At 52.5% G+C, this 57,671-nt stretch carries 44 protein-coding genes, 1 tRNA gene and 2 riboswitches (2 of these 47 cut by a window edge); of the genes, 11 read left to right on the top strand and 34 right to left on the bottom strand.

Annotated features, from left to right (window positions below):
• Together PBOR_RS37590 and PBOR_RS37280 are read right to left on the bottom strand one after the other, a co-directional pair.
• Positions 1 to 1,309 carry the 5' portion of a choice-of-anchor A family protein gene (locus PBOR_RS37590; protein ID WP_218918878.1) on the bottom strand. It extends 1,796 nt beyond the left edge of the window, so the window shows 1,309 of its 3,105 coding nt (coding positions 1-1,309); its start codon is at positions 1,307 to 1,309; its stop codon lies off the left edge, out of view.
• Positions 1,239 to 1,490 carry a collagen-binding domain-containing protein gene (locus PBOR_RS37280; protein WP_042210279.1) on the bottom strand — a complete coding sequence of 84 codons (252 nt, stop codon included), beginning with the start codon at positions 1,488 to 1,490 and terminating at the stop codon, positions 1,239 to 1,241. Before PBOR_RS37280 ends, PBOR_RS37590 begins: the two co-directional genes overlap by 71 nt.
• A gap of 80 nt (positions 1,491 to 1,570) precedes the next feature.
• Positions 1,571 to 1,663: riboswitch (cyclic di-GMP riboswitch) on the bottom strand.
• A gap of 829 nt (positions 1,664 to 2,492) precedes the next feature.
• Here PBOR_RS37280 and PBOR_RS02475 point away from each other — a divergent pair.
• Positions 2,493 to 2,885 (top strand): YhjD family protein, encoded by a 393-nt coding sequence (locus PBOR_RS02475; protein ID WP_042210278.1) that lies wholly within the window; start codon positions 2,493 to 2,495, stop codon positions 2,883 to 2,885.
• A 258-nt stretch (positions 2,886 to 3,143) separates the two neighbouring features.
• Here PBOR_RS02475 and PBOR_RS37620 read toward each other — a convergent pair whose 3' ends face one another.
• The 15 genes from PBOR_RS37620 to PBOR_RS02405 all read right to left on the bottom strand — a co-directional run bounded on the left by PBOR_RS37620 (position 3,144) and on the right by PBOR_RS02405 (position 20,684).
• A complete protein-coding gene (locus PBOR_RS37620) occupies positions 3,144 to 3,293 on the bottom strand; it encodes a hypothetical protein (protein ID WP_157763957.1) in 150 nt (49 codons plus the stop codon).
• A gap of 24 nt (positions 3,294 to 3,317) precedes the next feature.
• Positions 3,318 to 3,740 (bottom strand): ASCH domain-containing protein, encoded by a 423-nt coding sequence (locus tag PBOR_RS02470; RefSeq protein WP_042210277.1) that lies wholly within the window; start codon positions 3,738 to 3,740, stop codon positions 3,318 to 3,320.
• A gap of 133 nt (positions 3,741 to 3,873) precedes the next feature.
• Positions 3,874 to 8,217, bottom strand: a complete 4,344-nt coding sequence (locus tag PBOR_RS36005; protein ID WP_081971885.1) for an S-layer homology domain-containing protein — start codon at positions 8,215 to 8,217, stop codon at positions 3,874 to 3,876.
• A gap of 280 nt (positions 8,218 to 8,497) precedes the next feature.
• Positions 8,498 to 9,625 (bottom strand): Ger(x)C family spore germination protein, encoded by a 1,128-nt coding sequence (locus PBOR_RS02460; RefSeq protein ID WP_157763956.1) that lies wholly within the window; start codon positions 9,623 to 9,625, stop codon positions 8,498 to 8,500.
• Positions 9,601 to 10,668 (bottom strand): GerAB/ArcD/ProY family transporter, encoded by a 1,068-nt coding sequence (locus tag PBOR_RS02455; protein WP_042210275.1) that lies wholly within the window; start codon positions 10,666 to 10,668, stop codon positions 9,601 to 9,603. Before PBOR_RS02455 ends, PBOR_RS02460 begins: the two co-directional genes overlap by 25 nt.
• Positions 10,661 to 11,998, bottom strand: a complete 1,338-nt coding sequence (locus tag PBOR_RS02450; protein WP_052429297.1) for a spore germination protein — start codon at positions 11,996 to 11,998, stop codon at positions 10,661 to 10,663. Before PBOR_RS02450 ends, PBOR_RS02455 begins: the two co-directional genes overlap by 8 nt.
• 248 nt (positions 11,999 to 12,246) lie before the next feature.
• Positions 12,247 to 12,318 (bottom strand) — tRNA-Thr (locus PBOR_RS02445).
• A 123-nt stretch (positions 12,319 to 12,441) separates the two neighbouring features.
• The gene (locus tag PBOR_RS02440) at positions 12,442 to 12,834 is read right to left on the bottom strand and encodes a family 43 glycosylhydrolase (RefSeq protein ID WP_042210274.1); all 393 of its coding nucleotides are present in this window, start codon (positions 12,832 to 12,834) and stop codon (positions 12,442 to 12,444) included.
• Between the two features lie 14 nt (positions 12,835 to 12,848).
• Positions 12,849 to 13,727 carry a carbohydrate ABC transporter permease gene (locus tag PBOR_RS02435; protein WP_042210273.1) on the bottom strand — a complete coding sequence of 293 codons (879 nt, stop codon included), beginning with the start codon at positions 13,725 to 13,727 and terminating at the stop codon, positions 12,849 to 12,851.
• Between the two features lie 52 nt (positions 13,728 to 13,779).
• Entirely contained in the window at positions 13,780 to 14,670 is an 891-nt protein-coding gene (locus PBOR_RS02430) for an ABC transporter permease (RefSeq protein WP_042210272.1), read from the bottom strand.
• A gap of 43 nt (positions 14,671 to 14,713) precedes the next feature.
• Complete coding sequence (locus PBOR_RS02425; protein ID WP_042210271.1) at positions 14,714 to 16,384, bottom strand: extracellular solute-binding protein; 1,671 nt, start codon at positions 16,382 to 16,384, stop codon at positions 14,714 to 14,716.
• Between the two features lie 159 nt (positions 16,385 to 16,543).
• The gene (locus PBOR_RS02420; RefSeq protein WP_042210270.1) at positions 16,544 to 17,593 is read right to left on the bottom strand and encodes a response regulator transcription factor; all 1,050 of its coding nucleotides are present in this window, start codon (positions 17,591 to 17,593) and stop codon (positions 16,544 to 16,546) included.
• Positions 17,590 to 19,320 carry a cache domain-containing sensor histidine kinase gene (locus tag PBOR_RS02415; RefSeq protein WP_167549513.1) on the bottom strand — a complete coding sequence of 577 codons (1,731 nt, stop codon included), beginning with the start codon at positions 19,318 to 19,320 and terminating at the stop codon, positions 17,590 to 17,592. Before PBOR_RS02415 ends, PBOR_RS02420 begins: the two co-directional genes overlap by 4 nt.
• Positions 19,321 to 19,532: 212 nt before the next feature.
• Positions 19,533 to 20,306, bottom strand: a complete 774-nt coding sequence (locus PBOR_RS02410) for a sugar phosphate isomerase/epimerase family protein (RefSeq protein ID WP_042210268.1) — start codon at positions 20,304 to 20,306, stop codon at positions 19,533 to 19,535.
• Between the two features lie 69 nt (positions 20,307 to 20,375).
• Complete coding sequence (locus PBOR_RS02405; protein WP_042210267.1) at positions 20,376 to 20,684, bottom strand: MTH1187 family thiamine-binding protein; 309 nt, start codon at positions 20,682 to 20,684, stop codon at positions 20,376 to 20,378.
• Between the two features lie 367 nt (positions 20,685 to 21,051).
• Positions 21,052 to 21,283: riboswitch (cobalamin riboswitch) on the top strand.
• A 342-nt stretch (positions 21,284 to 21,625) separates the two neighbouring features.
• Here PBOR_RS02405 and PBOR_RS02400 point away from each other — a divergent pair.
• Complete coding sequence (locus PBOR_RS02400) at positions 21,626 to 23,611, top strand: anaerobic ribonucleoside triphosphate reductase (RefSeq protein WP_042210265.1); 1,986 nt, start codon at positions 21,626 to 21,628, stop codon at positions 23,609 to 23,611.
• Positions 23,608 to 24,135: an anaerobic ribonucleoside-triphosphate reductase activating protein gene (nrdG, locus tag PBOR_RS02395; RefSeq protein WP_042210264.1), complete on the top strand. Its 528-nt coding sequence runs from the start codon at positions 23,608 to 23,610 to the stop codon at positions 24,133 to 24,135. The genes PBOR_RS02400 and nrdG overlap by 4 nt, the downstream gene beginning before the upstream one ends.
• A 107-nt stretch (positions 24,136 to 24,242) precedes the next feature.
• On the opposite strand, the gene ssuE is transcribed toward nrdG, so the two are convergent.
• Complete coding sequence (ssuE, locus tag PBOR_RS02390; protein ID WP_042210262.1) at positions 24,243 to 24,797, bottom strand: NADPH-dependent FMN reductase; 555 nt, start codon at positions 24,795 to 24,797, stop codon at positions 24,243 to 24,245.
• Positions 24,798 to 25,206: 409 nt separating this feature from the next.
• Between ssuE and serS the strand changes: the two genes are divergently transcribed.
• The 4 genes from serS (at position 25,207) to PBOR_RS02370 (ending at position 34,601) form a co-directional block, all read left to right on the top strand.
• The gene (gene serS / locus PBOR_RS02385; RefSeq protein WP_042210260.1) at positions 25,207 to 26,484 is read left to right on the top strand and encodes a serine--tRNA ligase; all 1,278 of its coding nucleotides are present in this window, start codon (positions 25,207 to 25,209) and stop codon (positions 26,482 to 26,484) included.
• Between the two features lie 332 nt (positions 26,485 to 26,816).
• Positions 26,817 to 32,171, top strand: a complete 5,355-nt coding sequence (locus PBOR_RS34825; RefSeq protein ID WP_052429295.1) for an S-layer homology domain-containing protein — start codon at positions 26,817 to 26,819, stop codon at positions 32,169 to 32,171.
• A 268-nt stretch (positions 32,172 to 32,439) separates the two neighbouring features.
• Positions 32,440 to 33,345 carry an ArsR/SmtB family transcription factor gene (locus PBOR_RS02375; protein WP_042210259.1) on the top strand — a complete coding sequence of 302 codons (906 nt, stop codon included), beginning with the start codon at positions 32,440 to 32,442 and terminating at the stop codon, positions 33,343 to 33,345.
• 5 nt (positions 33,346 to 33,350) lie between these two features.
• Positions 33,351 to 34,601, top strand: a complete 1,251-nt coding sequence (locus PBOR_RS02370; RefSeq protein WP_042210258.1) for an MFS transporter — start codon at positions 33,351 to 33,353, stop codon at positions 34,599 to 34,601.
• A gap of 451 nt (positions 34,602 to 35,052) precedes the next feature.
• Here PBOR_RS02370 and PBOR_RS02365 read toward each other — a convergent pair whose 3' ends face one another.
• The 11 genes from PBOR_RS02365 to PBOR_RS02310 all read right to left on the bottom strand — a co-directional run bounded on the left by PBOR_RS02365 (position 35,053) and on the right by PBOR_RS02310 (position 51,703).
• Positions 35,053 to 35,691 carry a histidine phosphatase family protein gene (locus PBOR_RS02365; protein WP_042210256.1) on the bottom strand — a complete coding sequence of 213 codons (639 nt, stop codon included), beginning with the start codon at positions 35,689 to 35,691 and terminating at the stop codon, positions 35,053 to 35,055.
• Between the two features lie 101 nt (positions 35,692 to 35,792).
• On the bottom strand, positions 35,793 to 36,596 hold the full coding sequence (locus tag PBOR_RS02360; protein WP_042210255.1) for an AAC(3) family N-acetyltransferase: 804 nt from the start codon (positions 36,594 to 36,596) through the stop codon (positions 35,793 to 35,795).
• Between the two features lie 39 nt (positions 36,597 to 36,635).
• Positions 36,636 to 38,219 (bottom strand): response regulator transcription factor, encoded by a 1,584-nt coding sequence (locus tag PBOR_RS02355; RefSeq protein ID WP_042210254.1) that lies wholly within the window; start codon positions 38,217 to 38,219, stop codon positions 36,636 to 36,638.
• A gap of 2 nt (positions 38,220 to 38,221) precedes the next feature.
• The gene (locus PBOR_RS02350) at positions 38,222 to 40,111 is read right to left on the bottom strand and encodes a cache domain-containing sensor histidine kinase (protein WP_042210253.1); all 1,890 of its coding nucleotides are present in this window, start codon (positions 40,109 to 40,111) and stop codon (positions 38,222 to 38,224) included.
• Between the two features lie 95 nt (positions 40,112 to 40,206).
• The gene (locus PBOR_RS02345) at positions 40,207 to 41,907 is read right to left on the bottom strand and encodes a type 2 periplasmic-binding domain-containing protein (RefSeq protein ID WP_042210252.1); all 1,701 of its coding nucleotides are present in this window, start codon (positions 41,905 to 41,907) and stop codon (positions 40,207 to 40,209) included.
• A gap of 102 nt (positions 41,908 to 42,009) precedes the next feature.
• Positions 42,010 to 42,900 (bottom strand): carbohydrate ABC transporter permease, encoded by an 891-nt coding sequence (locus tag PBOR_RS02340; protein ID WP_042210251.1) that lies wholly within the window; start codon positions 42,898 to 42,900, stop codon positions 42,010 to 42,012.
• A gap of 18 nt (positions 42,901 to 42,918) precedes the next feature.
• Positions 42,919 to 43,908, bottom strand: coding sequence for an ABC transporter permease (locus PBOR_RS02335; protein ID WP_042210250.1), 990 nt, complete (start codon positions 43,906 to 43,908; stop codon positions 42,919 to 42,921).
• 1,084 nt (positions 43,909 to 44,992) lie between these two features.
• Positions 44,993 to 48,220 carry a hypothetical protein gene (locus tag PBOR_RS02325; protein ID WP_042210248.1) on the bottom strand — a complete coding sequence of 1,076 codons (3,228 nt, stop codon included), beginning with the start codon at positions 48,218 to 48,220 and terminating at the stop codon, positions 44,993 to 44,995.
• Positions 48,221 to 48,704: 484 nt separating this feature from the next.
• Positions 48,705 to 50,048 carry a glycoside hydrolase family 30 protein gene (locus PBOR_RS02320; RefSeq protein WP_042210247.1) on the bottom strand — a complete coding sequence of 448 codons (1,344 nt, stop codon included), beginning with the start codon at positions 50,046 to 50,048 and terminating at the stop codon, positions 48,705 to 48,707.
• A gap of 102 nt (positions 50,049 to 50,150) precedes the next feature.
• Positions 50,151 to 51,167 carry a LacI family DNA-binding transcriptional regulator gene (locus PBOR_RS02315; protein WP_042210246.1) on the bottom strand — a complete coding sequence of 339 codons (1,017 nt, stop codon included), beginning with the start codon at positions 51,165 to 51,167 and terminating at the stop codon, positions 50,151 to 50,153.
• A 53-nt stretch (positions 51,168 to 51,220) separates the two neighbouring features.
• Positions 51,221 to 51,703: a hypothetical protein gene (locus tag PBOR_RS02310; protein ID WP_042210245.1), complete on the bottom strand. Its 483-nt coding sequence runs from the start codon at positions 51,701 to 51,703 to the stop codon at positions 51,221 to 51,223.
• Between the two features lie 291 nt (positions 51,704 to 51,994).
• Between PBOR_RS02310 and PBOR_RS36000 the strand changes: the two genes are divergently transcribed.
• Positions 51,995 to 52,798: an HNH endonuclease gene (locus PBOR_RS36000; protein ID WP_042218827.1), complete on the top strand. Its 804-nt coding sequence runs from the start codon at positions 51,995 to 51,997 to the stop codon at positions 52,796 to 52,798.
• Between the two features lie 121 nt (positions 52,799 to 52,919).
• Here the strand turns inward: PBOR_RS36000 and PBOR_RS02300 are convergent, their stop codons facing one another.
• The gene (locus PBOR_RS02300) at positions 52,920 to 53,114 is read right to left on the bottom strand and encodes a YwbE family protein (RefSeq protein ID WP_042133109.1); all 195 of its coding nucleotides are present in this window, start codon (positions 53,112 to 53,114) and stop codon (positions 52,920 to 52,922) included.
• An 87-nt stretch (positions 53,115 to 53,201) separates the two neighbouring features.
• Here PBOR_RS02300 and PBOR_RS02295 point away from each other — a divergent pair, with 87 nt between their 5' ends.
• Positions 53,202 to 53,504, top strand: coding sequence for a hypothetical protein (locus tag PBOR_RS02295; protein ID WP_042210244.1), 303 nt, complete (start codon positions 53,202 to 53,204; stop codon positions 53,502 to 53,504).
• Positions 53,505 to 53,542: 38 nt separating this feature from the next.
• On the opposite strand, the gene sdaAA is transcribed toward PBOR_RS02295, so the two are convergent.
• The 3 genes from sdaAA to PBOR_RS02280 form a co-directional block, all read right to left on the bottom strand.
• Positions 53,543 to 54,421 carry an L-serine ammonia-lyase, iron-sulfur-dependent, subunit alpha gene (gene sdaAA, locus PBOR_RS02290; RefSeq protein ID WP_042210243.1) on the bottom strand — a complete coding sequence of 293 codons (879 nt, stop codon included), beginning with the start codon at positions 54,419 to 54,421 and terminating at the stop codon, positions 53,543 to 53,545.
• Positions 54,418 to 55,128 carry an L-serine ammonia-lyase, iron-sulfur-dependent subunit beta gene (sdaAB, locus tag PBOR_RS02285; RefSeq protein WP_042210242.1) on the bottom strand — a complete coding sequence of 237 codons (711 nt, stop codon included), beginning with the start codon at positions 55,126 to 55,128 and terminating at the stop codon, positions 54,418 to 54,420. Before sdaAB ends, sdaAA begins: the two co-directional genes overlap by 4 nt.
• Before the next feature lie 121 nt (positions 55,129 to 55,249).
• Positions 55,250 to 55,666, bottom strand: a complete 417-nt coding sequence (locus tag PBOR_RS02280) for a GNAT family N-acetyltransferase (RefSeq protein WP_042210241.1) — start codon at positions 55,664 to 55,666, stop codon at positions 55,250 to 55,252.
• Positions 55,667 to 55,809: 143 nt separating this feature from the next.
• Between PBOR_RS02280 and PBOR_RS02275 the strand changes: the two genes are divergently transcribed.
• Positions 55,810 to 56,706: an SDR family oxidoreductase gene (locus PBOR_RS02275; protein ID WP_042210240.1), complete on the top strand. Its 897-nt coding sequence runs from the start codon at positions 55,810 to 55,812 to the stop codon at positions 56,704 to 56,706.
• A gap of 68 nt (positions 56,707 to 56,774) precedes the next feature.
• The gene (locus PBOR_RS02270) at positions 56,775 to 57,230 is read left to right on the top strand and encodes a hypothetical protein (protein ID WP_042210239.1); all 456 of its coding nucleotides are present in this window, start codon (positions 56,775 to 56,777) and stop codon (positions 57,228 to 57,230) included.
• Between the two features lie 33 nt (positions 57,231 to 57,263).
• Here the strand turns inward: PBOR_RS02270 and PBOR_RS02265 are convergent, their stop codons facing one another.
• On the bottom strand, positions 57,264 to 57,671 hold the final stretch of the coding sequence (locus PBOR_RS02265) for a bifunctional ADP-dependent NAD(P)H-hydrate dehydratase/NAD(P)H-hydrate epimerase (RefSeq protein WP_042210238.1). The gene runs 1,467 nt beyond the window's last position; the window shows 408 of its 1,875 coding nt (coding positions 1,468-1,875); its start codon lies off the right edge, out of view; the stop codon is at positions 57,264 to 57,266.

The raw sequence follows: 57,671 nt of genomic DNA, 5'->3' as shown, positions 1-57,671 counted from the left end.
GCGTTGGTGCTGCCGTTGGTGTCGGTGTCGGTTCAGCCGTTGGTGTCGGCGTTGGCTTCACTGTCGGCGTTGGCTTCACTGTTGGTGTCGGCTTCACTGTTGGCGTTGGCTTCACTGTTGGTGTCGGCTTCACTGTTGGTGTCGGCTTCACTGTTGGTGTCGGCTTCACTGTTGGTGTCGGCTTCACTGTTGGTGTTGGTGTTGGAGTGCACTTAGGTGTCGGCGTCGGCTTCACTGTCGGTGTTGGCTTTACCGTTGGCGTTGGCTTCACTGTCGGTGTCGGCTTTACCGTTGGCGTTGGCTTCACTGTCGGTGTCGGCGCCGGTGTTGCGGTAGGTTTTACCGTTGGTGTTGGTTTCACTGTTGGTGTCGGCTTCACTGTTGGTGTTGGCGTTGGAGTGCATTTAGGTGTTGGCGTTGGTTTTACCGTCGGTGTTGGTTTTACCGTTGGCGTTGGCTTCACGGTCGGTGTCGGCGCTGGTGTTGCGGTCGGCTTCACCGTTGGTGTCGGACTCGGTGTTGGTGTTGGCGTTGTGGCTGGTGTCGGGCTTGGTGTTGGTGTTGCGCTTGGTGTCGGCGACGGGCTCGGTGTTGGTGTTGCGGTCGGCGTCGGACTTGGTGGCGGCCCATCTCCCTGGTACGTTCCAAGGTGCATTTCTACCCCGCCGCTAAAAGACTTGGCAATCAGAGTTCCATAAAGCTCTGCTCCGGAATAATTGACATCTGCTTTAGGCGCCAGTATCGTCCCCAAAAAGGTTGTATATGCAATATTTACCTTGGTTGCTTCGTAGAAATTGAACAGCACTTGACTCGCTTTCCCGTTATTCATTGCAAAACTCGGCACATTGACCGTAGCTCCACTTATGTTAATAATCAACGTGGCATTCTGGGCAATATTAAATTGAATATTATTTGTACTCGCCAGCGTTGAAGCATCCAGATGAACTACATTGAAAGAATCCGGCGCACTTATTGTAAGTGTTCCATAATTATTATTACCAATCTCTTTCGTATCGGACAATGCCCCGTATTCTGCGGAACGAGAGATCAGATACTGTTTCTCAGCCGGGAAATCAATCGTGCTTCCCTGCTTCTTCGCGCCTATAATGTTCACACTAGGCTCATTGGCTTCAAGGCTGTCCCCATACACAACGTTGCCGTAGATTTCTCCGCTGCCCGAATGTTTAAATTTCTTGCCGGCAACGAGTACATCTGTGGCTGGAGAGTTCCTGTATGCCCTAGCTACCCCGTAACCTCCAGAGAGAGTAATATCCCCCCCCCGCTGCAAGACGGCCTTCAATCTGATCATTGCCTTGCGTAAAATCGTCGAAGATAAAAGCATTAAAATTCCCGGCAATCCCTAAGACCGGCGTTGGAGTGTAAGGTACACCAGATGTTGCCCTTACCTCCGTCCCCCAAGTGAAGACGCTGCTTACGGTCAGCACGCCCGCCAGAATGAAAGCGGCCGTTTTACGCACTCTTTTTCCCAATAGTCCACACCTCCTATTTACTATTCTATGAATCCGCCGCAGAACTATAACAAAAAAAGACCGCCACGAAGGGTTAGCTTCACGGCGGCCGGACGACCATAGCCCGGACTTAAGGGGCATCAGATTCCTGACTTTGCGTCCCGCTCTTTCGAAACGGTTTGCGTTTGTACATGATAGATATGAAATTGGAAAAGCTTATGTAATGCCACACTTAAATCTGTGATATTTGTTACTTTAGAACTAAGCTTAGTTTAGATGCCAGCTGGCATATTGTCAATATATTTCCATTTCACTTCACCGATATTTTTTCGAGGAAAAAATTAAAAAAAACCTTTATATATAAGGGTTTTTAATATTGACAAATATACCTCACTGCCGAAACAGGTCGAGATTCCCGGCAATTTGTCGCAGTAAATTTTCCTGTTTCCAGAAATATTATCTCGCAATTTTAACTATTAAAATTTAGTATATTAGTCCTACTATTATTCCTTATACCGCTTCTTATCCGCACCTGAAGAAACGGGCGCCATCCCCCTTAAGGACAACACCCGTTTTCCGCTCATACCGGAGAGCACTTTTATAGTAATGGCTCTATGATATTCATATATTTTCACAAAAACTGGCGCCTAAGCAAACCCTGGCAGCAGTCTTCAATCGACATTTCTAGGGAGTTTGCATAGATGGCTGAAAAATCTGCACACGGAGGAATCCATTTTTTTAGAGCAGCTGCATCCAGCCAATCATTGATACCCAGAGCGGAACGCTAAGGACCAAACCGAATACCAGACCGCGGCGGAGACTTCCTTCATGACTCATTGCCATTCTCCTTTTGTACTGATTTATTTTTAATCTTTATTATTTCAATTTTAATATAAAATAATTTTTCCTATTTTATTGTGAATTATGTCACATTAATAGTCCTTATTTATAAATACCATTGATTTTTTTTTGAACTTCGAGTTAAAATACGAATATACGTTCCCGTAAGAGGAGATGAGATTGATGCACAGAGCAGAGAGCCAGGACAATCTGCTGGTGAAATCCTACATTTTGCTGCCGCTCATTTTATCTGCTTTTGAACGCGATGCTTCCATTATATCCTCAGAGCTGCGCACACCCGCTCCTTACCTGGAGGTTCTCCGGACAGCAGCGGATGCAGCCACAGCCGACCTGCGGGATGTCCGTACCGGGATGAGAGCCCGTGGTCTGACGGTCTATGAGCAGCAGAAGCTGGAAGTTGGCGTCGAGGCTAAATATGTCTGCAGGGGTTACCATGAACGGATGCTGCTGCTGGATGATGTCATTGCCGCCCAAGCTGCCATCCGCATGCGGAGATATCTGGGACTCGACATTCCCGATCCCCACAGCCTTAAGGGGGGGTACAGAATCAAATAAAAAAGAGGCCCGCCAGGATTGGCAGGACCTCAGGGTACCATATTACACCGGGGGATGTTTGGTAACCCCAATATACATCCCCTACCTGAAAATAAGCTGATACCCAGATAAAAATTACATTAAAATCGTCCAATACCCCAGCGTGCCAAAAATAACCACTACAGCTACCGGGTACAAAATCCTCCGGCTCACTTGATCCTTAAAGGCAATAAACAAACAAAGCATACAAAGCCATGCGATAAGAAGGCTGCCCATCCCTTATGCATACGCCCCTTCCCGGCGGTTCGGATTGGCCCCTGCGGCAACTGCCGCACAGAGCAAACTTTCCATATATAAAAAGATTACCCGCAGGCGGTCCCTTTCATTCCCGCTAACAGCGAGTCCGCACAAATAATTATTGGCGTTCACCCTTATAATCCTGCTCCAGCAGGCTCACTGCTCCCCTTCAAGAACGGGATACTCCCAGAAGCCTAGACGTCCCTTGGCGGGTATAGGATGAGCCAGCGGAACAACCTCCTCCAGCTTCCAGGCAAACCGGCCTTCAGCATAATCGCCGAAGACATGTTCATTCCCGCCCGGCCAGCCCTGCTGCGCCTGCTCCACCGTAACCCCGCAGCAATCAGCCAGGCGGCTGGTCGCGATGATCATCCCGGATGGCAGATTGTCGGCAGTGAAGCCGTAGCGGGCAAGCACCGATTGATAGGGCTCTGTTCCGCATATGGCCTTATCCACCCGCATACCGGCATGAATGGCCAAATCCCCCCGGTAAGCCGTCTGCCATGAACGGGTTTCGAACTGCTTTTCCCCCAGCGCAATTAAAGTTGCCCAAGGCTGGCGAATCGTCAGACATTTCATGCTTGCCCTGCCTCCTCAGATACCTAAACAAAAAGCGCAGCCCCCCATATCAAGGAAGCCGCGCTGCATATCATTTCTTGGGATAATACTCATTATAAAGTTCTGTACCTGTTTGTAAAGCTCACCTCTTCGTTTAGTTCACCTGATTCTCCAGAAGATTAACTATTAGGGTCACTGCTTCAGCCCGCGTTGCAATCTGGTTAGGGGCAAACCGGTTCTGCCCGATGCCGCTGATCAGATCTTTCTCTACAGCTGCGGCAATATAAGGGGCTGCCCACTTAGGAATGTCACCGGCATCTGCAAAGTTCAGTTTGGCCTGCAGATCTACTGTTACTCCCAGTGATCTCACGATCATTACTGTTAACTCTGAGCGGGTCAGCTTCTGCTCAGGACGGAAGGTACCGTCAGCATAACCGCTGACAATTCCCGCTGCTGCAGCCTGTGCCGCATAAGCTCTGGCCCAAGCGGGAATATCATTCATATCCTTGAAGGCTCCGGCGCCGCTGTCCGGAAGCTTCAGCGCGCGGACGAGCATCGTGATGAATTCAGCCCGGTTCACTTCCCGGTTCGGGCGGAAGGTATTATCCGCATATCCGTTGACGAAGCCGGCCGCAACCGCTTTTTGAATAGCCGATGCTGCCCAGTGGCTGCCTACATCAGACAATACCGGATTGGCCGATGGACTGCTTCCGCTTCCTGCCGGTGCAGCCGATGGTGCAGCAGTGGCTGCCGGTACAGGCGCCGGTGTAGCAGAAGGCGTTGGCGTTGGTGTCGGCGTTGCTACGGTACCAGTCGACCCTCCAGGTGCAGGAGCCGAAGTCGGTGCCGATGTTGGCGCAGGTGTCGGTGTAGAAGGCGCTGGTGTCGACAGATCCGGCGTTGGTGTCGGTTCAACCGGTTCCGGCGTTTCTCCTCCGGTCTCCTCCTGCTTAAGGATACCGAACTGTTCAATAATGTAAGGCTCAGCATTATTCTTGTTCTGGTCAATTTCATAGGACACTGCAGTCAGCTTGTCACCGTCGACCGTAATGCCTACGAAGTTCTGGATCTGGCCGCGTTTCGGACGCGAGCTGTCGCCCGGGTCCGGTCCGTACGGTGCAGCATGATTCTCGTCAGCCACTTCAAAGAGGTTGTAATAGGCCTCGCCCAGTTCAGCTTTCTTGTTCTTGTAATATACCTTCGCTCCGGCTGTGGCTGGAATCAGATAGATGGAGCCATCCGGATTCACAGTGTATTCCACCGTTGCCCCATTCAGGGATTCGGTGATTATGTCGGTGGCTGCGGCAGTTCCGTCTGCCTGGATAGGCTTCGTGCGGGCATAGATATGATCATGCCCCTGCAGTACAAAGTCGATGCCCAGCTCCGCCATAAGCGGCGCGATCTTCGATCTCACTCCGTTTGCGCCAATGATATCCTTGTCGGTAGCGTGATTGGAGGTTGTATAAGGCCCTTTATGAATATTGACAATAATCCAGCGCGCTCCGGCCTGCTTAGCCGCCTGCACATCTGCCTTGAGCCATTCCACCTGATCTGTACTGAAATTCGCATAGGCTTCGGAATCTTCATTGCTGTTCAGCACCACAAAATGGGCATTGCTGAAATTATAGGAATAATAAGCTCCGGTCTCCGTTGCCGAGCCTGGCGCCTCCTGGATATCAAAATGCTCATAGAACGCATTGGCTTCATCTTCATGATTGCCGGCAGAAGGAACTATTGTGGTGTTGAGCAAACTGTCCTGAGAATGGCCCAGCAGCCAGTCCCACTGAGTTTCGTTAGTTCCCGTGTCCACAATGTCTCCGTTATGAACCACAAATTGTGCCTCAGGCACCGCCGCCAGAGCCTTAGCAAGAGTCTGTGAGGACAGAATCGCTTCATCCTCAGTCTTCGCCTGTGTATCCGCCAGGTCAACGAATGTGAACGCGCCAGACTCAGGCGCTGTACGGAAGGTTCCTGCCGTGCTCCAGATTCCCAGCGACATGTCGCCCACACGGAAATAATAAGCGGTGTCCGCCTTCAGCCCCGTTGCCTCTGCCTTGTGCACCAGTTCTCCTGCGGCATTAGTGGAGACTGCAGAACGGCCGCTGAATGTACCGGCTCCGGTAAAGTCCGGTGCAGCCTGCGTTTTTTCCACTACCTGCAAGTCACTGTTCTTCGCGCTCAGCGGTGTATACCAAGTGAATCCCTTGGAACTGCGCGGATCCCCATAATAGGTAACAGTCACTTTGCTCACCGCAGGCTGGCCGGCCGTCACTGCCGCGGAATAATTCCGGCCGCTTACTGCCTTAATCATGAACTGGTAGTCCAGCGCAGGATCCGGATTATCGACTGTATAGCTGTAAGCCGTTTTTCCCGGCTCCGTTGAGACCAGCGTAGTCCAATTGGCTCCAAGGAGATCATTGTTCTCATAAATACGGTAGCCGTTCACCGGCAGCCCCGTATCCGGCGCCTCCCAGGTCAACGTCAGCTTGCCGTCAGCGCCAGTAACCATTTGTGCATTCTGAACGGAAGGAACGGTCACGTCCGACTTATGAATGCTGTACTTGTCGTAGAGGTCCGTTGTTCCTCCGGTTGTCGTTGTATATGCCTTGTAGCTTAATTCGTTCGCGGAAACGGTGAACCCGGTGAACATTTCCTTGCCGGGCTGCTCGTATTTAGCTGCGAACGGGAAGGTACCTGAAGCTACGTTGTATTTCTTGTTGCCCGCAGCATTGGTAATCAGATAGAGCGTCCCGTCAGGATCTGTAACTGTGCCGTTTGAATCCGGAACAATATTCGTCAAAGGCACATTATTCAGCATTTGATAACTTCGGGTGTACGTATGATCATGTCCGCCAATGACCATGTCGATGCCCAGCTCATCGAAGACCTTCGTCAATTGGGCACGGTAGAACAGCACATCGGTATCTTTGGTATGGTTAGCTACCGAATATGGAGATTTATGCAGCAGCACAATCTTCCATTTCTTATCTGACTTGGCTACCTCACTGCGCAGCCATTCCACTTGTTTATTATAGATTTCATTGTTTTCCGCGCTGGAGCTTGTTCCGTAATACTCTGTGTTCAGAACCATAAAATGCGCCGGGCCGTAATCAAGTGAATACACCGAGCCATCCGGTTTAGCGCCTGTCTTAGAAACATCCGGAAGATTGAAATGTCCGGTATAATTGCTGTAGCTCTTGCTCTCATGATTGCCGACCAAAGGAACCAGCGGAATATTCTGCAGAATATCCTTCGGCTTCTCGAAGAACCAGCCCCATTGCTCCTCCAAATCTCCGTTATCGACCAGATCTCCTGAATTCAGAATAAATTCCACATCCGGAAATTCACTTAACCCTTCCTGCAGAGTGTGGTTCCAGATGTCGAAATCCGCTTCAGTGGTACCCTGGGAATCAGTAGTGTACAGGAACTGGAATTGTGCGTTCTCCGCAGCTTCCGTTGTGAAGGTTCCAACATCACTCCAGTTGCCGTCTTGTCCATCGCCAGCCCGGTAGGCATATTTCGTGCCCGGCCGGAGGTTCTCCGCAATTACTTTATGGCTGGAGATCACTGAGGCGTTCCCGGCAGACTTATCTGCCTTGGACTGGTAGACGTTCGCAGTTGACGATGTACCTTCGAAGGTAAGCAGACCCTCCGCCGGGAACCCGCCTCCCTGCAATTTGGCAGCCTCCACCACCTCAAGCTTAGTGCCTGTTACCGCCTCCGGAGCATACCAGGCAAACCCCATGCTGGTCTGCGGATCCCCGTTAAAGGTCAGTGCGACGGATTCCGGCTTGCCTTCACCGGGAAGCACAGGTCCAGCCGCAGGATAGGCGGTCAGGCTCATATCCCAGTACAGGTCCGAGCTGGTTGCATTGGCTTGATGAACCTCTGCCGCAAGTTCATTGTCCCCGTCCTTCAGGTTCGCCTTCACAATATCTGTCAGATTAACCTTGGAGACATTGGGGTCACTGTTGGAGTAAGTGCTCCCGGTTAAATAATTTACCGCTCCGGCAGGCATGCCTTCACGATAAATTTCCGCACCATTTAAGTACAGGACGACGCCGTCATCAAACGCGATCGTCCCTTCGATTTTATCAAAACCGCTTAATTGCTCTATATCCACATTGACATTCGTGCGAAAATACGAAGTCCGGTATTTATCCGATTTATTGCTGCCATAACTAATATTGGTCTTCAGACCGCCAAATACGGCAGTACTCACTCCGCTGCCATTATCCTTGTAACCCAAGGGGGCCTGTCCCGTGTTCCAGCTGGAGTCGTCATAGACGGCCTGCCACACCGTGCCTTGATCCTGTCCGTCATCAACATACTTCCAGTTTGAATTACCTTCCAGCAATGTAATAGGCTGATCTGCTTGACTCTGAAGCGCACCCTCGTTGACATTCTCCGCCAGAGCAGTCAATCCATTGGTCCCGAGTCCCAATACCATGATCAGGATCAGCGCCATTGAAAGTGACTTGGTGATAAATTTCCTCAATTCATTGCCTCCTTATTCGTAATACTTATTATTTGCATACCGGTTCATTCTAACTGCATAATGTTTTCAGAATGTTCACAAATGAGCAGTCTTACGTAAACTCCTCTCTTGCTACCTAACAACATGAGGGTTATCAGAACATGAAACCGGGGATGGCTCTAAGGGTAGGGCGGAGGTTAGAAGAAGGTTGGAGGATCGCCCTTATCCATAAAAAAAGCGCGGCTCCCGGAATTCCGGAAAGCCGCGCTATTATTGAATAAATCAGGGATACTGCCCTTTATTATTCCGCCTCTTTTTTTAGCATGCGTCCCCGCTCCCCTTGTTCGGTTACGTTCTCTTTAAAATAAATTTCGTTAAGTACATTGATCTTAACGTCAATCTCTTGTTCCAGCTTCGGGTACCACTTTGATTTCCAGTCTTTCAACTGCTTTTCAGATAATTCAGGACGAAACAGCATGCCCACACCCAAGACATCGGATCCCAAGGCCCGGATTTTCTTGGCTGTCTCATTGAATTGCCCGCTAAGTTGTTCCCTAAGTTCCTTTTCAATCCTCGAATTGGGTTTTCCCTCCGGGCTCTCTGTAATCAGCACATTAAGCTTGATTTCGGTTTGAAGCAATGGCCTGTTCCCATTCCAACTCGCATTATGCCTGATTTTAGCATTGTCAATCAGAACACTGGTGTTCTGAGCCACTTCAATGGTTCCTCCCGTATATTTTCCTTTAAACAGATTGAACAACAGTGTTTCTTCATTGTTCAGCGTACCCACCAAGCGGTCCTCCCGCATAATAGCCGTGCCTTTAAAAGTAAACAAGGTCCGCTCACCGTTTTTGAGCATTGGTATGGCCATGTCTTCTGAATAGGAATTAAGGCTCTGATAGGCTTCCCATATGCGGACAATCGATTGATTGGGGGTCCACCCGGCATCTTCGCTAAAATAGTCATAGGATGAGATTTCCGGAGTCGGCGATATTTGATGATACATCGTCTTCTCAAAGCTGCCGTCGATGACAGCGACCAGCCCTTTAATGGAAATATCATTTGCCCTTACTGCAAAATTTATCAGATTCTCAATACCTTGGCTGGCAATCTGCTTGTCGATCAGCAGCAATCTCAAATGCACCAGTTCAATGCTCTTTTCCGAGTCGGTCCGAATCAAGTCGATGGCTTTGCTAATGGATTTTGCTTCTTTGTCCAAAATTTGTGTTTTTCCTGATGCATCGGGGATTTGAAGAATGATTCGGTATTTTTCGGTATCCCCTTTTCCTACCCCCATCACGACAGGCAAATATTGCTTGTTGATGTCCTTCGTGTCCCAGCATCCTGTAAGCAGTATTCCCATGAGCGCCGCTACGATTAGCGTGTTTAGCACCCGCAAGCTCATTATCTCACCCGCTTTCTTGGCCACCGGGAGGCCAGAAATACGATGACCGGAAAACCTACGACACTATACAGGCAGAAGAAGGAATTCAGATATAAATAAGTATCGAGCGCCTTAACATCCGGAATCAACAGAGAAATCAAATACAAGGCAGTGCATATCCCTGCAAGAATCCATACGGCGCCAATCTTTGGCAAGAACAGGCGATGCGCCAGCATAACCAGTAACCATAACAACACGGACACCTTTAGCACAGCAAGAGTACTGGAAGCAACTACATAGAAGCTGGGAAGCCAATCGAAGACAACCCACTGCAAGTCAATCGTGTCCGATGCCATAAGCATCGGGTACTGGAAGTTCACTGCTGTCTCCTGTCCAAACACCAGCAGCGGAACATATACTGACCCCAATGCCAGCACAAAAACAATACCCAATGCAACAGACGCATGGCCAAAACGGATTCGCTGATGCGAAGGTATCATGCCAAGAAACAAAAAACCGGCAAAAATAACCGTACACACATAAAAATCCGGCTGGGTGAAAAAAGTCCAATGGGTATCCCAGATCGGAAAAATATAACTGACCCTGAAATTCTGGATGCTTATCAGCATGGAAAACAAGATGAATGGCATCAGGAGTATGCTGAGTGCGATACTTGCCCGGATCATGACCGCTAACCCTTTCCAGGCCGCATAGAAGCAGAGGGAGATAAAAAGAAGAAGCGTCGCCGGCGCAGGTGTTCTTTGAAGCAGGACCGCTTTGATCTCTACCTCTTGAAAGTACATGAGCAGCAGAAGCTCAATGGATATAAAGACGATCATCGGCAAAACGACGAGCCTTGTTCCCCAGCTTCCAAGCGATCCCAGACATATATCTACTGCGCTTTTCCCGGGAAACCGCTTCAACGATTTCAAATACAGCCAAAGAACCATGAATTCCACCGCAAAAAGCATCGTGATGGCCACCCAATGCCCTTCAGAAGTCGAAGAGATGATCCGTTCGGGGAAAACGGCAAAAATGGAAGCCAGGTGCAGCAGTATGAACAGCGTAAGTATTTGCGTCTTACTCATCCGGAGCTTTTCCTTTCAAGCTGAAGCTTAAATAAGAAACAGAGGATATGTTCAGCGAGGAGAGATATAGGACAATCCAGATCATTGCTGCCTCAAGCCCCCATATTCCGAAAAAGGCGCTGATGAATATGACCACGTATTTGTATATTCGTATTCCCGTTGTGTTCACGTACCCGACCAGAGCGAAATTGGCAATGGCGGAGGCAACCAGGATGATGATCAGCAGATTACTGACGAGTTTCGCCTGAACAATGGCCTGGCCCAGAAGAATGCCCCCGATCATCGTAATTGTGGGACCGATATTTTTGGGCAAGCGAATAGTAGCTTCAATGATCATCTCCAGCAGCAGCATCACCAGCAGCATCTCAATTAAAGCCGGGTACGGGACCCCTTCTCTGCTCTTCGCTACCGTGATCGCTAGCTGAATGCGCAGCAATTCCGGGTTCACCGAATTCAGCACGACGTACAATCCAGGGAGAGTGATGGCGAGTAATGCAGCGATAGCGCGCACGGTCCGCAGAAAAATCTGAAAAGGATATGGATAATTCACGTCCAGCGTAGTGGACCATAAATCCGTGATAATTGCCGGAAAGGCAAAGGCAAAGGAGAATTGGTCCATTAAAATAACCACTTTTCCATTCATCAAGTTCTGCACCATTTCTCCCGGAAGTTCTGATGAGATGTAGGTGGGTATGATTGTAAACTTGGGATGCCCGAGAATGCGCACAAGATCCCGAACTGTTGTTACCTCCTGTTCCTTGTTCTCTTCAAGTTTTCCACGGATGGATCCGATGACTTTTGCCGGGGCGGTTCCCTTTAGATAAACGACTGCAAGTTTCTTGGTGGACCGTACGCCTGTTAAGAGGGTCTCGATCACCAATTGGTCACTTGTCAATTTTTTGCGCAGCAGACCGATGTTGGTGTCGATATCCTCCGTGAAGGCGTCAAATGCGGATTGAAGGGGGTTTTCACTCTCGGGGGCGCTTACCGACCTTGAGGTCTCGGTCTTCTCAGGTGAAATAACCATGGACAATCCTTCAAGATCGAACAAGACAAGTTTCCCCTGCAACAGCCCAACCGATAATATTTCCAAGGATAGGTCAGTTTCCAAAGTGAACTTATCCGCATGAGATTCGCTGGCTTCACCTTGAATTTGTTGGTTGATTTGAACTAAAGTTGCAGGAAGATTGACCAGACTGTTGAAATAATACCCTCTACATTGACGATGATCTATAGTAACATCCTGTTGGATAAAATCCGTGCTGTTCTTGAAACGCTCGCAGAGTTGTTTTTCTATGCTATGTATATTTTCTTCATGGGTCCGTTTCAAATTTTACCACCTCTTATGAAGTAGTATATCGTTAGAAATAAACTTTATTCAGCATGGCTTCATCAGTCCAAAAAGCCGCCCGGTGGCGACATTTATAACATACTATAAGAATTCATATAGGAGATTGCTTCGTGCTTCTTTTTATCGGAGTAAAGATTAGAAGAATGTCAGAAGCTCACCCTTAATCCATAAAAAAAGCGCAGCTCCCGGAATTCCGGAAAGCCGCGCCACTATTGAGTTCTCACTGATGCTGGTGAAGGGAATTGAACCCCCGGCCTACGCATTACGAGTGCGTTGCTCTACCCCTGAGCTACACCAGCTTAAAGGTTGGTTCGTCTGCCAAACAAAATACATTATACAGAGTGTGGAGAAAAACGCAACCTTTATTTAATTATTTTCCCATGAACCCAAGCTGAAGCATTGATATAACCAGACGCGGGACATCAGTCGACTACCACAAAAGGGGTATTCTCTTCCGCAAATTGTACAACTCCAAGACAGGTTTCCCGCATAAGACTATGCTCTGGATCTGCCAGCCGGTGGTAGAGTAAATACCAATCGGAGCCATAGTTCGTTAGTGAAGCATGGCCGGTGCCGACAGCATGGGCAGAAGCAAGTGTAAGCCTGTTGTTCTCTGGAACCTCGTAGGGACCATAGACACTGCCGCTGAAGGCGTAAGCGATCTGGTAACGCGGATCACGTGTATCGTAATTGCTCCATGTGAGCCAGTATCTGCCGTCTTTTTTCTGCAAATGCGGCCCTTCGTTGTAGATGGAGATATCAAACTGTCCGGGATCGGCCCAATAACCCGGCAGCACCGGATTGTGAATATCCATGATGAACTCCTCCATTATTCTTTGACCGATCCCAGGGTAATGCCCGATACGAAATATTTCTGAAGAAAAGGATAGATAACCAGTATAGGCAGCATGGTCACTACTATCTTGGCGGCATTGAACGTGCGCTGTGAAAAGTTGATCAAATCCTCCGCCCGGGTTGTCGATGAGATTACAGGCTGCACAACGAGCTGCTGGATATAGGTCTGCAGCGGAATATTGCTCTGCTTGTTCATCAGAATCATGCCGTCAAAAAAAGCATTCCAATGATTCACTACACTGAACAGGGTAACCGTGGCAATCGCCGGCATCGCCAGCGGAACGGAAATGGTCAGCAGCATCCGCCAGGGGCCCGCTCCATCCACCGTGGCGGCTTCGCTAATCTCCTTCGGGAGATTCCGGAAGAAGTTCATAAGCAGAATCACATTAAAGATCGGAACAGCGGTCGGCAGTGTCAGGGCCCAAAGGGTATCAATTAAATGCAGGTTTTTAATTACCATATACCAGGGAATTAGACCCCCGTTGAACATCATCGTGAAGACGATAACCCAGATATACAGATTCCGGCTCTTGAATTCCGACCGTTCCTTGGCCAGCGGGAAGGCCATCAGGATCGTCAGCACAAAGTTGATGGCTCCCCCGAGCAGCACCCGTTTGACCGAGACCCCAAAAGCCTCGAAAAAACGATGGTCGCTTAACATATATTTATAGGAATAGAAGGTGAAGTCCACTGGAAACAAAGTGACCTTGCCGGCCGCAGCCGCCGATTTCCCGCTTAGCGAGAGCGAAATGATATAGACCAGCGGCAGCAGGCAGAGCAATGTAATGAACAGCATAAGCAGCAGCAACAGGATATCGGCCGTTTTAATGCGCTGTTTGGCTGAGGGCAGCATAAGCGTACCTCCTTTCCTTGCAAGGATTGCGGTTAAGGCTTTTCTTCTTCACTTAAAAAATACGATAATTGGCGTACTTCGCAGCCAGCCGATAGGATACAAAGATAAGAATGAAGCCCACCAGCGATTTCATGCTGCCGACAGCCGTCGCCAGGCCAAATTGATACTGTACCAGGCCAATCCGGTAGACATACGTGTCGATGATGTCGCCCGACTGGTACACCAGCGGATTGTACAAATTGTAAATCTGATCGAAACCGGCATTCAGCACCTGACCGATATTGAGCGTGGTAATCAGCACAATCGTCGGCAGGATGCCCGGCAGGGTGACACTCCACATTTTGCGGAGCCGCCCGGCCCCGTCTATCTCAGCCGCCTCATACAGGGCCGGATTGATCGCTGTCAACGCTGCGAGAAATATGATGGCATTGAAGCCGAATTCCTTCCACACATCACTCAGCACTACGACAATCGGAAACCAGAAATTGCTTCCCAGGAAAAAGACCGGCTGTCCAAATACTCCCTTTACGAGCTTGTTGACAATGCCCTGCTCTGAGAGCATATCCGTCAGAATCCCCGCTAAAATTACCCAGGACAGGAAATGCGGCAGATAAATGATCGTCTGGAACCAGCGCTTGGCCCGGTTAAAGATCAGCTCATGCAGCAGAAGCGCGGTCCCTACGGGCACAATGACTTGCATCAGCATTTTTAAAATCGAAATATACAGCGTATTGAACAGAATGCGTTTACTGTCATCCAATTGGAACATGTAGATGAAATTGTCCAGTCCCACCCACTTGGAGCCTGATATCCCCTTGACCGGTATGAAATCCTGAAATGCAATGGCAATGCCGAACAAGGGGACCAGGCCAAAGATGATAATAAACAGCATTCCCGGAGCAAGCATCAGATGGTATTGAAGCGCATTGCTCTTCTTATTCATATCTCTCCCCCATTCCAACTCCTACCGCTTTATGGGCTGGCGTTTACTTGTCGGTTGCCGCCTGTATCTCTTTCGTAATCTGGTCGCCGCCCTGGGACTTCCATTTGTCCACGAAGCTGTCGAAATAATCAACGGACTCGGAGCCCATAATAATTTTCAGCATCGCCTCGTCTTCAAGCTTCTGGAGGTTGGCCCACTTCGTCCGCATCGTATCCGTCTGGTCGTAGAAGACGCCCTGCTTCTGGGTGACGCCGTCTCCGGCCAGCACCAGCGCGCCTGTAAGGAAGGCATGACGCTGTGACCAGGCAGCCATATCCTTCTTCGGCGTTTCCTTATCCTTCAGGTAGGATTCATACACCTGTTTGGCTTCCCCTTGGAGCGTGTCGGCCGATGCGGTGCCGTCAATAACAGCTTGAACAGCAAGCGCCTTTTTCTCTTTGTCATCATAGTTGCTGAGCAGCAGCGAGAACGGCATATTCATCCATTGGTAAGGGTCTTGCTGCACAATTCCCTCGCCCTGCAGCTGGTCAACGTCAAACTGCAGATTCAGCGTCTTCAGCACCGCCTCCGGATGCTCATAACCCTTGCGGACCACCAGATAACTGCCGCTAGCCGCGGCCAGATGGGTGTTCAGCTTGCCGTCCTTGCCCTCAGGGGCCAGATAAGCGGCCCATTCCGCCTTGGAATCCTGACTGACCGCATCGTTAAGCGGAGAATACGGCAGCCACCATGGTCCGAAGAAGATGCCTGCTTTGCCGCTGACGATCAGCTCTGTCGCCTGCTCCGGCTTCTTCACCGCAAACTCGCGGTCTATCAATCCATCCTTCACCATCTCCTGCAGCTTGGCGAGCGCCTCTTTCATCTGCGGCTGAATCGAACCGTATACTACCTTGCCCTGGTCATCCTTGATCCAGAGCTCCGGATAGGCGTCAAAGGAGCTGAAGATCGTATCAAAGCCGTATTGGCTGTTGCCGATATTGACGATCTGCTGGGTTCCGAGAATACCGGAGGCCCCTTTTTTCTCCTGGAACGCTTTCGTTACAGCAATGATGTCGTCCAGTGTTTTGGGAGCCGGTAAATTCAGCTCATCCAGCCAATCCTGCCGCACCCACAGCAGGTTCTCCGCATCGGCGCCGGGACTCACATTGGGGAAAGCCATCAGCTTGCCGTCAAAGGTAGCCGAGTTCAGACTGTAGCCGTTGGTCGAGTCATAAGCCCCCTTCAGGCTTGGAGAAACGTAGTTGTCATAGACAGCGGTCAAATCTTCAAGCATATCGGCATTGACCAGTTGAACCAGCTGCTGCTTGTCCACCACCATCACATCGGGAAGCTCGCCTCCGGTAAGGCTAAGGCTTACCTTCTGGCGGTAGGCATCCCCCGAGCTGGTAGCCTGCCAGGCATTGACGTACTTCACATTCAGCTTCTCCGAGAAATAACGGGTCAGCTCATTATCCTCCACGGTTGAACCGCCGGGCAGCTTCGGATCAACCGCGGCCTCCTTGCCGATGGTAATTGTGACCTGATCAGTCATCGGGGCGTAAGGGTCCTGCTTGCCCGTGGCCGGTGCTGCACTGCTCTTTCCCCCTGCATTTGCACCCGTTCCGGAATTGCCTGCGTTGCCTGCATTACCCGAATTCCCCGCATTATTGGAACAAGCCGACAATACCAAGACGGCACCCAAGCACAGCGCGGCCAGCTTTCTTTGTTTCATCATTGTCTCCCCCTGCAGCTTATTGAGATTACTCCTAAAGTATAAAAGCAAACCCTCCAAAACCGGGTTAGAAACGGGTTCCCTGTTCGAGGGTTGTTGTATCCGTTTTCACAAAAATCCGGCGGCAAGCCGACCATTTTCACACTGCCGCTTACCAAATTCCTACTGCTGCAACGGATTCTGATTCCGGTAGGCAGACGGCAGCAGCCCATATTGCTGCTGGAACATTCTGCTGAAATATTTTTCATCTTTGAAGCCTACCTGCTGGGCGATGCTGTAGATCGGTTTGCTGCTCTGCAGGAGCAGCTGGCGCGCTTTATAGAGCCGGAGCTCTTTTACATAATCCTGAAACACCTTGCCTGTGACCCCCTTGAAGCTCTGGCTGAAGTAGGTCCGGCTCATATTGGCCACATCGGCAACCTCATTCTGGCTGAAATCCAGTTCTTCCTTGGCATGCATATATTCGAGGGCCCGCAGAATACCGCTGACCACTTCCGCAGCATGCTTCTCGCGGAACAGCAACGCCCGCAGATATTCCCGCTCCTCCTGCATCACCTGCTGCCATTCCTCCCATAACCGGCTCTGCTCCAGACGCGAGATCCAGCTCAGCGAGTGGTCTATCGACAGCATCAGGTATCCGGCTTTCAGCAGCACGGGAAACACGACATTCTTCAGCCGTGCCAGCGGCAGCCGCAGCTGCCCGGTCTGCTCCAGCAGCTGCCCATACCGGCCGTCATCATAAATCCAGCTTAAATCCTGCCACAGCGTCTTGCAGACTTCCACAGAGGCCGCATCCTCCGTCTCCGCCGGCGGGGGTTCCATACTGTCGATTTTGCTCCTAACGCCCGCGGCAATCCGTTCCAGCACCTCGTCCATCACATCGGTCTCCAGATCATTTTTGACCACATAATCAATTGCCCCCTTGCGGATCGCCTGCTGGGCAAAGGCAAATTCCTCATGGCAGGACAAGACGACTACCGCAGTCTGCGGGTATCGCTTCTTCAGTTCCTCCATCAGCTCAAAGCCGGACATCTCCGGCATCATCAGATCGGTGAAGACAATATCCGCCGCTTCGGCCGCCATGCACTCCAGCGCCTTGGTTCCGTTCATTGCCTCCGCGATCACCTCCATGCCGTATTTCTCCCAGGGCATCATTGAAATCAGGCCGCGCCGCACCAGCTTCTCATCATCCACTACCAGCACCTTCATCATCTCGCACCATCCTCTCCCGTATCCGGCATAGTAATCGACACCGTTGTTCCCTCATGCTCCGTACTCGTTATCTCCAGTTTGCTGCGCCCTCCGCTGAAGCTGTTCAGGCTGCGGATCACATAGTTCAATCCAATGCCCATTCCCGAAGAGTTGTGCGCATCCTTCTCTCCATGAAGCATTTCTTCAATCTGCGCGGGCGTCATGCCCCGGCCATTATCCCTGACCTCAATCCGTATCCCCTCCGGACTCTCCACCGCGCTTACGACAATGACTCCGCCTTCCTCCGGAAGCCCATGATACAGCGCATTCTCGACCAGAGGCTGCAAAATAAAGCGCGGCATGGGCGTATTCATAATTCCCTGCGGAATCTCATAGCGCACATCGAATTCGTAGTCGTATCTGATTTGCTGCAGCTCGACGTAATCTTTTAAAGACTGTATTTCATCACGAAGCGCAACGATCTTACCCGATTTGGCCAAATTATATTTCAGCACCTTGGTAAAAAGCGACAGGAAGCGGTCAATTTCGTGCTGTCCGTTCATGCGGGCCAGCCACTGTGCCGTATTCACCGTGTTATACAGAAAATGGGGATTGATCTGTGCCATCAGCTTTTCCATCTCAATCTCCTGCTGTTCCTTGGCCTTATGCTCCACCTCAAGGATCAGATCTCCAATCTGATGATGCATCCCGTTAAAACGGTCTATAAGATAATCGAATTCCTTCAGCCCGGTCATTGGCAGACCCACATGCACCCGGCGGTTCGTTAAATCACGGATTCCGCGGTGCATCCGCTGAAGCGGACCGAGCACTACCTTCCAGATCCGCAGCGCCAGCATCAGAGATATAATCAACGCCAGTCCGGCAACCAGGGAGAAGCCGACCATCCATGTCCGGCTCTCACGGTGATAATCCTGTTTGCTGATAAACACCACCAGATTCCAGCCCTGCTTGGCGGTCTCCTCAAAAGCATAGTATTCCTTCCTCTGCTGCTTATGATAGACACTGCCTTCAGGAAACCAGTCAGGTTTATCACTGTACAGAACCACGCCGTTCTTGTCGGTCAGCAGGTGATAGGCATTCATTCCGTACTGCTTCATATTCAGCACCTGCTGCAGCACCTTTGAATTCGTCTCCACATAGGCATACAGCGGATGCTCCGGGTTCCCCATCTTGCGGACAATGGAGAATACCGGGGTATCGTTGTATTTATACAAGGTTAAATGCGGGCTGTGATAGGTGATCGCACCTTGGACAGCCAGTGTGGGAAGCGCTGTCAAATCAGGCCGCTTATCACGCGTAAGCAGCGTTTCATACATCATCCGCTCCTTATTGCTGTCATAATAAAACATCAGTCCCGTATTCAGGTTGGAGGCGTTGAGCAAATTGATATTCCGCTGAATGTCATTGTTGAGCTGGGCGGCTTCGTACGGATCCTCCGTTTCCATCAGACGTTCCATATCCTGGCCCACGAATCCCTCGAAGGACATTTGCTGCGACACATCGTACAAATTGTTCAGCGTAGTTTCGAGCGTTTGCAGCACCCGCTGCAAATTGCCCTCAATTCCTTTTTCAATCTTATTGTCCAGTATGGAGGTGATGGAATATAAGGCCAGGGTTCCTGTCATAATCAGCGGAATCATGGCACTGGTCAGCAGAGTCCAGTACATTTGCCCTCTCAAGGTATCCCTGCCGAAGGACTTGCCAAAAAGTCCAGTTCGTCTAGTCATGGCCCCATCCTCTTTCTGTATATGGTTTGCTGTTCTGCATCCGCTTATAAATATCATACATGACTGTCCACCTGCAGACACGCTAAAAAATATGGAGAATCCTGTCGGATCACGGGGAATGCCGTAAACCGAAAAAAAAGACGCAGTCTCCGGATTTCCGGAAAACTGCGCCTCTCAACCTATCAACGGCGCCATACGTAAAGAATCTAATTTCAACTCATACCCAAACTGCGGAAATAGTCTAGTGCCAGCTTGGCGCTTGCAAGGGATGATACGGCGTAGACCTCCTGCTCAACAATGTAGTACAGGATTCCGCTGTCCTCTGCCGCCGCGAAGACGCTCCCGAAATCAACCTGCCCCTGTCCGAGATCCGTTTCTTCATTATCAGCGCCGAAATCCTTAATGTGGACCAGCGGAACACGGCCGGCGTAACGCGAGACATAGTCAACGGGCCGGGCTCCGCCCCTGTGCACCCACCCCAGATCAAACTCGGCGAGCATATGCTCTGCAGGAATCTGCTCCAGCCATATATCAATGACCGCTTTGCCTTCTACTTGCGCGAACTCATAAGCATGATTGTGGTAGCCATACTGCATGCCCGCTGCCCGGACCATCGCAGAAGCCTTCTCCAGGAATGGGATCACTGCCGTCACATCCTCCATGGAGGGATTCTCGGGAAGCGGTGCCGATGGCGTGATGATATATTGAAGTCCAAGCTCTGCCGCATATTCTATTTCTCTGGATAATGCCCGCTCCAGATTGTCCAGGCTGCTGAAATCCAGGCCCACATGCGCTGAAGGCGCCGCAAGGCCCAGGCCATCCAGCGTGCGGCGGAGCTCCCCAGCCGATACGCCGAAATAACCGGCAAACTCCACCGCCCGATACCCCATTTCCGCAACCTTGCCCAGTGTGCCCAGGAAATCGCGTTCGGTCTGGTCACGCAGCGTATACATTTGAATCCCTATCTGCTGTGATGCTCCTGCCATGATAGAATCCTCTCCTTATAGGTTGAATCTGATTGGAACCCGGAAATGTACATCTTCCATTAGCGGGTGCTATTCTTCCTGCAGCTTGCGCTCCACCGATTCCAGCTTACTGCGGCTGGTGGAAGGCTTGTCACGCCGGTCATCAATCTTAAGTGAGGTGGAGACCCGCTGTGCCCCTGCCGCAAAAGGTGACTCATGCAGCGCTTCTACCGCTGCGAGTATCCGCGCAACCGGCCCTTCGATAATCGTACCCATAGAAGTAAGCTCGAAGGTAATCCCCTCCACCGTCTGCAGCACACGCTGCATATCTGCTACATAACTGCTGAGACTGGTACTGCCTGTGCCGATCGGAATAACGGTTACTTCGCCAATAGCCATCTTTCAATCCCTCCCAAAGCATACGTTAATAGCATATATGAGCATCGCCTGCTCTCCTTTTAATTGTACCCCTTCAACGGCACTCCCACAAATCGGCGGGGGTTCTTCCTCTCACTCCTCTTCATCCTGCTACTGATTTCCCCGAATAGATTCACAGGGTCATGCGCACTATATTTATGGAGTCTTTGTGGCATCTTTTGGGACAATTTATGACTCATTTACGGCTGCATCTACAGGAAAGTTGTGGATTACCTGTGGACTAACTGTGGATCATCTGTGAGTAAACCTGCGGAACCCGCTCCCCGCGCGGATTCTCAAAAAAATGTTTACAAACACAATATATTGAGTTACTTTTATTTAACAACAACAAAATATAGTAGAAACAGGTGTTTCACCCTCTTACTAGGGTTGAAGCTTAATAGGGAAGCGCGGTGCAAATCCGCTGTGGTCCCGCCACTGTAACCGGATGCTTCAGGCCCGCCAGAGCCTCTGGAGCAGCATCCTCCGACAAGAAGCCACTAAGGGACTGCGAGGCCCCTCGGGAAGGCGCCGGAGGGCATGCCGGAAGCCAGGAGACCTGCCTGTTTCAGTGGCACCGCTTAGACTCCTGCGAGGAACAGGCGAGGTGTCCGCATGCGGCCTGCAAGTGCAGAGTTAGCCTTTCCGTTATTCGGGCCAGAGGCTGCCGATACCTGAGGACGATAGATTATTGTCCTCAGGTATCGGCTTCTGCGGAATGTACAAGAACGGGTTATACATAGCGATAGACTAGATCCACACCCGTTCGTATCTTCCACATAGACCACCGGCAAATTTCCGCTTTACGGATATTTGCACTACGCATTCGGGCATTTCCCGCCTTCCCGGCTGGAGATGCCTTTTTACTGATGTCCTGGAGCATACGCTTCAGGTTTACGATACTGAGAGGAGAGAGCTATACAATGACGCTGCTGGAGAAACGATATAACGGGGGACAAGCTGCACAGGAGGTTCTTCTGGAAGAAGTGATTCATCTAGGCAAGGATATTATCGACAGCCGGGATTTAGATCTGCTGCGCGAGAATGCCAACTTGAACGGGGAGAGCTTCTCCGGCAAAATGAGCAAATTCGGCAGTGAATATTCCAAGTGGTATGCCCGCAACTTCACTATGCCGCCGCAGCTCGTGCAGGCTATTGAAGATAATGTCGTATATGTACACGACCTGGATCAATACGCCATTGGAACAACCAACTGCATCTTCATTCCGTTTGAACGGCTTCTCCGCGAAGGCTTCAATACCGGCAACGGCAGCGTCCGCCCTCCGAATTCGATTATGACGGCTATGTCGCTGGTGGCGATTATTTTCCAGTCCCAGCAGAACGCACAGTACGGCGGTGTATCCGCCAATAAGCTGGATTACGATCTGGCGCCTTATGTCACCAAATCCTTCGCCAAGCTGTTCCGCAAGGGAATGGAATACTTCGAAGAAGGTACGGACGGTGAAGCTCTCGGTGAGATCACTATGACCCGCAGCGATCTGGAAGAGAAGTATCCGCGCGCCTTCCGTTTCGCCCTGAAAGAGACAGAAATTGAAACGCTTCAGGCAGCGGAGAGTATGGTACATAACCTGAATACCATGTCCAGCCGCTCCGGCGGCCAGATTCCTTTCACAAGCATCAACTACGGAACCTGCACCTCTCCGGAGGGCCAGCTCGTGATCAGCTCCCTCTTAACTGCTACTATGAACGGACTTGGCAGCGGAGAAACACCAGTGTTCCCAATTCAGATCTTCAAGTGCAAACAGGGTGTCAACCAGCAGCCTGGTGATCCTAACTATGAGCTGTTCCTGAAAGCGGCAGAGTGCTCTGCACGCCGACTGTATCCGAACTTCGCCAATCTGGATGCTCCGCTGAATATGCAGTACTACGATCCGACCGATCCGGATACTGAATTTGCTACGATGGGCTGCCGGACACGTGTTCTGGGCGACCGCTTCGGACGCAATCACTGCTCGGGCAAAGGCAACCTTTCATTCAATACGCTTAACCTTGTACGTCTTGGTCTGGCTTACGGCACAGTAACCGGCCGCCGCCTTGCCGCTGATGAGGAAGGCTTCTTCGAAGATCTTAATCATTATATGGACGTTGCACTGGACGGCCTGCTCCACCGTTTCCGCATCCAGGCTTCCCAGAAGGCCAAAGCCTCCGATTTCATGATGCGTGAAGGGGTATGGGAAGGCGGCGAGCAGCTTGCACCGGAAGATAACGTAGGGGAACTGCTGAAGCACGGCAGCCTGTCCCTTGGTTTCATCGGTATGGCGGAGTGCATGAAGGCTATGTACGGCAAACACCATGGCGAAGATATGGAGGTCCATGCCAAGGCAGTGGCTATTGTCCGCCACATGCGTGAATACTGCGACCGCAAGAGCGAAGAGCTGGATCTGAACATCACTCTATTCGCAACACCTGCCGAAGGTCTCTCCGGCAAGTTCACCAAGATAGACCGCAAGGTTCTCGGTTCCATCCCGGGTGTAACGGACCGTGAATACTATACGAATTCATTCCACATTCCGGTCTATTACGACCTGAGCGCAGCCAAGAAGATCAGCCTGGAAGCTCCATTCCATGAATATTGCAACGCCGGAGCGATCTCCTATGTAGAGCTGAACGGCAATGCCCGCAGCAACCCGGCAGCATTCGTCAAAATCATCAAATACGCGCTGGAGCAGGACATCAGCTATTTCAGCATTAACCACCCGATTGACCGCTGCTCCGGCTGCGGCCACGAAGGTGTGATCGGCACGAACTGCCCGTCCTGCGGTGCTCATGAAGATACAACGCATATCCGACGGCTGCGCCGGGTAACCGGATATCTGACCGGCGATTATCAGACCCGCTTCAACGCCGCCAAGCAAGCTGAAGTACGGGACCGCGTTAAGCATCTATGAACATCTGCGGATATTATCCGGAGTCAATCAATGAAGGAGAGGGATTGCGGGCGGTCCTCTTCTTCAGCGGGTGCCGCCACCGCTGCCCCGGATGCTTCAACCCGAAGACCTGGAACTTCAATTACGGAGAGGTCTTCACTCCGGAGCGCAGGCAGGAGATTATCGCCGAGATAGCAGATAATCCGCTGCTGGACGGCTTGACTCTGGCTGGCGGGGATCCGTTCTTCTCGGCAGAGGAAGCGGCGGACTTCATCCATGAGCTCCGCGCCGAGCTGCCGGGCTTCCCGGTCTGGATCTATACCGGTTATACGTATGAGGAGCTGACGGCTTCCCCCGGTTCTCCGGAATGGAATCTGCTGGCCTTGTGCCAGGTGGTCATTGACGGACGGTTTGTAGAGGAACTCAAAGACACCACTCTCCCCTACCGGGGAAGCAGCAACCAGCGGATTATAGATATTCCGGCGAGTCTTACCGGAGACAAGATTGTACTCTGGGAGCCTGCACTTAGCTTTCAGAGGGTATAAAATTACCTAAGACATATAATTCCTTATATTTAAAAAAGGGCACTAAACTACCGCATTCCGGTGGTTTAGTGCCCTTTTATGTTCCTCAGGAGGGTAATATCGTACGCCTATTCTCCCGCCTTACGTCCCGCCTTATGTGCTGTCTCGTCCGCCAGCTCTTCCAGCACGCTGTTCAGCCGCAGCTTCAGCTCCTCGGCCAGCTCAACGACACCCTGGTCGTTGCGCACAGCCTGCGAGTCAACCGCATAGACACCGCCAAGAATGTGCCGGGCGCCCAGCACAGACAGCACCGGCTTCAGCGCGTAGTCAATCGCGAGCAGATGCGCGAGGCTGCCGCCCATGAAGAGCGGCAGCACGATTTTGCCGGCCAGCCCTTTTTGCGGAACCAGGTCCAGGAAGGTCTTCAGCACTCCCGTATAGGAAGCTTTGTACACCGGACTGACGACAATCACCGCGTCCGCTTCAGCCACCAGGCCATTCGCTTTGACGATGGCTTCGCTCTCAAACTTGGTATGAATCAGATCCTCCGCCGGAAGCTCCGCTACATTAATCCGTTCCACTTCAAACCCGCGTTCCCGCAGATCCTCTTCAGCATATTCAATCACGGCATTGATCCGTGATACCAGGGATGGCGTACCGTTAATTACCACTATTTTAGCCACTTCCGCACCTCTTCCGTCCGCTTTTATAAGATATGCCGGGCTGCTGTGCCGGACACAAATACTTTAAATTAGTAATAATCCTAGCAGAGTACAGGGAATATTGTCAAACCTCAATTGCGCTTGCATCCCGGTCCTTCTATGGTTATAATAAACGGCAAACCTATATCCCGACCAGGCCAATGACCGGCATCCAACCGCGAGGCGTCTGCGACCGGAGCAGTTCCCCTGTTCCCTAAGTTTACCGGGTTTCGCCCGTTACCGCGAAGACCAAAGAGGGCCTTATTCCGCGCTATACAGCTGTTTTACCGGAATGGGGTCAACCTGGGTGGCACCGCGAGCTGGCGCTCCTCGTCCCATGGATGAGGGCGTTTTTTGTATTTTTTTAAACACAAAAAGGAGCGGATGCGGCATGCTGGACATGAACTGGATCAGGGAGAACGAGGATATTGTACGGAAGACGGCGGAGTGGAAAAAGGTAGCGTTCCCGCTTACGGAGCTGCTGGAGTGGGATGACCGGCGGCGGCAGGCCCGCCGGGAAACGGAGCAGCGCCGGGCAGAGCGCAATGCGCTGACCAAAGAAGTCGAGCGCCTGCTGCGCCAGGGCGACGCTGCAGGCGGAGAACAGGCCAAGGAGCAGGTGCGGGAGATCAACGGCCAGCTGACCACGCTGGAGGCAGGGCTCCTTGAAGCGGAGCGCCGCTGCGGCGAGCTGCTGCTGCTCGCGCCGAATCCCATATCGGCGGATACGCCGATCGGGCCGGACGACAGCGCGAATGTGGAGCTGCGGCGGCATGGATCGCCGCCGGTATTCGGCTTCAGTGCGCGCGACCACGTCGAGCTCGGAGAGCTGCACGGCATCCTCGACATTCCGCGCGGCGTCAAAGCCGGCGGACCCCGCAGCTACGTGCTGAAGGGGGCCGGGCTGCTCCTGCATCTGGCTGTGCAGCGGCTGGCGCTGGATGTACTGATGCAGCGCGGCTTCACCGTGATGGATGTGCCGGTAATCGTCCGGCCGGAAGCGCTGGAGCGGACCGGGTTCTTCCCTGGCGGCATGGATCAGACCTATGAGCTGACGGGAGAGAAGCGCTGGCTGGCCGGCACCTCGGAGGTATCGCTGGTCTCGCTGTACAGCGATGAGATCCTCGATCTCGAAGCGCCGCTGCGGCTGGCCGGAATGTCGGCCTGCTTCCGCCGCGAGGTAGGCTCGGCAGGCCGCGATGTACGCGGGCTGTACCGTGTACACCAGTTCTCGAAGATCGAACAGGTGGTGATGTGCCGGAACGATGCGGGGGAGTCGGAGCAGATGCTGCAGGAGATTCTCGGCAATGCCGAGCATATTCTCCAGCTGTTGGAGCTGCCTTACCGGGTAGTGGCCGTCTGCAGCGGCGACATGGCGATGAAGACACATAAGCAATATGACATCGAGACCTGGATGCCCAGCAGAGATGCTTATGGGGAGACCCATTCGGCTTCGAATCTGCTCGACTTCCAGGCCCGCCGCTCAGGCATCCGCTACCGTGATGAAGACGGGCGGCTGCAGTACTGCCATACCCTGAACAACACGGCGGTTGCCACGCCGCGCATTCTGATTCCGCTGCTGGAGAATCACCAGCAGGAAGACGGATCGGTCTATATCCCGCAGGCGCTGCGGCCTTATATGGGCGGCGCAGAAAAGCTGATGTTATAGAAATAAACAGAAACGGCCTCGCCGTCCTTCAATGGGCAGCGAGGCCGTTTCTATTCTCTTTTAGACTTTACATTCTATTAACATTAAGTTTACATAGTTTTCAGGAAAAAAAGCTGTATTCATCAAGAAATCCCTTAAATATTAAAATATTTTAGGGATTCTTCCTATTAATTTATGCACTATTAACAAATTTTGACGAAAAATTGCTTTGGAAAACTATTATCTCTATTATATTTAAGTGGAAATGATATTTTATGGGGAGGTATACTTACATGAAACTTTCTTCACAATGCAGGAGGCCGCTTAGTCTATTCCTAGCGGTTGCATTGCTCTTGACCGGGATATTCCCGGGATTATCGTTAGGTTCCGGCACGGCTTCGGCAGATGCTCCACTAACTGTAACAGCTGCAATTGCAAAGTCACCTAGCGAAGCTATCGTAGTCACAGGTTATGTAGTAGGGTATACCTCAAACGGTCCTTCATATTCATCTACGGACCTTGCCGCTGACACAAATTTGGCCATAGCAGATCAGCCGGGAGAAACGGATAATTCCAAAATCATGCCGGTCCAGCTCCCGAGTACACCCGCCTACATCCGGTCAGAATTCGGTTTGAAATCGAATCCTTCACTGATTGGAAAACAAATTGTGGTTACAGGAACAAGAGAAACATACTTCAGCGTACCTGGAGTTAGAAACACTTCCAGTGTTACTCTCTACGGTGAGAATCAGGCTCCACCTGTTACTGCCTTTCCTTCATCAGGATCCAAAATAGGCATTGGTTCTTCCATCACATTAAGTACTTCAGTTACAGCAAGCGTGTACTACAGCGTCTACGCAAACGGCAGTACTACCGCAGAAGTTATAAACAAGTGGTATGATGCTCCTATCCCTGTAAGTTCAAGTTACAATACTCTTACCATTAAAGCCTACTCTTCATTACCCGATTTAGAGAATGGTCCAACAGCTACTTTTAATTATACAGTTTCGGCTGTACTGGACAATCTGAAGATCAGCCAGATTCAAGGTGCTTCGCATACATCTCCATACCTTGACAGCCTCGTTACTAACGTCAAAGGTATTGTCACTTACGTCAAGGACGCGGATAGTTTCTATATTCAATCTGCAGCAGCCGATATGGATAACGATATCAAAACTTCTGAAGCCATTCTCATCTATCAAAAGGGCGGAAGCAGTGCCGTTAAAGTAGGCGATGCTATAACCGTAGACGGAACTGTTCAGGAGTACGGCTTCTCCGGACAATTGACGACTACGGAAATTGCTGCCAGCAAAACTACGTTTCTCAGCAGCGGCAACCCGCTTCCGGCAGCAACTCTGTTGGGCACCGGCGGACGTGTGGTACCGACTGCGGTTATCGATGATGATAAGTTTGCCAAATTTGATCCGGACACCGATGCCATCGACTTCTACGAAAGTCTGGAAGGCATGCGCCTGGAGCTCACCAAGCCGACTACCGTGGGACCTGCTGTCTATTATGCTTCCAGCAGCACCTTCGAAATCCCCGTGATTACTGTTAACGGAACAGCCAATACCACTGAAGTCACTTCTGCTGCAGGCGGACTGGTGCTGACTGGTGCTGACTATAATCCCCAGCGCCTGATCCTCTCCGTGAAATCCGCACCGGTGCTGACAACAGGCCAGCAGTTCACAAGCAACATTACCGGTATTATGAACTATGATTACGGAAAATTCCTGATTTCCACAGAAACGGGCACACTGCCGGATGTCTCAACCAGCAAATTGCAAAGGGAAGTGACTTCTCTCTCTTCAAATGCAGAAGGCAAGTTGAATATTGCTTCCTTTAATATTGAGAACTTCTCTAAACTTAATGATGCCAAGAAGATCGAAAATGTAGCTAAGGATATCGTGAACAATCTCAAAACGCCGGACATTATCGGCCTGACCGAAGTTCAGGATAATAACGGTACGGGCACTGGTGTTACCGAGGCTAATGAGAGCTTCGAAGCACTGATTGCTGCCATTGAAGTGATCGACGGCGGTGCATCCGCTTATGCCTATACCGACATTGCTCCGCTTAATAATCAGGACGGCGGCGTTCCGGAAGGCAATATCCGCTCGGGCTTCCTGTACAATACGAACCGTGTTGCACTGAAGGATAGCGGAAAGACAAAAGGAAGTGCCACTGAATCCGTCACCTACAGCACAGCCTCCGGTCTTAGTGTAAATCCCGGACGTATCGATCCGACAAATGAAGCCTTCATTGACTCGCGCAAGCCGCTGGCTGCCGAGTTTACTTTCGAAGGCAATGATGTGATCGTGATCGCCAACCATTTCAATTCCAAGAGCAGCGACAATTACCTCTTCGGCTCTGTTCAGCCACCGGTCTTCACCACGGAAGTCCAGCGGGCCAAGATCGCCAAGGTCGTCAACGGTTTCGTTGAGGATGTGCTCCAAGAGAATGCGGATGCCAATATCGTCGTACTCGGCGATTTGAATGACTTCCAGTTCTCCAATACGCTGAATATTCTCAAAGGCAGCGCGCTTACGAATCTCGTAAATACCCTGCCGCTGAACGAACGTTACTCCTACGTATTCCAAGGCAATTCACAGACGCTGGATCATATCCTCGTCAACAATAGACTGGCATCGGACACTACACTCGACATCGTGCATATCAACTCGGACTTTGCTGATCCGGGAGATTATCCTCCAGGCACTGAATTCCCGGCTGATATCCGGATCAGTGACCATGATCCGCTGCTCGCACAAATTGACTTCACTACAGAGGATTTCAATCTGCGGGTACTGCATACCAATGATACTCACGGTCATCTAGAGAATGTGGCGAAACGCACTTCAGCTACCAGCAGCGAACGGACAGGCAATACTGTACTGCTGGATGCGGGCGACGTCTTCTCCGGAACCTTGTATTTCAATCAATTCAGGGGTCAGGCAGATATCAAGTTCATGAATAACATCGGCTATGATGTGATGACCTTCGGTAACCATGAATTTGATATGAATGATAAAAATCCGGAAGTACTGAAGAATTTCGTAACGGCCGCCCAGTTCCCGTTTGCCAGCTCCAATATCGACTTCACCACGAATAACAGTGAGCTTGCGGATCTCTATCATGAGATGACCGGAATACTTGAAACCGATGAGGCCAAGAGTACGGCCAAAGACGGAAACATCTATCCTTCAGTCATTAAGGATGTTTACGGCGAAAAGATCGGCATCTTCGGCCTGACTACCGAGGACACAACTGGTCTATCATCGCCAGGAGACAAAATTATTTTCAAAGAGCATATAGAAAGTGCAAAAAAGACAGTCAAAGCACTGCAAGATCAGGGCATTAATAAGATTATCGCGGTCACCCACCTGGGTTATACCGTAGATCAGGAACTTGCCAAAGACGTTCCGGGTATCGACATTATCGTCGGCGGACACTCGCATACGAAGGTGGATAATCCTCCAACACCGATCGTCAATGTGGGCACCGGCAAGAATGTACTGATTGTGCAGACCGGTGAATACAGCCAGTTCCTCGGTGAGCTCGACGTAACCTTTGACAAAGATGGTGAAATCAAGGCTTACAAAGGCAAACTGCTGGATGTCAACCTATTTGGTCCAGACGCTACAGCTAGCGCAATTCTTGCTCCAATCGATGCTGAATTGGCAGCTGTCCGGAGCACGGTTGTAGGTTACACCAATGTGGATCTCTACACCTACCGGATGATCAATGGTAAATCGACCCGTGTTGTACGCAGTGAAGAGACACCAATCGGCAATATGATTGCCGACAGCATCGCGGAGAAAGTCACAGAATTGATGCCGGGCTTCGTTTCGGCTAGTGATCGCGCCTCTATCAAGGGTGTTGTTGCTATCCAGAATGGCGGCGGCATACGTGAGGCCATCAATGTTGGTGACATTACAATGGGCGAAGTGCTGACTACACTGCCTTTCGGTAACGGTCTTGCCGCACTTAAAGTGACAGGTGCTGAAATCATCTCCTCACTGGAGAATGCGGTCAGCGGCATCAGCTCCGACCAGGGCCGGTTCGCACACGTCTCCGGTATGAGATACACCTATGATTCAACCAAAAAGCCGGAGATTGTAGATGCATTAACCAACAAAGTAACTCAGGTTGGCGAAAGAATTGTTTCCGTTGATATCAAGCAGGCGGACGGTTCCTACTTGCCTGTTGATCCGGCAGCCTACTACATCCTGTCCACGAACTCCTTCATGGCAGGAGGCGGCGACTTCTACCGTGCGCTGGCTTCAGCCAAAGCAGACGGACGGTATTATGAGCTGGGTCTACCAGACTTTGAAGTCCTGTTGGCCTACCTGAAGGAACATAATCCGGTGACTTCCAGCATTGAAGGACGTATCACCGATCTTAAGGGCGTATCCCCAAGCCCTACACCAACACCGGCACCAACTGCAGATTCAGGCGGAAGTCCTGGAACAACGCTGCCAACTGCAACGGCAACACCTAGTCCAACAGCTACTGCCACAGCAACAGTGCCTCCGCAGGTAACAACGATTACCGCGGCTGATCTGACTGCACAGCTTGCGGCCCTGCCTGCCGGCACCAGTGAGCTGATTATCCCGCTTACGGCTTCAACAGGCGGTGCTCAAGTTGTACTGCCGGGCAGTGTGCTGGTTCAGCAGGCTGCTGCTAAACCAAATACAGTGCTGACTTTCACCTCTACCGGCGGAGCATCCTATTCACTGCCGCTGAGCATTATTAACGGAACGGCACTGGCTGCCCAGCTTGGTACCAGTGACTTTACGGTTACAGTCTCTCTGCTCCAGGCGGATACTGCTACACTCGACAGCCTGAACAAGGCTATCGCAGCACAGGCCGGCTCCGTTACCCTGGCCGCACCGGTCATTGAATTCTCGATTACCGCTGAGGCCGGCAATAAAAGTGTGCCGCTGAACAGCTTCGGCAGCACCTACGTGAAGCGGACTATTACTGCAACGGGAGCGTTGAGTTCTCAAGGCGCAACAGCCGTATCCTATGACCCGGCTACCGGCAAGCTATCCTTCGTACCTTCCCTCTTCGCCGGCCTCTCAGGCGGAAATACTGAAGTGACGATCAAACGCAACAGCAACAGCTACTATACTGTTGTGAAGTCAAGCAAGACCTTCGGTGATACTACAGGGCACTGGGCGCAATCATCCATTGAGCTGCTGGCTTCCAAGCTGATCATTACCGGCACCAGCAGTACCGCCTTCTCGCCTTCGCTGTCTATCACGCGGGCAGAATTCGCGGCTCTGATTACCCGCTCCCTCGGACTCGCATCCGCAAGCGGCGGAGCCACCTTCAGTGATGTCAGCACAGGCGCATGGTATGCTGATGCCGTACAAACGGCAGCTTCAGCAGGTCTGATTACCGGATATACGGATGGCAGCTTCAAGCCGGGTAGTCCGATCTCCCGCCAGGAAATGGCGGCGGTCCTGTCCAAAGCCATTAAGTACACCGGCAAGACCCTTACTGCCGATCCGGCAGTGCTGGCTAAATTCAGCGATGCCTCAAGCATCCCGGCCTGGTCCAAATCAGCCATAGCCGAAATAGCAGCCGAGGGCATTATTCAGGGAACACCTGACGGCGCATTCGCTCCGTCGAAGCTGGCTACCCGTGCGGAAGCCGCTACGATGCTGGAGAAGACCTTGAAGTCACTTCAATTTATTAACTGACCCAGCAAAAATGTTATACAGTGAAAAGGCGGTACCCGCTGCGCATGATGCGCTGCGGGTACCGCCTTTTTTATACGGGGATGATTACTTCGCCAGCTCGCTAAAAAATTTTAGAGTCTAATAAAAACAGCCATTGCATTAGGAATTAAGTTCGTTTATCATAAAACATATAATCAGTTCTATATTTGTAGAACAAAATTTAAAATAACTTCACTTAGCCAGTCTATCGCTTCTGTAATATCACTGAATTAGAAAGCAGGGAAACCATATGGAATACAAGGTAATGGTCGATTTCGCGCCAATCTATGAGTGCATCGCCAGCTTGAATGCTTTTATCGGCAAGCAGAACCACAATGCTATGGACGCCGGGATCTCCTGGATTCGCGACGTACAGAGCCGCTTCGCCCCCGTAATGCTCCAGAAAATGAAAGAAGTAATGAAGCTCACCGATAATTTCAGTCTGTCTCCTTACGTATGGAGCTGCCCGGAAGACCGTTCAGTGGGGGGATTTCTGGACTGGTTTGATGCGTTAGCCCCGGGTGATCTCTATGAAATTGCCGGCCGCTTCGGGCAGACCGTCCCCTCCAACCTGGCCGAACTGCGAAGCTCTGCCGCTGAAGTCATCAGAGCCTGGGATACGGGGTATTTCAGCAGCATCGATCCGGCCATAATGGAAGGGCTTCAGCAGGAGGCTGCGGCAAGGGCGGCGCTGCTGAACGGCTCGAATGATATGGAGGTGTACGAGACGGCCACAGCAGGCATGCGGCTATACCCTTCAGAAACCCTGAAGCAGGTCATTATTACCCCGCAATATCATGCCCGGCCTCTTGTAACCTCCACACTCTTTGATGAATTTATGTTCACCAGCTACTCCTGTGATATCCTTCCTCCGGAAGAAGGGCGGCCCGCACCGGCTCTGCTGCGGCTTACCCGTGCACTGTCGGATGAGACACGGTTGTTCATACTCCGTCTGCTTACCGGCAAGCAGCTGAATTTCACTGAGATTGTGAAGGAGGTCGGCCTGTCCAAAAGCACGATCCACTACCATCTGATCGCACTGCGGGCGGCGGGTCTGGTCATCGTTCATACTGCCAGTAAAAACACGTCCTACAGCCTGCGCCTTGAGGCGCTGAACGGCCTGCCCGGACGAATCGAGGAATATCTGGAGGGGTGATTACTATGCAAAAGCGCAGCTATTACGGGTTGCTATCCACGATTTCTTTGAGCGCCTTCGGCGATGCCTTTGGATTGCTTGCGATGGAATGGCTTGTCTATGAGATGACAGGCTCCAAGCTGGCTATGGGTGCACTTGCCCTCAGCTCCATGATTCCCGAGCAGGCACTCCGCCTGCTCGGCTCGCCATTGTCCGACAGGCTGCCCCGCGTCCGGTTCATGGCCTGCCTCGCATCGCTGCGTCTGCTGGCCCTCCTGCTGCCGCTGGGCATGGGGCTCGCCGGCCACCTGCAGCTGTGGCATTTGTTCGCTGCCGCCAGTCTCAGCGGAGCCTGCTCCGCGCTGTTCATGCCAACCGCAATGGCTGTGATTCCCGGCATCGCAGACACCAGCAAGCTGATGCGCGCCTTCGCCATCATCGACGGCTGCAAGGGTGCCGCCGCACTCCTCGGCCCGGCACTTGCCGGCGTGTTGACCGCGGCCAGCGGGGCCTTGCCGGCGCTCGGCATCAATGCCGTTTGTTATACGGCAGCTATAGCCACTCTGCTGTTGCTGCCCCGGATGGGTAAGCCCGCAGCCGCTCCTGCCGGCAGCTTCTCGGCATCCGTCTATCTGCGGGAGGTGGCCGAGGGCTTCTCGTTCTACCGGCAGTTCCCCGCCATGCTGACGATCATGATGATGGCCGCCGTCAGCAATCTGAGCTCCATTGCCGTGTGGACCCTCATGGTCCCTTATGTCCGCGAGGTGCTGCACCGTGATGCGGCGGCGGTGGGCTCGCTGTCCACGGCTTCTGCACTTGGATACTTAACGGGGCTGGGCGTGATCTCCCTGATGGGCGAAATCAGGAAGCGGCGCATCGTGATGCTCGGCAGTCTAGGCTTGTCGGGTATCGTCACTATGGTGTGGGGCTTCATCCCCAGCTATTCTTTTGCCCTGTTTGCGGTATTCGCCGCCGGACTGCTGGGACCTTTCTTCGGTTCCTTAAGCTCCTCCCTGCATGGGCGGCTGGTTCCCGGCCATCTGCAGGGACGGGTGAACTCGGTCCGGTTCCTGATCGGAGGGAGCCTGTCACCGCTCGGCGCCCTGGCAGGCGGGGCGGTTGCCGAGCTCTATGGGGTGCCTGCTCTTTTGCTGGCCGCAGGAATTCTTCCTGCTCTATATGCAGGAGTGGCGCTGCGCTTGCCGGGACTGAAGGCGCTGGACGGGGACTTATCCGTGCTTGAACTAAGCACCCGGCAGAAAAGTGAAGTTGCCTAGACAAGCAATATACCTGTATGGATTGAACTCTGTTTTCTATAATTATGGCCTAGGATGCAATTGGCATTACATGAAAAGTTTGGATATTCGGCGGGCACTACAATTTTTGCTGGCTAGAAGTAGAATGTTGTAATTTCTGCAGGATTTTCACACAGAACGCGCCTTCCGAGGCGCATTGTTGTACTTTTTGCAAGATTTTCGCCGATTTGGTGAGTGTCAGAGCCAGGTTGTTGCATTTTATGCAGGATTATTGCTGAATCGCTGCTGACCAGAAGCAAATTGTTGTAATTTGTACAGCAATTCATCAGTCTGGACGGAGCTACAGGCAGCGTAAGCAGCTACTGCTTCCCCTGCGAAGCGGCAGGAAGCAGCATGCGCAACACGTCAAACAGGGCGAAGCCGTCATGCACATCACCCTGTCTCTCTTATGAATATTGCGGCTTGTCAAAGCTCAGGATTCCATCCCGCTCTCAGCGGTCTCGTAATGGCTGGTGTCGCCGTGGAGCACTATCTCGGGCACACCGTCCGTGATATCAATTCTGCACAGACAGGTAGGATAGATGTAAGGCAGATCCCATAGCTTGTTCATGGCTCTGCCCTCGAAATGAGCCATAAGCACCTTAATCACAACGGTATGCGTCACAATGAGCACCGTGCCGCCTGCGTGGAGGTCTACGATCTCACGCAGCTTGCCCAGCGCACGCTCCTGCACGGCTGCAAAGGTCTCGCTGCCCTCTACACTGAACTGCTCCGGGTCGCCCCAGAAGAACTGATGCTGCTCCGGATACTGCAGCTGAAGCTCCGCGGAATCACGGCCTTCCCAGACCCCCATGCCGATCTCCTTGAATTCATCACAGGCTGTAAGCGGCAAGTCCCGCTCCCCACGGATAATCTCTGCCGTCCGCAGCGCCCGGGGACTTGAGCTTGCGTACACCGCATCCAGCTCCACATGATGCATGCCCCGGCCCAGCCACTCTGCCTGCTGGACACCCAGCGGCGTAAGCTCCGAATCCTGATGACCCTGCATCCGCTTCTGCACATTCCATTCAGTCTGCCCGTGCCGGGTGATGTACACTGTTGTTGTAGTCATAGCTCCTGCTCCCCTTCATCCTCTATGTGCTTCGCTTTATCTGCAAGAAATTACTATACTTCACTCTAAGCTAATCTCAATAAATCCTGCCCATACAAGCCTTACGCCCGTTTGCGTTCCAGCCACTTGACCGCATAATCCACAATCTCCCGCTGCGGAATCAGCTGTGCCGCCGATGCGGCCACCAGGCCGCTGGCAATAAGCCCGGTCTCCCGGCCAAAGTCCGCGCCCAGCTCCGTGAAATCATCCGAGTTCCAGTTATAATCACTGAACTCCACCCATTGTCTGACACCGCCCACCATCATTGGGGCTGCAGCCATGACTTCCTGTTTCCCGGCATAGTCTGCCCGGTATTCCGCCAGATGCAGTGAGGTGTTATTAAGATTGTCTACGCCAAGGAGCAGCACGCTTCCTCCCAGCTCATAGATCCGGGCCAGCGGAGACTGCTCACCGAAGGCGTACTCCAGGCTATGCCCGTCAAGAATGAAGTCCCGGTGCTTCCCCCATGCGGCAAAAGAATCAATCGGATGGCTGCTGCGCCGGACGCCCTGCTGCTTGCGGAAGCAGTCGGGAATCACTCCCATCCCTCTAAGCGGGGTCAAGTCCGGATCATAAGCAGGCATATGCTCCCGGATGCCCGGCCACCAGGCCTCCGGCACCGGCGGGTTGCTCCAGCCTGACGGATCGGTCAGATCCGAGGATTGCGTCGGCATAACGAGCGTTCCTGCTTCGCCCAGCACCTTCTCCAGCGCCAGGATAACCGCAACCGGACCGCCTGCTACCCATTGCCCCAGTGATTTAAAGGAAGAATGCAGCAGCAAAGTCTTCCCTTCACGCACGCCCAGCTTCCGGAAGTCAGCGGCAAGTGTATCTACAGTAATCAGTGTTCCTTGTACTTCTTCCATTCCATTGCCTCCAGCTTCGAACCATCCATTGTTCGTATTTTAAGATTCCTTATCCTCCGCCTGGCCCGAATAACGTTCCATTAGCTGCTTCGCCCGGTACTCACCGGGAGAAATGCCCTCCAGCTCCTTAAAGACACGCGCGAATTGCTTGCTGTTCTCAAAACCTACCGCCTCAGAGACCCCGGCCAGCTTGACGGAGTTATCGGCCAGCATTTCCTTGGCGTGGCGGATACGGACTTTTTTGAGATACAGTACAAAGCTCTCCCCGGTATAAGCCTTGAAGGCTTCACTGAAATAAGAATAATTAAGCGACACATAATTGCTGACCATCGCCATATTCAGCGGACGGGCATAATTCGCTTCAATATACGCCAGCGCTTCTTCCATATCGGCATGCTCGGTATGAGCAGATCTTATTCCTATAATATAATCGTTCACACTAAGGAGCAAATGCTCCAGTGCCCGGTAATAGTCGTGGAAATTGCGGAAATTATACAGGTTGCCGACCGCGCGGTACAGCTTCAGCACTTCCACCGAGGCCTCTCCATGCACACGGAATACTTCATCCAGCACCCGTTCATTAATACTCCGCCCTACATTCTCCAGGTAATCCAAATCTAAGTGCAGCAAATGATCCGTCTGAAAAATAACACCAAGCAGTGTCTTGATCTCCTTCTCACGCTCGGTTCCCAGCATATTAAGCAGCTTGCGCAGCTCCTCTTCCGGTGAAGGGAAGCTCAGGCGCCCGGTGCGGATATCCTTATAGTCGACAAAGCTGGCCTGCGGGGACAGAAAAGTATACTGCAGCGCCCGGTAGGCCTCCATATAACAGGCACGGAACTGCTCTGGACTCCGGCTCTCACTGCTGATGCCGATGAGCAGCCTCTTAAGGTCTTTGGCCTCAGCCTTACCGGCCAGCTCCAGGAAGCTCTCCCCGTTCCCGACCAGTACAAGCTTCCCGTCCCAATCGGTCAGGATCTCCGTAAATTTCTGTTCCAGCGGCCCGATCAGCCGCTCCAGTACTCCCTGGACCTCTCCGTGCTTCATCCGCACGCCGTCCCGGTGATAATAATTCACTACTCCTACTGTAAAAGGAATCTGCAGCGCCGACAGCTCCTCCAGCTGTGCTGCCGATGCCTCTACCTCCCGCTGCATCAAAAGCCCCCGCAGACGGGCAACCCGCAGCTCACGGCGGTAGCCTTCCGCCTCCTGCTTCTGCCTGTGGCTGCTCGACTCCCGGTCCATTCCCTCCTTGCCGATCCGTTCGAGAATCTCAAACAGCTCTTCACGGCGGATCGGCTTCAGCAGATAATCCTTCACGCGGTAGCGGATCGCGCTTTTGGCATATTCGAAATCATCATGGCCGCTTAAGATAATGACAGCCGGAGGTTCCCCTTCGCCTGCTTCCGCCGACAACCGTTCCAGCAGCGTAATCCCATCCATAATCGGCATCCGGATATCCGTAATAATGACATCCTTCCGCTCCTGCTTGTACAGCTCCAGCGCTTCCGCGCCGTTGCCTGCCATCGTGATGCTGTAGACAGACGGATATTCCCGTTCGATCATCGCCTTCAGGCCTTGACGGATCATTTTTTCATCATCCACAATCAGCAGATTGGTCATAGCTAGTTATCCCCCGTCAATAGAACTTTGGGCAGTGACATGAACACAGTTGTCCATTTCCCTGCCTCGCTCTGCACTTCCAGCCCGTACTCCTCACCGTAGAACAGCTGCAGACGCTGATGCACATTGCGCAGTCCTACGCCTCCCGACTTATATCCGCCGCTGCTGGTTCCCGAAGGGTCAGCCCCCGGCTCCTCCTTGGCATATATCGCCTCATGCAGCTGGGCCAGCTGCTGCGGAGTCAGTCCGAGACCATTATCGCGCAGCGCGATGAAGATATCCCCTTCGGCCTCCGTAATATCAATCCGCACAACGCGGTCCGTGAGCTCTACCCCGTCCGCATTCCAGGCATGCTTCACACTGTTTTCAACAATCGGCTGCAGCGACATTTTGAGCACCTCCACTTCCAGATAAGCGCTGTCAATATTAAGCTCCAGTCCAATGGTATGTTCGAATCTTATATTCATAACCTCTATATAGTTCTGGATATGGCGGATCTCGTCTTTCAGCTTCACGTATTCACCCGTCCATTTGAAATTATAGCGCATCATGCCGCCAAGCCGGGTAAGCGCATCCGAGATCGTCCGCTGGTTCTCAATCTCTGCCAGCATTTTGATATTTTCCAGCGTATTGTAGAGGAAATGGGCATCAATCTGATTATGCAGCGTCCGCAGTTCAGCTTCCTTCGACAGCGCCTGCTTATGGACAGCCTGCGCCACCAGCGTGTTAATCGTATTCATCAGCTTGGAGAAATGATGGGCAAGCTCTCCGACTTCGCCGCCCCCGCTGACGCGGATGCTGCCATATGGCTCTCCCCGGCGGACTCTCTTCATCGTTTCTGTCAAACGGCGGAGATTCTTCAGGATGAATGCATTCAGTACATATGCTATTGCGGTGACCAGGAAGATGAAGCCAATATTGACCCCGATAATCAAATTACGGGTACGTGAGATATCCATCATCACGCCTTTCATCGAGACCACAGTGACCAGAGAAGCATTAATCTGCTCCAGCGGAGCCTGAATCAGCATGAAGGAATTCCCGTTCTCCTTATAATCCATCTGCCATTCACCGGTCTTCCGGAACGCAGCCAGCCGGTCTTTGATTGCCGCGTTAAGCCCTGAGTTGTTTTGCAGAAAAGAGTTGTCTGTCCGGGCAAACAGGTTCAGCTCATCATCCGCAAGAATCATCTGGGATTCATTATCCTGCACGGAGGTATACGTCTTCGGTGTAAATTTACTCAGCAGCATATCCACCTGAATCATCCCGATGTGATGTCCGGCAGGAATACTGATCTCGCGCAGCAGCGATACCTTGGGCTGGCCCTGCTCCACTTCCTCCGAGAACCGCAGCATCAAATCGATGTCAGAGTTCTGGAAGGCCCACATATTCCGCCCCTCCACCCGCAATGCCTTTTGAAACCAGGGTTCCATGGAGACCCGCGACTCGCGGAAAATAACCGGCCACAGTTCATACATATTATTGCTGCTGGAATACAGATACAGGTGCTCAATGTTCGGATTGTTAAACTGGATCTGGCTGAGATTCACAAAGCTGGTCGTATTGAAATCAATCAGCTCCCCAAGCGTCGGATCGCTCTCGTTGATAAGATAATTCTGCACTGTTTTATCCGAATAGGCCATTTGGGCCGCCCGTTCCATCGCCTCAATCTGATTGAGCACATGCAGCTTCTCCATTTGCAGCAGATAGCTGTTCTTCTCTATGGAATCACGCATATAGGTATTGTTAATCGCCTTGTACGAATAGAAGGACACCAGCAGACTGGGTCCCAGAATAATGAAGATATAAGCCACAACCAGCCGGCTTTGCAGTGATCTCCGTCCGAGCCAATAGCGGAAGGAATTCCATAATGCTCCTGTTCGTTCGCGCATGCTCACCTCTCCGTTATTGGCGAAACTTAAGCCTTATATCTTGAAAATAACCCAAAAGCCCGCAGTCAGCGGGCAATTGGGTCCTATAGTTAAGCTTACATTCCGAGTTTCTTTTTGTTCTCTTCATACTTGGTCTGGCGGTAAGCATCGAAGGTCGCTTGACCATCCTTCTCTTTTTTGGCGTTATAGTCAGTCCAGATCTTGTCGAATTCCGCATCGGATTCAGCCATAAGCAGCTTCGGCATGGTTTTGCCGCGCAGTTGTTTCAGCTTGGTGGCGATAATGCCTTCCGGTGAGTTACCGCTAGGATCAATCAGCTGGAATTCCGAAGTGTTGATCGATTTGCCTTTGGTCCAGTCTTCCAGTTGTTTATACGGCTCAACAGATTCTGGTTTCCACTGGTCGGTAATATTCGTATTCTGCATCATCCAGAAGGTGAATGAAGATCCATATTTCTTATCGAATGCTGCACGGTCTGTGTTCGCCAAAGTGAGTGCTTCAGGCAGGAATTGGTCTTTGCCATCAATTGTATCATAGCTGACCCCTTTTTCGCCCAGATAAAGATCCTTTTGGCCTTCTTCACTGTTCAGATAGCTGAGGAATTTAATTGCACGTTCTTTATCCTTAACATCCTTGGAGATCAGGGTAACCGTCCAGCCGGAGATCCCAGGGCCGTTCAGGGTAGGCGGATCCAGCTTGGTATTGGCTGGGCCGTCTACAGCAATGTAGACCTGGTCAGGATTTTTCTGGGAAATCGTTCCGAGCTGGGAAGCAAAGTCAGTACGTTGGTACAGCATTGCGAAATAGCGTCCTTGCACAATCTTTTCTTCCATTTGTGCACGCTTGTCGATGAAGATATCTTTTGCCAAGAGTCCATCCTGGTTAGCTTGACGGAGTGTCTTCATCCAGCGCACGTATTCAGGATCAGTTTCACGGTCATACACCTTGCCGTCTTTTTCCCAAGGGATAGCCAAGAAGTTCTGAATGTAGCCTTCCAGCGAGTCATTGCCGTTCTCGGTGAATTCATGCAAGCCGAGCGGAATCAGCGGCTGGCCGTTCACTTCAGGGAATTTCTCCTGTGCAGCTTTCAGCGCAGCCAGGAATCCTTCAGGCGTACGCATATCAGGGCTGCCAATGGCTTCATAAATATCTTTACGTACTACGAAAGTCTGGTTGGATACATAAGTATCACCATATTTCTCGTAATCGGCAGGAGATGAGGAAGAGTTAGGATAGCCGTATACGTTGCCGTCTGGTTGTGTGTACCAGCCCAGCTTATCTTTATCAGATACCTTGAAGAAGTAAGGGTCATATTCTTCAGCCAGCTTATTCAGCGGAAGAACCATTTCGCCTTCAACCATTTTCTTGATGGCATCTTCCCAGAAGCCGAGAGTGATGAAGTCCGGCAGCTTACCGGAAGCGATCATTGTGTTCAGCTTTTCGTTCTCATTTCCGGCAGGAACGATAAAGTTAACGTTTACACCGGTCTTTTTCGTAACATATTGCGAAGTTGGATCTACGCCCCATTTGTTGGCAAACCAGGCAAAGTTCAGATACCAGTCGAAGGTGATTGGTGAAGTGTCGCTCATCCAGCCTGGCTCATCGCCTGTTGCTGCCGGAGCTGTAGTTTCTGTTGCATTGGTTGCCGGTGCCTCTGTAGCTTCCGTAGCCGGCTTCTCCGTCGCTGTATTTCCGTTTGCGGCATTATTATTGCTTGAACAGCCCGCAGCCGAGAATGTCAACATTAGTCCCAAGAGCAGTAAGACCATTTTCTTTGGCTTATGTTTCATGCCCATGTTTTGTTTACCCCTTTTCTAGAAATTATTAATTATAAGCTCAACACCGTTGCCCGCAAGACATCCGGACACCGGAGGAGTTACCTTGTGGTTTGCAGATCATCAGCCCTTGATGGAGCCGATCATCATGCCCTTCACGAAATAGCGCTGCAGGAACGGATAGACGAACACGATTGGCAGCGTAGTGACAACCATGGTTGCCAGCTTGATGGACTGGGAAGTTACCGACCTTGTAGCCGCGCTGCCCTGGACAGCAACCATCATCGTATTGGAGCTGGACTGGGCCACGACCCGGAACAGATAGGTCTGAATCGGCTGCAGGTCTACATTGTTCACATAGATAATACCGGCAAAATAATCATTCCATTGATAGACGCCGTGGAACAGCGCAATGGTAGCAATAACCGGCATGGAGACCGGAAGCACGATCCGCAGTAAGATGGACCAGTCGTTGGCTCCGTCAATCCGCGCCGCCTCATCCAGACCGTCGGGAATCTCCCGGAAGAAGGTCATGAAGATGATGAGATCGAAGAAGCTGAACATTACGGGAATGATATAGACCATGAAGTTATCCAGTAAATGCAGATCGCGCATCAGCAGGAAGGTCGGAATCAGACCGCCGTTGAAGAACAGTGTAATGGTGCCGATCAGAATGTAGAGCTTGCCGCCAACCAGATCTTTGCGGGACAAGGCATAAGCTACCATCGCTGTGAAGAATACATGCAGAGCCACACCAATGACTGTCTTGAGTACGGTAACCCCCATCGCCAGCATAATCCCCGGACTTGCAAATACCGCATCGAAGTTCTTCAGGGTGAACATCCGCGGCCACCAGTAAATCCCGCCGAGCATGGCATCATTGCCGTCGTTGAAGGCGTTGACGAGCACATACCAGATTGGATACAGCGTCAGGAAGCAGATACAGAGCATAACCAGATTATTGACGATATCGAAAAAAGCTTCGCCTTTGGTTTTACGTTTGAGAGCAAACATATATAGGTCCTCCTTGTCCTAGAACAGCGACGTGTCGTTGATTTTTTTGGATACCTGATTGGCAATCAGCAGCAGAATCAGTGCAATGACCGCTTTGACCAGGGTGACCGCCGCAGAATAGGAGAAGCGGTTGGAGACAATACCTGTCTGATAGATATAGTAATCAATTACATTGGAAGTACTGTCGTTAAGCGAATTTCGCAGGACCAGAATCTGGTCGAAGTTCGAGTTCAGTACGCCGCTGACTGCCAGGACGAACAGGATGCTGATCGTGGCCCGGATGGCCGGCAGAGTGACAAACCACATTTTCTGGAAACGTCCTGCGCCGTCAATCGTTGCTGCTTCATACATTTCCGGAGACACACCGGCGATCGCCGCGAGGTAGATAATCGCTGACCAGCCAAGCTCCTTCCAAATGTCTGAGGTGATGATTATCGTCCAGAAATAACTCGGTTCAGCCAGGTAAGTGATCGGCTTGTCAATGAAATTCAGTGCAAGCAGAATATTATTGATAATCCCTACATCCGCGAGCCAGGTGGCCAGAATGCCGCCAAGGACAACCCAGGAGAGGAAATGCGGCAGATAAGAAATCGTCTGAATCGTCTTCTTGAATCGGATGGACCGTACTTCATTCAGAAACAGTGCGAATATGATCGGCAGCGGAAATCCGATAAGCAGCTTGATCAAGCTGATGCCGAGCGTATTACGGATGACATTCGGCAGATCCTCATCTGCGAACAGTTCCCTGAAATGCTCCAGACCCACCCAGGGGGCTTCGGCAATCGACTTGACGATATTATATTCCTTGAAGGAAATAATCAAGCCGTAGATCGGGATGTAGTTGAATATGATCATCCAGACTACCCCAAGCAGTGCCATGGTCTGCAGATGACGCTGGGCTACGAATCTCCTCCAGAGTGTTTTTTTGCGACCTGAACCGGTTTCGATTGAAGCCGGAATGAGCGGTTTCATCGCCGGATTGACTTCGGCGTTTCGTTTGTTCTCCATCGTATGGACCTCCAAAATACCCACTTTATTGTGTGAAGCGTTTTCATCTCTATGTATTTATTGTATGCGTTTTAGTTTATTGGCGTAAGGTCCCAGATTTCGTATTTGGGGGCTCATTTTTCGGCTTGGCTAAAAAACTCAACCGCCGCGGGACCTGGCCGCGGGAAAGCCTGAACTTGCACAGCTATTGACTCCTCCCGTTCCAAATCCCTTCCGCGCTTGCATGGGTGAGTGCTACACTGCCCGTTTAGGACAAATTCAAAGCTACTTATCCCTCTGGGTTGCTCCTTCCGCCTGTTTCTGGCGGATTGAGGGGCACTTCTGCTCCTCATTTCACCTTTCCGCCCACTCCTGGCGGATTCAAGGGCACTTCTGCTCCTCATTTCACCCTTTCCGCCCGCTTCCGGCGGATTCAGGGGCACTTCTGCTCCTCATTTCTCCTTCCCGCCCACTCCTGGCGGATTGAGGGGCACTTCTGCTCCTCATTTCCGCTTCCCGCCCGCTTTCGGCGAATTCAGGGGCACTTCTGCTCCTCATTTCCGCTTCCCGCCCGCTTTCGGCGGATTCAGGGGCACTTCTGCTCCTCATTTCTCCTTTCCGCCTACTTCTGGCGAATTCAGGGGCACTTCTGCTCCTCATTTCACCCTTTCCGCCCGCTTTCGGCGGATTCAGGGGCACTTCTGCTCCTCATTTCTCCTTCCCGCCCGCTTTCGGCGGATTCAGGGGCACTTCTGCTCCTCATTTCTCCTTCCCGCCCGCTTTCGGCGGATTCAGGGGCACTTCTGCTCCTCATTTCTCCTTCCCGCCCACTCTGGCGAATTCAGGGGCACTTCTGCCCCTCATTTCTCCTTCCCGCCCGCTTCTGGCGGAATCAGGGGCACTTCTGCCCCTCATTTCCGCTTCCCGCCCACTCCCCGCGGATTCAGGGGCACCTCTGCCCCTCATTTCCGCTTCCCGCCCACTCCCCGCGGATTCAGGTGCAATTCACTCTAATCCACCTAACCCCCGGCAGACAAAAGGAGGCCCAAATGGGCCTCCTCTCCTTTCTTCCTCTACCTCTATCTGCCGGAATTGCAGATTCTGATTATTCCATTACCGCACGGATGGCGGCAATCTCTCCACGGCGCAGCGCCTCGGCATCCGCACCGCGCAGCAGACCGCCGGCAATCACGCGCTCTTCTCCGCTCCGGAATACCAGCGTCAGATCCTGAATGACCGCCTTGCTGCCGCCGAAGGTATCGGCATGACGCGGATTATAATACGTTACTTCCGTACTGCCAAGCAGCGTGAAGGACAGATTGCCCTGCTCATCGAACAGCCAGCCGGGAAGTGCCGGCTCAAGCGCCAGGGTTAGCTCGCCGCCTTCCACAGAGAACAGCCGGCTGCCGGCCATCATCGTTCTCCACATGCTCAGGAACTCCGCCGTAGAGCCGCTCAGCCGGGCCACAAAACCTCTGCCATGCGTTGCAGGATCCGGATTGCCGCCCGTTGAGATGAACGAGGAATTCTCCAGTGTACTGCGTCCGTATACCTCGGGGTCAAGGAAGGGAATCAGCGAAGTCTTCAGCTCGCTGTAGAATTCGTCATACAGTCCGGCCTTCAGCAATTCAAGCAAATATTTGTACGACATATGCAGGAAGTTGGACTCCCGCTCCTGCCAGCCTGGTGTGAAGGCCCGGATCCGGCCGATATCATGTGATTCTTCTTCCAGCGAGACCGAAGTCCGGTACATTGATGTAACCGGATCAAAGAGACCGCTCTGTTTCACTTTGCTGTAAATTTCCTTGGCCGTTTCCTGGCTGTCCAGTGTTTTGAGCCAGCGGGCAGGGCCTTCCAGGAAATACGGCAGGGCAGAAGCCTCGAACTCCTCGACCCGGGCCTTCGGCAATCCATAGCCGCTGATGACCGGTTCTCCGGATTCATCCGTCACAGGCTGGAACCGCGTGGCCTCGAAGCGGAAATAAGTCGGAACCAGTCCGCCGCCAATCCCTACCGCACGCTCAATACCCTGATCTACCTTGCGCAGCCATTTACCCAGCGCCCCGCGGATAACCGCAAGGGAGATTTCTTCCGTCTCCCCTGTAATCCCGAAGCGGATATCCGCCCGGTAAGCCTCGCGCGCCGAAGCCACGCGGTCCCAATACGGGAATTGGGCCAGCGAACCGTCAAGCACTTCCGTTACCGCACGCTCCACCTGCTCCAGCAGCAGAGCCATCTCTGACGGAAGTATAACCGCTGAAGGAAGGTCAGCGCCGCTCTCCAGTGCTTCCAGCATGAACACTAGCATCCGCTTGAGCTCGAAGGTCTCGCTCATGCCGGAGCCAACCAGTCCCGGCAGCCCGTTCATGGCATCATTCCAGCCCGGCTTGTTGCCTTCCATCTCTATCCCCATGCCGTAAGGGTCAAGCGTGGCAAATTTATTCAGGGCAAGTGACAGCAGCTTCACAAACAGGCTGGTCCGGTAGATCTCCCCGTGCCCGCCTTGTGTGCGCAGCCACTGGGTATCACTGATCTTGCGCTTCAGTTGATGCAGCTTCTCTTCATCCTCCAGCAGCGCCCCGAATTGCCGGACCTGCCCGCCGCTGATTACATATTTCTCACTGCGCGGCATTACATAAGCCGGACTGTCGTAGAACGTATACGTCTCGTCACCGAACAGCAGCTCCGTCTGCCGTTCCGGATAAATATCCAGATAACCTTCCACCAGATCAAGATTATACGTCCAGTGGTCGGACCAGAAGCCCTCTCCGAAGGCAGCTTCAATATTCTGCTGCGACAGGGCAAGCACACCGCTGAGGAGCTCCTGCTCGCTGATTTTCAAAGTAATATTGTGATCCGCAATGTAGTTGATCAGGCTGCCCGGCGTGAAGCGTCCGGCCAGCAGCTTCTCAAATCCGGCATGATGCTCCGCCAGCGCCCCGGCAAGCCATGCTTTAAGCTTCTCTCCCTCACCGGGCAGAATTTCAAAGCTGGTTCCCTGCACGCTGAGCGGATTATAACCGTCGGCCTGAATCAGGCTATAGAACATCTTGATGTTGAAGCTGCCTACCTGCGGATGGAAGAACACATCGTTGCGGCGGTTCTGGTTCATATCGCGGAAATTCCCGTTGCCCTGTGAATAATATTCAGGCGCCAGCGAGAAGAAGTTATAATCCCGTTCCATATCGCCATGCTTGCGCGAGTATAGATGGACTACGTAGCCTTCAGCCCCGTTGTCAAAAATAAACGGATACCCCCCGCGCAGGAAGTTGTCGAGATAGGACTGCCGGCAATACGCATCGAACAGCGGCGAGGAGGTCCGGGTAGCAATATCCGCTGTTAAATCCTCGGTCAGACTGGCAGCTTCCAGAGCCTTGGCGGCAAAATAATCCTCGCGGCAGAGCTCAGCCGCCCTATGATTAATTCTGGCAATATCATTCACATGTCCAATAATGGTATTCAGCTTCAGGGAAGCCCCCGGCGCAAGCGTTCTGGCCGCGCCGCTGAATCCGCATGGCACCTTATTTACCGGATACTGTGCCTGTGCAAGCAGCTCCGTCAGCGGAAGCTCTGCGAAGCGGTCCGGATACGTCAGCGAAGTATTCCCGCCGAAAATTACTTCATAGTCTACAACCGGATACAGCTGCTCCCCTTCCGCCGTGGAGGAGAGGTAGAAGTGTCCGCTCTTGATTTCACTGACTTCCGCATCGTCATTCGTGCTAGAGCGCAGCTTGTAGAACGGAATTCCGTTCTCCAGGTTATACACATCCATCCAGCTGCGCAGCAGGTTGCCCATCTCCTTGTAGCCCCCGTTCGCTACGCCGAAGGGAAGAACCTCCGGAAGACCGTCCAGCAGCTCCAGCTCCAGCTCCGTCCCGCTGGTATTCTCGATCTCCACCCGCCGGATCAGCGCAGCATAGTCATCACCCGGCAGGTTGAAGTAATGGACCGTTGTCTTCAGTCCATGTCCTGTATGCGACTCCTCAATGGTCAGTCCGTTCGGCAGAATCGTCATGATCCGCTTGGCTGCAGGATCAGGGCGCGCCGACTGGAATGGCTCATAGATCTCCGCTGTACCTTTCAGCTTAATGAAGGTACGGAATCCGGTGGAGGCTACATTCTTGTAAGAAATATTGGCCGGGGAGAACTCCATGATCGGCGAATTTTTGTCCCGCACTCCGAAGCTGCTGATCCCTTGCCCGCGGTTCACATAGAACGTCCACATCGGGATCCCCTTCAGTCCGGCAAGTCCGGGCAGGAAGCTGGCGAACGGTTTGCCTTCATGGAACTGCTCAATTACAAATTTACCTGAATCGAAATAATAATTGCTCATAGTTACTCCTCCTAAAAATATCAGTATACGCCTACGCGGCTTCGCTTCAGCTACTGAGCTGTAGAAGCCTCCGCCTTAGGCTGAACTTTCTGATTGCAATTCCTGGGTGATTGTACTTTGTGCATTAGAATTTGTGTTATTGCTCCCCCGAGCAGCCTTCTGTTGCATTTCATACATTAGATTTCAGGATTTCTGCCTAAAAATGCCTCTTCCGCAGGATTCTAATGCACATAGTGCAATTGATCGCTAGTTTCGGCGGAGATAGGAGAAATCTAGTGTACAAAGTGCAACAGACGGCTAGGGAAGGGCTTGAACTCACTCCGAACCAAACTTTAGCTTACAGCTTCTAACTCCTATTTCTAGCTACTTAACTCCCGGCTTCTACGCATCTAGCCTACTCACCCAAAATCCCACCCTCTACCTCCATACTGCCAGCTTCCCGCATGAGTCAACTCTGCCCGCTCTCCGCTTCCCCATAGCAAGCCTAACCTTGCGAAATCAGATGCGTGGCAATGGAATGTGCAGGCAGCGTGCATTCCGCAACTTCACCGCCGAGGCCAAGCGTCAGGGAGCGTTCCTCTTCGCCTTCATTCATCAGTACAACAGCAATGCTGCCGTCCGGATTGCGGAATGCCGCAGATAATACGCCCTCAGCCGCCGGCTCCAGCCCGATCCGCACAGCACCCTGTGCGATGAACTTGCTGAAATGCCCGATATAATAATAAGAGCTGTTATAGTGAACCTCGTCCGTAGTCGTATCCGCAATCACCGGAGCATCGCAGAGATTCCCCACATGGTTCGGTCCGCCAGTCTCATCCAGCACCAGATTCCAGTCCAGATACCCCTCTGTCCAGGCATTCAGATCACCGATCATATTCCGGCCGTAGCGCTCACCCGTGAACCATTCACCCAGACGAACGCCGCCTTCCTGGCAGCCTTCGGTGAAGAGCACATGCTTATCCGGGAAAAGCTCATGCACTTTCTCCACCTTGTCGAACTCCTCGCCGCCGTACCAGTGGATCCCGGTTCCCCATACATACTGCGCTGCTTCCGGATCGGATAGAATCGGTGTCACGCGCTCGATCATAATATCGCGGTTGTGATCCCATATGACGATATTCACATCGTCCATCCCGGCTTCGCGCATCACCGGGCCGAGGTGGTTTTTGACGAAATCGCGCTCTTCCTCGGCACTATATACACAAGAGTCCCATACTTGCACTGCTGCCGGCTCGTTCTGCACGGATACTGCCCAGACCGGAACGCCTTCTTTGCGGTAAGCCTCGATGAATTTGGTATAATAGCGCGCCCAGACCGCAGCATATTCCGGCTTAAGCGAACCTCCGTTGTTCATCTCCCCGTTTGTCTTCATCCAGGCCGGCGGGCTCCAAGGCGAAGCCAGCATCGTGAAGGGCCCTCCTTTTACCTCCATAGCATCCTTGATGAGCGGCAGAACCCACTGGTGATCATGTGATATATCGAAGGTTGCCAGCTCTGTATCATTATCCTGCACATAGGTATAGTTACCGAGTGCGAAATCACAGCTATGGATATGCACGCGGCCCATATTGTAATTCAGCCCGTCCACCGGGTGAAAATAACGCCGGATAACCTCTGCCCGTTTCCCGGGGCTCATCCGTGACAACGTATAGGCAGCCGCTTCAGTGAAAGCGCCGCCAAATCCAATGATCTTTTGAAACTCCTGCTCCGGATGCAGCTGTATATCTGCTGTTGTACCAGGGGTTGCTGCTTTGAACTGGATACCTTCTTTGGAACTCAGACGATCCTCTGTATCTTTGGCGGTTACTACGGTTTGAACGGTTGTCATGTTGATTCACTCCTTCATCATTTGAATTCGAAATAAAACGAAAGAAATCGAAACCGGTTTCGATTTTGCTGAAAAAAAATGCATTCCCGGTTGAACGCACTTTTATCTCTTGCCCGGCGGTGCACAGGAATCCCTGACGATGATCTCTACAGGCAGAACCAGCGCCTCCTGATTTGTATGCGGGCCGTTCATCGAAGCCAGCAAAAGCTCCGCCGCCCGGGTACCCAGCAGCTCCGTATTCTGGCGGACGGTAGTCAGCGCAGGTGTAACATATCCGGCAAGCTCGATATCATCATAACCCATGACTGAAATGTCCTCCGGTACAGACAGGCCCTGATCCTTAGCAGCCATCACCGCACCCAGTGCAAGCAAGTCGCCCGAAGCAAAAACAGCAGTAGGCCGCTGCGGCAGTTCAAGCAGAGACTTCATTGCAGCGTAGCCGTTCTCCAGAGAGTAGAATGCTCCCTCAGCAACATATTCTTCCGGTACCTCAAGCCCCTGTTGCTCCATCGCCGCTCTGTACCCCAGCTCCCGCTGTTTCCCCGGATAGGTGTTCTCTCCGCCGGAAATATGGGCAATTCTGCTGTGTCCGAGCGATACCAGATATTCCACTGCCTGCAGTGCACCGGTCATATTATCTGAGCAGACCGTATGCGACAACGCCGTTTCAAAATCGAGAATCACTGTAGGGATATCACTCTCCAGAAGCTCCCGGAAATACGGGTCTTCATAATCAGAGAGGAACACTACAACCCCATCGACTCCGCGAATCCGGCAGTTCTCCAGATATCCGCTTCTCTTGCCGCCGACATCCTTCGAAATAAACATGAGGGCGTAACCCTTGGCTACGGCAACCTGCTTGAAGCTCTCAATAACTGCACTGAAAAAAGGGTGGCGGATACCCGCTCCCGTATTCTCCACAAACAGCACACCAATCGTCCACGATTTCTTGGTCGTCAGTGTACGTGCATGCGCATTCGGCAGATACCCCATCTCCTGGGCGGTACGCAGTATTTCCTGCCGCGTCTTCTCCCGCACGTCAGAGTAGTTATTGAACGCCTTCGACACCGTGGTTGGTGAGTAGCCGGTTCTTTTGGCAATATCATATATGGTAGTCATTTCCGGTTCACTCCCGCGGCCCAAATGAAAGCCCTTTTATGTTCACTGTCATTCTAACTTCTTTCAGAACGGCCGTCCAGCATAAAATATCTCTGTACCGCAGGCAGCAGCGTAACGATCTGAACCAGCATGCCCAAAGACATATAGAAAACATGAACAATGCTAACGGTATCCATCATATATGTCTGTACCATAATCCAGATAATCTGCCCAAAGCCGATATAAAGCGAAAAGCTCCATGCTGCATGCAGCGCCTTAAACGGGGTCAGCGCATAGCCCCAGGACCACTGAGGCTGCCTATAAAGACCGTAGAGCACCATCAGCGGCAGCAGCCCAAAAATGATCAGCAGCAGAATACCGGGAATTTCATAACTGTCAAACGGCGACCTTTCCAATATCGAAGCCGGCATTCCGATCATTTCACCACTGGGATCGGCGAGCAGGATCAGCCCTCCGGCGACAGCCCCAAGACCTAAAAATGCTTGAAGCACAAACAGCAGTCTTACGGCTCCGGGCTTTTTTTGGCTAACGGTCATTCAGATTCCTCATCTCTGGTTCATAATTATTATATGTCATATTAACTTCATCAACGCTTGACCAGCCCTGCTTGTGAGTTTACAGGTTTTTCCTCAAGGCCGCCGGGAAGGATATCACAATCCGGGAGATTCACTGCTTTTTGGGCCTGCCGTGTGAATGTCCGTGCTTTACGCTATACTAATAGCAAATCATCGAATTCACATGAGCGGTATACAACATATACGTTACTATTTCAAAATACAGAAGGGATTGGACAGTTGCGGCTCCGGGCCGTCCTGCCAAGTATACTTATGACTGAAACTATTCTACCTCCATCTAAACAATGTGCCTATTGTCATCAGCTGAAGCCGCTCTCCGAATTCCGCAGGCGCACAGGCAAGCGCTCTAAGGGAATGTCCCGGCGCGGTGCCTGCCGGGAATGCCGCAAGCTGCGCGAAGCAGGCGCTGCGGCAGCGCCGCCGCGTCCAAGCTCAGCGCCTGCTCTGCCGGAACGTCCGCTCAGTCCAGGGACTGCCAAGCAGGATAAAGCAACGGTCTCTATCTCCGGAGCAGGCTCAGGCGCTGCCAGACCGTCTGCTGCCCAGGGCCGTCAACCCTCCTTGCCTGAACGGGTCAAGGAAGCCCGGGGCAGCTCGGGTACCACCGGCCCCAAGAGCAAGACCCGTCCGCGAAGTGCAGATACGGGACGTACCCTCCCCCAGCAGCGGGGACCGAAGCCCGATCCCCAGGATGCTTCTGCACTCATCCCTTCCGGCAAGGGTATGATTCTGATGCGCGGGCACAGCGACAAAGGCCGGCGCTGGCATCAGGAGATTGATCTTGCGCTTGCGGTAACACTTGTCCGGGAGCATGCCGCAGTTGTCGTGAACCGCCGTACGATCCGCCGCTTATACAGCAATAAGGATTTCCGCGCCTATATTCTGACCCGGGACCAGTATATCTGCCATTTCTGCGGCTTATACGGGGATACGATCGACCATCTGCTGCCCCGTGCCAAGGGCGGACACACTACGCCGGACAACTGCGTCTGCGCCTGCAATTTATGTAATCAGACCAAGGCCGACCAGTATGTTGAGGAATTTATGGGCCGCTAAGCAGGGGCCTGTGCAACGGTATGTGCAACAGTCTGCACACCAAAAAGCGCCCCTGCCCCAGCGGCCGTCCAATTGCACAGCCGCCCTGGCTCGTGGCGCTTCTTCACTCTTTGTATGCTGCTTAGCCCGTAATATTCTTGACGCGTCCTACCTGGCCGTCTGTCAGCCGCACCTTGATTCCGTGCGGATGACGGGGCGAATTGGTCAGAATATCTTTAACCGCGCCATGTGTGAGTTTGCCGGTTGCCTGATCCTGCTTCAGCACAATATCAACCTGAAGTCCGGGGCGGATATCCGCTCTAACTTGCCCGTTCATGTTCTTCTCCCCTTTCCCGAAGTATCTTGCAATCTTGCAGTCTTGTATTTAATCAATTCACTATAATCAATAAGGATGATGACAGCTATGGCCTTTGGCATTCACAGAGCGGAACTAGCCCGCTGGAAACAAGCCGTCTCCGCAGGGGAAATTGCGTTCCTTACACATTACTGGCTGGACAAGCGGTTTCCTGACATCACAACAGTAACCAAGGTCGGCTGCAGCGACCTGTCCCGCCTCAGAGACTGGTGCAGGAAGAACGGTCTTCCGCCACAATATATTCATAACCGTGAGCCTTTTCCCCATTTCGATCTGATGGGGCCGAAGCAGGCGGAAATTCTCCGGCGTGAAGGGCTGTGGGATCAGCTTGAACGGTTCCGCATGCTATAGACCCGGCAAGCTGATGCGGTCCGAAGGCCCCCCGCAGATTATTTCTTGTTCCGCAAATCCTTCATAATCTTGCGGCCGGTTGGAGTCTGGGCCAGTCCGCCCCCTGCCGTCTCGCGGTGCTTCTCCGGCATAGCGGAGCCTACCTCCAGCATGACCTTGATGACTTCATCAGACGGAATTACACTGCGGACACCAGCCAGCGCCATGTCGGCCGCAGCGAGCGCCGTTACAGCACCGAAGCCGTTACGGACAATACATGGAATCTCCACAAGTCCGCCTACGGGATCGCAGATCAGCCCCAGTGTATTCTTCAGTGCCAGCCCTACGGCATGCACGGCTTGCGCCGGTGTGCCGCCCCGCATTTCGGTCAAAGCCCCTGCTGCCATCCCGATGGCCGAACCGACCTCGGCCTGGCAGCCGCCTTCTGCTCCCGATACAAATGAATTGTTGGCGATAACATACCCGATGGCTCCAGCCGCGAACAGGCCGGTTACCATATAGTCATCATCCCAGCCGAAGCGCTCCTGACAGCTCAGGAACACCCCGGGGATGATTCCGCAGGAGCCTGCGGTCGGCGTAGCGATAATCCGTCCCATAGAAGCGTTCACTTCAGAAACAGCAAGAGCATACGCCATGGCCTGACCGGCAGGACCGCCAAGACAAGGTTCATCCGCCGCATTGTAAGCAGCCACACGCTGGGCATCAAGTCCTGTCAGACCGCTGCGTGAGGTGGTATCCTCATTCATGCCGCGGTGCACCGCTTCCTTCATTACGCCATAATACTGGCTCATGGTAGCGAACTCCTGCTCCTTGGAGCGCCCGGATTCCGTGCTTTGCTCCTCAAGCATCAGCGCGCCGATGCCCAGTCCCCGCTCTTCACATAATACAGCCAGCTGGCTGAGTGTTTGAAAATTCATGATGTAGTGTCCTTCCCCTTCTGTTCTTGTACCTGTTCATTCAAATCGACTACCTTCACTGATTTCACGGCCGGCAGCGCCCGCAGATTCAGCAGCAGCTCCGGTGTAGCGGCCTCATCCAGTTCCAGCACCGTCAAGGCTGCTCCGCTGCGGTTCTTGCGGTCCAGCGACATATGGCCAATATTGCACTGGCCCTGCCGCATTACATCCGTAACGCTGGCCAGTACCCCCAGATAATCCATATGATTAATCAGCACGGTTGGATACATGCCGGTAAGCTTCACGCCGAACCCGTCAATATCAACAATTTCAATGTTGCCGCCGCCGATCGAAATTCCGGTAAGCGTCAGCTCTATGCCGCTCTCGCTGCCGGTAAGTCGCAAGCGGACCGTATTGGGATGGGGAAACAAGCCCGTTCCCTGGCCGAAGGAAATCTTCATTCCGGCTTCGGCCGCAAGCTCAATGGAATCCGGCAGCCGGTGGTCATCAGTGGTGAAGTCAAGCAGGCCCCCGGCAATGGCCCGGTCTGTTCCATGTCCCTGATACGTAGCAGCAAAAGAACCGAAGAACGTGATTTCTGCCTCACGCGGCAATTCACCGAGCACCTGGCGCGCCGCTCTGCCGATCCGTGCCGCCCCCGCTGTATGCGAGCTGGAAGGTCCGACCATTGCCGGACCGATTATTGAGAATACATCCTTAAACCGCATCGCTCTAATCTCCCGCTATCAAAATTCAATAATGCACAGTGAGTAGTGCAGTCATTGTACAGCTCTTATATATTATACTGCGTCCGCATCAAAGCTACACTATTACATTGTTTGTGACCTATCAGCTGTTCCGCGAGAACAGTACAAGCCCATCCCGCTCCTGCCAGCCGGTGCCTGTCCAGAAGCTGCGGCCCAGACTGTTGTGCCCGATCACCATCAGATGGCATTTCATAATCCCTTCTTCCCGCAATCTCTCCAGGCAGCGCGTGACCATCTCACGCCCGGCGCCGCTTCCCCGGCTGTCGCTGCTGACCGCCACATGATACATATACCCTCTGCGTCCGTCATGTCCGCACATCGCGGTACCCGCAAGTGTGCCGTCCTCGTTCACACATACCTGGCTGATTCCCGGATTGCGTTCCAGATAACGGACAATTTCCCCGCGCGAGTCCGCTTCACTAAGGCCCATCCCGTCCGTATTCTCCCATAAGTGATAAGCGGCCTCGTAATCATCGGCTGTCATTGGTCTGTATAACATTTTTTATTCTCTCCATTTCCATGTATTTAGTATGTAAAGATAATGCCTTAAGAATAGCTAGATAAAGGACAGCTGCGCACGCTTTTCTGGGCGCATGCATACCAATATACGGAGAACCAACAGGCAAGGAGGAGTATCACCCGATGAATCCCGTTTATCCCTACTACGGAGAAAAGACGGTATGCCGCGTACAGCCTATCGCTTTCCCCCCACAGCACCAGGACCGCCAGCCGGGTCTGGAGAGCCTGATGAATCCGCGTCCGATCAGCGAGAATCCTGACAGCAGTGGCGGCAGGCTCAAAGGAAAGGTTGCTCTGATTACCGGCGGAGACAGCGGCATTGGAAGGGCAACTGCCATCGCTTTTGCCAAAGAAGGGGCAGATATTGCCATAGTTTACCTGGACGAAGCTTCTGATGCCGCGGCCACGCAGCACCGGATAGAGGAGCTTGGACGCCGCTGCCTGCGGATTGAGACGGACCTGCGCCATAAAGAGTGCTGCTTCGAAGCAGTGGAGCACACCGTGCATACCTTGGGCAAACTGGACATTCTGGTGAATAACCATGGCGTCCAATATCCGCAGAAGAGTATTCTGGATATCTCTGAGGAGCAGCTGTACCAGACCTACCGCACCAATATCTTCCCTTTCTTCTTCCTGACCCAGGCCGCGCTCCCGCATCTGCACAAAGGAAGCTGCATTATTAACACCGCCTCCATTACCGCTTACCAGGGCAACAAGGAGCTTATTGACTATTCATCCACCAAAGGCGCCGTTGTCTCCTTCACCCGCTCCCTGGCGCTTTCCCTGGCGGACAGCGGCATCCGTGTCAACAGTGTGGCTCCCGGTCCGGTGTGGACACCGCTGATTCCTTCCAGCTATTCCGCTGAAAAAGTCAGTGTATTCGGCACAGATACTCCGTTCAAACGGGCGGCACAGCCCTATGAGCTGGCGGGAGCTTATGTCTATCTGGCCAGCCCTGATGCTTCTTATGTAACAGGCACCTGTATTCATGTTAACGGAGGGGACATGGTTACAAGCTGATTCATGCGCCTGATTCGTCCGGTCATTCCGGCCGTGCTCCTTCACCCACCCCGAAAGGATGTTTATCGATGACCACACATAAGGATTATGATCTGCCTTCTGTCCGCCTGACTGCGGGCATGTACGCACTGACCAAGCTGTCGGCCGCCGGACTGACCTTTATTCTCGTTTCCCTGTTTATGCTGGGCCATGGATACGAAGGCGGAATTCCGGATGGCTGGCCGGTATCAGTGCCCTATGCCATTTACGCTTACGGCTTACCGGCGGCGATACTTGCCGATGCGCTGCTGCGCATGTTCCGCTCCACTACGCTCAGTCCGGCCCTGGTGTTATACGCCGTAGCCGGTTATGGCGCCGGCCTGTGGCTCGCTTCCGAGCAGGGCGGCGACGCACTGACCTGCGGCCTCACCGGGCTCGTGGTACTGCTGCTGTTCCGCTTGGCCCAAATAGCCGGTGAACGCTACCCGCTCCTGCTGCCTGTCTTCGCCTTGTTTATTCCGCTGCTGTGCCTGGTTTTGTTCTAATTCCACCCCGCTGCTGGCAGCCCCGGGTTAGCTTCACAGCGCCTCAATAATATCCCCGGCGATCAAAGCCGCCGGGTTATCCCGTTTCCGGGCGGCATGTTCTCCCGCCAGCCCGTGGAGATAGACCCCGAAGGCTGCCGCTTGTGCAGCATCCAGGCCCTGAGCCAGCAGACCGGAGATGATTCCGGTCAGCACATCACCCGCACCGCCGGTCCCCATTCCCGGATGACCCGTGATATTGACATAGGCCTGTCCTTCAGGCGTTGCTATTACTGTATGGGCTCCCTTGAGCACCAGGATTACACCATGCGCTGCGGCATAAGACAGCGCCAGTCCGATCCGGTCACGCTGCACCCCGGCTGTAGAAATCCCTGCCAGCCGGGCCATCTCCCCGGGATGCGGGGTCAGAATTACCGGATGGCGGCGGCTCCATGCACTGTA

The organism is Paenibacillus borealis, from assembly GCF_000758665.1.
Classification (GTDB): Bacteria; Bacillota; Bacilli; order Paenibacillales; family Paenibacillaceae; genus Paenibacillus_AQ; species Paenibacillus_AQ borealis.
This window is presented reverse-complemented; position numbering and strand designations above follow the sequence as displayed.

Excerpts from the sequence above, each read along its gene's own strand:
- PBOR_RS02340 (WP_042210251.1), bottom strand. The coding sequence starts at position 42,900 with ATGTTTGCTCTCAAACGTAAAACCAAAGGCGAAGCTTTTTTCGATATC.
- PBOR_RS02415 (WP_167549513.1), bottom strand. The coding sequence starts at position 19,320 with ATGACTAGACGAACTGGACTTTTTGGCAAGTCCTTCGGCAGGGATACC.
- PBOR_RS36000 (WP_042218827.1), top strand. The coding sequence starts at position 51,995 with ATGACTGAAACTATTCTACCTCCATCTAAACAATGTGCCTATTGTCAT.
- PBOR_RS02365 (WP_042210256.1), bottom strand. The coding sequence starts at position 35,691 with ATGACTACAACAACAGTGTACATCACCCGGCACGGGCAGACTGAATGG.
- PBOR_RS02400 (WP_042210265.1), top strand. The coding sequence starts at position 21,626 with ATGACGCTGCTGGAGAAACGATATAACGGGGGACAAGCTGCACAGGAG.
- PBOR_RS02275 (WP_042210240.1), top strand. The coding sequence starts at position 55,810 with ATGAATCCCGTTTATCCCTACTACGGAGAAAAGACGGTATGCCGCGTA.
- sdaAA (WP_042210243.1), bottom strand. The coding sequence starts at position 54,421 with ATGAATTTTCAAACACTCAGCCAGCTGGCTGTATTATGTGAAGAGCGG.
- PBOR_RS02425 (WP_042210271.1), bottom strand. The coding sequence starts at position 16,384 with ATGATGAAACAAAGAAAGCTGGCCGCGCTGTGCTTGGGTGCCGTCTTG.
- PBOR_RS02310 (WP_042210245.1), bottom strand. The coding sequence starts at position 51,703 with ATGACCGTTAGCCAAAAAAAGCCCGGAGCCGTAAGACTGCTGTTTGTG.
- PBOR_RS02300 (WP_042133109.1), bottom strand. The coding sequence starts at position 53,114 with ATGAACGGGCAAGTTAGAGCGGATATCCGCCCCGGACTTCAGGTTGAT.
- PBOR_RS02375 (WP_042210259.1), top strand. The coding sequence starts at position 32,440 with ATGGAATACAAGGTAATGGTCGATTTCGCGCCAATCTATGAGTGCATC.
- nrdG (WP_042210264.1), top strand. The coding sequence starts at position 23,608 with ATGAACATCTGCGGATATTATCCGGAGTCAATCAATGAAGGAGAGGGA.
- PBOR_RS02435 (WP_042210273.1), bottom strand. The coding sequence starts at position 13,727 with ATGCTGCCCTCAGCCAAACAGCGCATTAAAACGGCCGATATCCTGTTG.
- PBOR_RS02420 (WP_042210270.1), bottom strand. The coding sequence starts at position 17,593 with ATGATGAAGGTGCTGGTAGTGGATGATGAGAAGCTGGTGCGGCGCGGC.
- PBOR_RS02475 (WP_042210278.1), top strand. The coding sequence starts at position 2,493 with ATGCACAGAGCAGAGAGCCAGGACAATCTGCTGGTGAAATCCTACATT.
- PBOR_RS02350 (WP_042210253.1), bottom strand. The coding sequence starts at position 40,111 with ATGCGCGAACGAACAGGAGCATTATGGAATTCCTTCCGCTATTGGCTC.
- PBOR_RS02410 (WP_042210268.1), bottom strand. The coding sequence starts at position 20,306 with ATGGCAGGAGCATCACAGCAGATAGGGATTCAAATGTATACGCTGCGT.
- PBOR_RS02315 (WP_042210246.1), bottom strand. The coding sequence starts at position 51,167 with ATGACTACCATATATGATATTGCCAAAAGAACCGGCTACTCACCAACC.
- PBOR_RS02405 (WP_042210267.1), bottom strand. The coding sequence starts at position 20,684 with ATGGCTATTGGCGAAGTAACCGTTATTCCGATCGGCACAGGCAGTACC.
- PBOR_RS02335 (WP_042210250.1), bottom strand. The coding sequence starts at position 43,908 with ATGGAGAACAAACGAAACGCCGAAGTCAATCCGGCGATGAAACCGCTC.
- PBOR_RS02455 (WP_042210275.1), bottom strand. The coding sequence starts at position 10,668 with ATGAGTAAGACGCAAATACTTACGCTGTTCATACTGCTGCACCTGGCT.
- PBOR_RS02325 (WP_042210248.1), bottom strand. The coding sequence starts at position 48,220 with ATGAGCAATTATTATTTCGATTCAGGTAAATTTGTAATTGAGCAGTTC.
- PBOR_RS02360 (WP_042210255.1), bottom strand. The coding sequence starts at position 36,596 with ATGGAAGAAGTACAAGGAACACTGATTACTGTAGATACACTTGCCGCT.
- PBOR_RS02270 (WP_042210239.1), top strand. The coding sequence starts at position 56,775 with ATGACCACACATAAGGATTATGATCTGCCTTCTGTCCGCCTGACTGCG.
- PBOR_RS02370 (WP_042210258.1), top strand. The coding sequence starts at position 33,351 with ATGCAAAAGCGCAGCTATTACGGGTTGCTATCCACGATTTCTTTGAGC.
- sdaAB (WP_042210242.1), bottom strand. The coding sequence starts at position 55,128 with ATGCGGTTTAAGGATGTATTCTCAATAATCGGTCCGGCAATGGTCGGA.
- PBOR_RS02355 (WP_042210254.1), bottom strand. The coding sequence starts at position 38,219 with ATGACCAATCTGCTGATTGTGGATGATGAAAAAATGATCCGTCAAGGC.
- PBOR_RS02430 (WP_042210272.1), bottom strand. The coding sequence starts at position 14,670 with ATGAATAAGAAGAGCAATGCGCTTCAATACCATCTGATGCTTGCTCCG.
- serS (WP_042210260.1), top strand. The coding sequence starts at position 25,207 with ATGCTGGACATGAACTGGATCAGGGAGAACGAGGATATTGTACGGAAG.
- PBOR_RS02345 (WP_042210252.1), bottom strand. The coding sequence starts at position 41,907 with ATGGGCATGAAACATAAGCCAAAGAAAATGGTCTTACTGCTCTTGGGA.
- PBOR_RS02295 (WP_042210244.1), top strand. The coding sequence starts at position 53,202 with ATGGCCTTTGGCATTCACAGAGCGGAACTAGCCCGCTGGAAACAAGCC.
- PBOR_RS02280 (WP_042210241.1), bottom strand. The coding sequence starts at position 55,666 with ATGTTATACAGACCAATGACAGCCGATGATTACGAGGCCGCTTATCAC.
- PBOR_RS02440 (WP_042210274.1), bottom strand. The coding sequence starts at position 12,834 with ATGGATATTCACAATCCGGTGCTGCCGGGTTATTGGGCCGATCCCGGA.
- PBOR_RS02470 (WP_042210277.1), bottom strand. The coding sequence starts at position 3,740 with ATGAAATGTCTGACGATTCGCCAGCCTTGGGCAACTTTAATTGCGCTG.
- PBOR_RS02320 (WP_042210247.1), bottom strand. The coding sequence starts at position 50,048 with ATGACAACCGTTCAAACCGTAGTAACCGCCAAAGATACAGAGGATCGT.